This is a genomic window from Streptococcus sanguinis (genome assembly GCF_050225395.1).
In the GTDB taxonomy this organism is placed as follows: Bacteria; Bacillota; Bacilli; order Lactobacillales; family Streptococcaceae; genus Streptococcus.
Genome location: NZ_CP071431.1, coordinates 2,295,001 through 2,349,628 on the forward strand (window position 1 = coordinate 2,295,001; position 54,628 = coordinate 2,349,628).

The 54,628-nt window shown below is 41.3% G+C and carries 69 protein-coding genes, 1 tRNA gene, 2 rRNA genes and 2 pseudogenes (2 of these 74 running past the window's edge); 18 read left to right on the forward strand and 56 right to left on the reverse strand.

Annotated elements, in window-relative coordinates; all coding sequences use genetic code 11:
* The 35 genes from J1C81_RS11205 to tgt form a co-directional block, all read right to left on the reverse strand.
* Positions 1-63: ribosomal RNA gene (locus J1C81_RS11205) — 23S ribosomal RNA — on the reverse strand; it reaches 2,838 nt to the left of the window's first position.
* Positions 64-190: 127 nt separating this feature from the next.
* Positions 191-263 (reverse strand) — tRNA-Ala (locus J1C81_RS11210).
* A gap of 64 nt (positions 264-327) precedes the next feature.
* A 16S ribosomal RNA gene (locus J1C81_RS11215) occupies positions 328-1,875 on the reverse strand.
* The 16S and 23S rRNA genes sit together here with 1 tRNA gene alongside, the layout of an rRNA operon.
* A 233-nt stretch (positions 1,876-2,108) precedes the next feature.
* Positions 2,109-3,368, reverse strand: coding sequence for a hypothetical protein (locus J1C81_RS11220; RefSeq protein ID WP_004189542.1), 1,260 nt, complete (start codon positions 3,366-3,368; stop codon positions 2,109-2,111).
* Between the two features lie 247 nt (positions 3,369-3,615).
* Positions 3,616-4,002, reverse strand: a complete 387-nt coding sequence (gene rplQ / locus J1C81_RS11225) for a 50S ribosomal protein L17 (protein ID WP_002894521.1) — start codon at positions 4,000-4,002, stop codon at positions 3,616-3,618.
* Between the two features lie 11 nt (positions 4,003-4,013).
* Entirely contained in the window at positions 4,014-4,952 is a 939-nt protein-coding gene (locus J1C81_RS11230) for a DNA-directed RNA polymerase subunit alpha (RefSeq protein WP_002894519.1), read from the reverse strand.
* Positions 4,953-4,997: 45 nt separating this feature from the next.
* Complete coding sequence (gene rpsK / locus J1C81_RS11235; protein WP_001118385.1) at positions 4,998-5,381, reverse strand: 30S ribosomal protein S11; 384 nt, start codon at positions 5,379-5,381, stop codon at positions 4,998-5,000.
* 19 nt (positions 5,382-5,400) lie between these two features.
* A complete protein-coding gene (gene rpsM, locus J1C81_RS11240) occupies positions 5,401-5,766 on the reverse strand; it encodes a 30S ribosomal protein S13 (RefSeq protein WP_002894516.1) in 366 nt (121 codons plus the stop codon).
* Between the two features lie 17 nt (positions 5,767-5,783).
* The gene (rpmJ, locus tag J1C81_RS11245; RefSeq protein ID WP_001808836.1) at positions 5,784-5,900 is read right to left on the reverse strand and encodes a 50S ribosomal protein L36; all 117 of its coding nucleotides are present in this window, start codon (positions 5,898-5,900) and stop codon (positions 5,784-5,786) included.
* Between the two features lie 22 nt (positions 5,901-5,922).
* A complete protein-coding gene (gene infA / locus J1C81_RS11250) occupies positions 5,923-6,141 on the reverse strand; it encodes a translation initiation factor IF-1 (protein WP_001029883.1) in 219 nt (72 codons plus the stop codon).
* Positions 6,142-6,258: 117 nt separating this feature from the next.
* Entirely contained in the window at positions 6,259-6,897 is a 639-nt protein-coding gene (locus J1C81_RS11255) for an adenylate kinase (RefSeq protein ID WP_004189540.1), read from the reverse strand.
* 173 nt (positions 6,898-7,070) lie between these two features.
* Positions 7,071-8,378, reverse strand: coding sequence for a preprotein translocase subunit SecY (gene secY / locus J1C81_RS11260; protein ID WP_002898721.1), 1,308 nt, complete (start codon positions 8,376-8,378; stop codon positions 7,071-7,073).
* Positions 8,379-8,390: 12 nt separating this feature from the next.
* A complete protein-coding gene (gene rplO, locus J1C81_RS11265) occupies positions 8,391-8,831 on the reverse strand; it encodes a 50S ribosomal protein L15 (RefSeq protein ID WP_002901833.1) in 441 nt (146 codons plus the stop codon).
* A gap of 154 nt (positions 8,832-8,985) precedes the next feature.
* Complete coding sequence (gene rpmD, locus J1C81_RS11270) at positions 8,986-9,168, reverse strand: 50S ribosomal protein L30 (RefSeq protein ID WP_002894509.1); 183 nt, start codon at positions 9,166-9,168, stop codon at positions 8,986-8,988.
* A gap of 13 nt (positions 9,169-9,181) precedes the next feature.
* Positions 9,182-9,676: a 30S ribosomal protein S5 gene (gene rpsE, locus J1C81_RS11275; RefSeq protein ID WP_002894506.1), complete on the reverse strand. Its 495-nt coding sequence runs from the start codon at positions 9,674-9,676 to the stop codon at positions 9,182-9,184.
* 17 nt (positions 9,677-9,693) lie between these two features.
* Positions 9,694-10,050 carry a 50S ribosomal protein L18 gene (rplR, locus tag J1C81_RS11280; RefSeq protein ID WP_009659213.1) on the reverse strand — a complete coding sequence of 119 codons (357 nt, stop codon included), beginning with the start codon at positions 10,048-10,050 and terminating at the stop codon, positions 9,694-9,696.
* 85 nt (positions 10,051-10,135) lie between these two features.
* Positions 10,136-10,672 carry a 50S ribosomal protein L6 gene (rplF, locus tag J1C81_RS11285; protein ID WP_004189537.1) on the reverse strand — a complete coding sequence of 179 codons (537 nt, stop codon included), beginning with the start codon at positions 10,670-10,672 and terminating at the stop codon, positions 10,136-10,138.
* 187 nt (positions 10,673-10,859) lie between these two features.
* A complete protein-coding gene (gene rpsH / locus J1C81_RS11290) occupies positions 10,860-11,258 on the reverse strand; it encodes a 30S ribosomal protein S8 (RefSeq protein WP_002899666.1) in 399 nt (132 codons plus the stop codon).
* 213 nt (positions 11,259-11,471) lie between these two features.
* Positions 11,472-11,657 (reverse strand): type Z 30S ribosomal protein S14, encoded by a 186-nt coding sequence (locus tag J1C81_RS11295; protein ID WP_001085697.1) that lies wholly within the window; start codon positions 11,655-11,657, stop codon positions 11,472-11,474.
* A 17-nt stretch (positions 11,658-11,674) separates the two neighbouring features.
* The gene (gene rplE / locus J1C81_RS11300; RefSeq protein ID WP_002894499.1) at positions 11,675-12,217 is read right to left on the reverse strand and encodes a 50S ribosomal protein L5; all 543 of its coding nucleotides are present in this window, start codon (positions 12,215-12,217) and stop codon (positions 11,675-11,677) included.
* 23 nt (positions 12,218-12,240) lie between these two features.
* On the reverse strand, positions 12,241-12,546 hold the full coding sequence (gene rplX, locus J1C81_RS11305; protein ID WP_002894497.1) for a 50S ribosomal protein L24: 306 nt from the start codon (positions 12,544-12,546) through the stop codon (positions 12,241-12,243).
* A gap of 75 nt (positions 12,547-12,621) precedes the next feature.
* Positions 12,622-12,990 (reverse strand): 50S ribosomal protein L14, encoded by a 369-nt coding sequence (gene rplN / locus J1C81_RS11310; RefSeq protein ID WP_002894494.1) that lies wholly within the window; start codon positions 12,988-12,990, stop codon positions 12,622-12,624.
* A 25-nt stretch (positions 12,991-13,015) separates the two neighbouring features.
* Positions 13,016-13,276: a 30S ribosomal protein S17 gene (gene rpsQ / locus J1C81_RS11315; protein ID WP_000440801.1), complete on the reverse strand. Its 261-nt coding sequence runs from the start codon at positions 13,274-13,276 to the stop codon at positions 13,016-13,018.
* A 23-nt stretch (positions 13,277-13,299) separates the two neighbouring features.
* Positions 13,300-13,506, reverse strand: coding sequence for a 50S ribosomal protein L29 (gene rpmC, locus J1C81_RS11320; protein ID WP_002894488.1), 207 nt, complete (start codon positions 13,504-13,506; stop codon positions 13,300-13,302).
* Between the two features lie 9 nt (positions 13,507-13,515).
* Positions 13,516-13,929 carry a 50S ribosomal protein L16 gene (rplP, locus tag J1C81_RS11325; RefSeq protein ID WP_000960948.1) on the reverse strand — a complete coding sequence of 138 codons (414 nt, stop codon included), beginning with the start codon at positions 13,927-13,929 and terminating at the stop codon, positions 13,516-13,518.
* Positions 13,930-13,932: 3 nt separating this feature from the next.
* Positions 13,933-14,586, reverse strand: coding sequence for a 30S ribosomal protein S3 (gene rpsC / locus J1C81_RS11330; protein ID WP_002894486.1), 654 nt, complete (start codon positions 14,584-14,586; stop codon positions 13,933-13,935).
* A gap of 12 nt (positions 14,587-14,598) precedes the next feature.
* Positions 14,599-14,943 (reverse strand): 50S ribosomal protein L22, encoded by a 345-nt coding sequence (gene rplV, locus J1C81_RS11335; protein WP_002894484.1) that lies wholly within the window; start codon positions 14,941-14,943, stop codon positions 14,599-14,601.
* Positions 14,944-14,954: 11 nt separating this feature from the next.
* Positions 14,955-15,236, reverse strand: coding sequence for a 30S ribosomal protein S19 (rpsS, locus tag J1C81_RS11340; protein ID WP_000533766.1), 282 nt, complete (start codon positions 15,234-15,236; stop codon positions 14,955-14,957).
* 85 nt (positions 15,237-15,321) lie between these two features.
* Complete coding sequence (gene rplB, locus J1C81_RS11345) at positions 15,322-16,155, reverse strand: 50S ribosomal protein L2 (protein WP_002894482.1); 834 nt, start codon at positions 16,153-16,155, stop codon at positions 15,322-15,324.
* Between the two features lie 17 nt (positions 16,156-16,172).
* Positions 16,173-16,469: a 50S ribosomal protein L23 gene (locus tag J1C81_RS11350; RefSeq protein WP_002894481.1), complete on the reverse strand. Its 297-nt coding sequence runs from the start codon at positions 16,467-16,469 to the stop codon at positions 16,173-16,175.
* Positions 16,469-17,092: a 50S ribosomal protein L4 gene (gene rplD, locus J1C81_RS11355; RefSeq protein ID WP_002894480.1), complete on the reverse strand. Its 624-nt coding sequence runs from the start codon at positions 17,090-17,092 to the stop codon at positions 16,469-16,471. The genes J1C81_RS11350 and rplD overlap by 1 nt, the downstream gene beginning before the upstream one ends.
* 24 nt (positions 17,093-17,116) lie before the next feature.
* Positions 17,117-17,743 carry a 50S ribosomal protein L3 gene (rplC, locus tag J1C81_RS11360; protein ID WP_002894479.1) on the reverse strand — a complete coding sequence of 209 codons (627 nt, stop codon included), beginning with the start codon at positions 17,741-17,743 and terminating at the stop codon, positions 17,117-17,119.
* Positions 17,744-17,827: 84 nt separating this feature from the next.
* On the reverse strand, positions 17,828-18,136 hold the full coding sequence (gene rpsJ / locus J1C81_RS11365; RefSeq protein ID WP_004189532.1) for a 30S ribosomal protein S10: 309 nt from the start codon (positions 18,134-18,136) through the stop codon (positions 17,828-17,830).
* Between the two features lie 373 nt (positions 18,137-18,509).
* Entirely contained in the window at positions 18,510-19,148 is a 639-nt protein-coding gene (locus J1C81_RS11370; protein ID WP_004189531.1) for a uridine kinase family protein, read from the reverse strand.
* 25 nt (positions 19,149-19,173) lie between these two features.
* On the reverse strand, positions 19,174-20,316 hold the full coding sequence (gene tgt / locus J1C81_RS11375) for a tRNA guanosine(34) transglycosylase Tgt (RefSeq protein ID WP_004189529.1): 1,143 nt from the start codon (positions 20,314-20,316) through the stop codon (positions 19,174-19,176).
* Positions 20,317-20,468: 152 nt separating this feature from the next.
* Between tgt and J1C81_RS11380 the strand changes: the two genes are divergently transcribed.
* The 3 genes and pseudogenes from J1C81_RS11380 to J1C81_RS11390 all read left to right on the forward strand — a co-directional run bounded on the left by J1C81_RS11380 (position 20,469) and on the right by J1C81_RS11390 (position 23,188).
* Positions 20,469-21,353 (forward strand): DUF975 family protein, encoded by an 885-nt coding sequence (locus tag J1C81_RS11380; RefSeq protein ID WP_004189527.1) that lies wholly within the window; start codon positions 20,469-20,471, stop codon positions 21,351-21,353.
* A 110-nt stretch (positions 21,354-21,463) separates the two neighbouring features.
* Positions 21,464-21,683 (forward strand): annotated as a pseudogene (locus J1C81_RS11385) (DUF5960 family protein).
* A 185-nt stretch (positions 21,684-21,868) separates the two neighbouring features.
* Positions 21,869-23,188 (forward strand): hypothetical protein, encoded by a 1,320-nt coding sequence (locus J1C81_RS11390; protein ID WP_004189525.1) that lies wholly within the window; start codon positions 21,869-21,871, stop codon positions 23,186-23,188.
* A 121-nt stretch (positions 23,189-23,309) separates the two neighbouring features.
* Here the strand turns inward: J1C81_RS11390 and J1C81_RS11395 are convergent, their stop codons facing one another.
* From J1C81_RS11395 to polA, 4 genes and pseudogenes are all read right to left on the reverse strand, one after another.
* A complete protein-coding gene (locus J1C81_RS11395) occupies positions 23,310-24,707 on the reverse strand; it encodes an AbiH family protein (protein ID WP_004189523.1) in 1,398 nt (465 codons plus the stop codon).
* A gap of 312 nt (positions 24,708-25,019) precedes the next feature.
* Positions 25,020-25,533: pseudogene (locus tag J1C81_RS11400) on the reverse strand (kinase).
* A 1-nt stretch (position 25,534) separates the two neighbouring features.
* Positions 25,535-25,972, reverse strand: coding sequence for a CoA-binding protein (locus J1C81_RS11405; RefSeq protein ID WP_032909869.1), 438 nt, complete (start codon positions 25,970-25,972; stop codon positions 25,535-25,537).
* Positions 25,973-26,136: 164 nt separating this feature from the next.
* Positions 26,137-28,779 carry a DNA polymerase I gene (polA, locus tag J1C81_RS11410; protein WP_004189515.1) on the reverse strand — a complete coding sequence of 881 codons (2,643 nt, stop codon included), beginning with the start codon at positions 28,777-28,779 and terminating at the stop codon, positions 26,137-26,139.
* A 98-nt stretch (positions 28,780-28,877) separates the two neighbouring features.
* On the opposite strand from polA, the gene J1C81_RS11415 reads away from it, so the two are divergent.
* Positions 28,878-29,420, forward strand: coding sequence for a histidine phosphatase family protein (locus J1C81_RS11415; protein WP_004189513.1), 543 nt, complete (start codon positions 28,878-28,880; stop codon positions 29,418-29,420).
* Positions 29,421-29,498: 78 nt separating this feature from the next.
* Positions 29,499-29,975 carry a YcxB family protein gene (locus tag J1C81_RS11420; RefSeq protein WP_004189510.1) on the forward strand — a complete coding sequence of 159 codons (477 nt, stop codon included), beginning with the start codon at positions 29,499-29,501 and terminating at the stop codon, positions 29,973-29,975.
* Positions 29,976-30,022: 47 nt separating this feature from the next.
* Here J1C81_RS11420 and J1C81_RS11425 read toward each other — a convergent pair whose 3' ends face one another.
* The 7 genes from J1C81_RS11425 to hisS form a co-directional block, all read right to left on the reverse strand.
* Entirely contained in the window at positions 30,023-30,637 is a 615-nt protein-coding gene (locus J1C81_RS11425; RefSeq protein ID WP_004189508.1) for an HAD-IA family hydrolase, read from the reverse strand.
* Positions 30,634-31,911, reverse strand: coding sequence for an MATE family efflux transporter (locus tag J1C81_RS11430; RefSeq protein ID WP_032909868.1), 1,278 nt, complete (start codon positions 31,909-31,911; stop codon positions 30,634-30,636). The genes J1C81_RS11425 and J1C81_RS11430 overlap by 4 nt, the downstream gene beginning before the upstream one ends.
* A 181-nt stretch (positions 31,912-32,092) precedes the next feature.
* Positions 32,093-33,028 carry a YitT family protein gene (locus tag J1C81_RS11435; protein WP_004189503.1) on the reverse strand — a complete coding sequence of 312 codons (936 nt, stop codon included), beginning with the start codon at positions 33,026-33,028 and terminating at the stop codon, positions 32,093-32,095.
* Positions 33,015-34,769 carry an aspartate--tRNA ligase gene (gene aspS, locus J1C81_RS11440; RefSeq protein ID WP_004189501.1) on the reverse strand — a complete coding sequence of 585 codons (1,755 nt, stop codon included), beginning with the start codon at positions 34,767-34,769 and terminating at the stop codon, positions 33,015-33,017. The genes J1C81_RS11435 and aspS overlap by 14 nt, the downstream gene beginning before the upstream one ends.
* 170 nt (positions 34,770-34,939) lie before the next feature.
* Positions 34,940-35,152, reverse strand: a complete 213-nt coding sequence (locus J1C81_RS11445) for a hypothetical protein (protein ID WP_002901839.1) — start codon at positions 35,150-35,152, stop codon at positions 34,940-34,942.
* A gap of 136 nt (positions 35,153-35,288) precedes the next feature.
* Positions 35,289-36,158, reverse strand: coding sequence for a hypothetical protein (locus J1C81_RS11450; protein ID WP_004189500.1), 870 nt, complete (start codon positions 36,156-36,158; stop codon positions 35,289-35,291).
* 127 nt (positions 36,159-36,285) lie between these two features.
* A complete protein-coding gene (hisS, locus tag J1C81_RS11455; RefSeq protein WP_004189499.1) occupies positions 36,286-37,566 on the reverse strand; it encodes a histidine--tRNA ligase in 1,281 nt (426 codons plus the stop codon).
* A gap of 180 nt (positions 37,567-37,746) precedes the next feature.
* On the opposite strand from hisS, the gene J1C81_RS11460 reads away from it, so the two are divergent.
* Positions 37,747-38,088 carry a metal-sulfur cluster assembly factor gene (locus J1C81_RS11460; protein WP_002899327.1) on the forward strand — a complete coding sequence of 114 codons (342 nt, stop codon included), beginning with the start codon at positions 37,747-37,749 and terminating at the stop codon, positions 38,086-38,088.
* A 76-nt stretch (positions 38,089-38,164) separates the two neighbouring features.
* Here J1C81_RS11460 and ilvD read toward each other — a convergent pair whose 3' ends face one another.
* Entirely contained in the window at positions 38,165-39,868 is a 1,704-nt protein-coding gene (gene ilvD, locus J1C81_RS11465; RefSeq protein ID WP_032909867.1) for a dihydroxy-acid dehydratase, read from the reverse strand.
* Positions 39,869-40,158: 290 nt separating this feature from the next.
* On the opposite strand from ilvD, the gene rpmF reads away from it, so the two are divergent.
* Positions 40,159-40,341: a 50S ribosomal protein L32 gene (gene rpmF / locus J1C81_RS11470; RefSeq protein ID WP_002894148.1), complete on the forward strand. Its 183-nt coding sequence runs from the start codon at positions 40,159-40,161 to the stop codon at positions 40,339-40,341.
* Positions 40,342-40,356: 15 nt separating this feature from the next.
* Positions 40,357-40,506, forward strand: a complete 150-nt coding sequence (rpmG, locus tag J1C81_RS11475) for a 50S ribosomal protein L33 (RefSeq protein WP_001265622.1) — start codon at positions 40,357-40,359, stop codon at positions 40,504-40,506.
* A 78-nt stretch (positions 40,507-40,584) separates the two neighbouring features.
* On the opposite strand, the gene J1C81_RS11480 is transcribed toward rpmG, so the two are convergent.
* Complete coding sequence (locus J1C81_RS11480) at positions 40,585-40,770, reverse strand: hypothetical protein (protein WP_002892741.1); 186 nt, start codon at positions 40,768-40,770, stop codon at positions 40,585-40,587.
* 28 nt (positions 40,771-40,798) lie between these two features.
* Between J1C81_RS11480 and J1C81_RS11485 the strand changes: the two genes are divergently transcribed.
* The 10 genes from J1C81_RS11485 (at position 40,799) to J1C81_RS11530 (ending at position 48,629) form a co-directional block, all read left to right on the forward strand.
* On the forward strand, positions 40,799-41,413 hold the full coding sequence (locus tag J1C81_RS11485; RefSeq protein ID WP_000615736.1) for a CadD family cadmium resistance transporter: 615 nt from the start codon (positions 40,799-40,801) through the stop codon (positions 41,411-41,413).
* An 11-nt stretch (positions 41,414-41,424) separates the two neighbouring features.
* Positions 41,425-41,763 (forward strand): Cd(II)/Zn(II)-sensing metalloregulatory transcriptional regulator CadX, encoded by a 339-nt coding sequence (gene cadX, locus J1C81_RS11490; protein ID WP_000711078.1) that lies wholly within the window; start codon positions 41,425-41,427, stop codon positions 41,761-41,763.
* Positions 41,764-41,813: 50 nt separating this feature from the next.
* Positions 41,814-43,229: a helix-turn-helix domain-containing protein gene (locus J1C81_RS11495; protein ID WP_032909866.1), complete on the forward strand. Its 1,416-nt coding sequence runs from the start codon at positions 41,814-41,816 to the stop codon at positions 43,227-43,229.
* Between the two features lie 320 nt (positions 43,230-43,549).
* Positions 43,550-43,999 (forward strand): RNA polymerase sigma factor, encoded by a 450-nt coding sequence (locus tag J1C81_RS11500; RefSeq protein ID WP_004189491.1) that lies wholly within the window; start codon positions 43,550-43,552, stop codon positions 43,997-43,999.
* A gap of 200 nt (positions 44,000-44,199) precedes the next feature.
* A complete protein-coding gene (locus J1C81_RS11505) occupies positions 44,200-44,520 on the forward strand; it encodes a hypothetical protein (protein ID WP_000874694.1) in 321 nt (106 codons plus the stop codon).
* Positions 44,520-45,620, forward strand: a complete 1,101-nt coding sequence (locus tag J1C81_RS11510) for a type IV secretion system DNA-binding domain-containing protein (protein ID WP_000203865.1) — start codon at positions 44,520-44,522, stop codon at positions 45,618-45,620. Before J1C81_RS11505 ends, J1C81_RS11510 begins: the two co-directional genes overlap by 1 nt.
* A complete protein-coding gene (locus tag J1C81_RS11515) occupies positions 45,617-46,222 on the forward strand; it encodes a hypothetical protein (RefSeq protein WP_000182709.1) in 606 nt (201 codons plus the stop codon). The genes J1C81_RS11510 and J1C81_RS11515 overlap by 4 nt, the downstream gene beginning before the upstream one ends.
* A 205-nt stretch (positions 46,223-46,427) precedes the next feature.
* On the forward strand, positions 46,428-47,033 hold the full coding sequence (locus J1C81_RS11520) for a replication protein (protein ID WP_001040935.1): 606 nt from the start codon (positions 46,428-46,430) through the stop codon (positions 47,031-47,033).
* Positions 47,026-47,274, forward strand: coding sequence for a MerR family transcriptional regulator (locus tag J1C81_RS11525; protein ID WP_001058391.1), 249 nt, complete (start codon positions 47,026-47,028; stop codon positions 47,272-47,274). Before J1C81_RS11520 ends, J1C81_RS11525 begins: the two co-directional genes overlap by 8 nt.
* 89 nt (positions 47,275-47,363) lie before the next feature.
* Positions 47,364-48,629 carry a tyrosine-type recombinase/integrase gene (locus J1C81_RS11530; protein ID WP_004189477.1) on the forward strand — a complete coding sequence of 422 codons (1,266 nt, stop codon included), beginning with the start codon at positions 47,364-47,366 and terminating at the stop codon, positions 48,627-48,629.
* 219 nt (positions 48,630-48,848) lie between these two features.
* On the opposite strand, the gene J1C81_RS11535 is transcribed toward J1C81_RS11530, so the two are convergent.
* The 8 genes from J1C81_RS11535 to J1C81_RS11570 all read right to left on the reverse strand — a co-directional run.
* On the reverse strand, positions 48,849-49,067 hold the full coding sequence (locus J1C81_RS11535) for a helix-turn-helix transcriptional regulator (RefSeq protein ID WP_004189475.1): 219 nt from the start codon (positions 49,065-49,067) through the stop codon (positions 48,849-48,851).
* Positions 49,068-49,069: 2 nt separating this feature from the next.
* Positions 49,070-49,666, reverse strand: a complete 597-nt coding sequence (locus tag J1C81_RS11540) for a hypothetical protein (protein ID WP_004189473.1) — start codon at positions 49,664-49,666, stop codon at positions 49,070-49,072.
* Between the two features lie 197 nt (positions 49,667-49,863).
* Complete coding sequence (locus J1C81_RS11545) at positions 49,864-50,898, reverse strand: SepM family pheromone-processing serine protease (RefSeq protein WP_002927325.1); 1,035 nt, start codon at positions 50,896-50,898, stop codon at positions 49,864-49,866.
* Between the two features lie 51 nt (positions 50,899-50,949).
* On the reverse strand, positions 50,950-51,840 hold the full coding sequence (locus tag J1C81_RS11550) for a hypothetical protein (RefSeq protein WP_004189471.1): 891 nt from the start codon (positions 51,838-51,840) through the stop codon (positions 50,950-50,952).
* A gap of 48 nt (positions 51,841-51,888) precedes the next feature.
* A complete protein-coding gene (locus J1C81_RS11555) occupies positions 51,889-52,803 on the reverse strand; it encodes a hypothetical protein (RefSeq protein WP_004189470.1) in 915 nt (304 codons plus the stop codon).
* A gap of 160 nt (positions 52,804-52,963) precedes the next feature.
* Positions 52,964-53,563, reverse strand: coding sequence for a glucosaminidase domain-containing protein (locus tag J1C81_RS11560; RefSeq protein WP_004189468.1), 600 nt, complete (start codon positions 53,561-53,563; stop codon positions 52,964-52,966).
* A 35-nt stretch (positions 53,564-53,598) separates the two neighbouring features.
* Positions 53,599-54,411, reverse strand: a complete 813-nt coding sequence (locus tag J1C81_RS11565) for a prepilin peptidase (RefSeq protein WP_004189465.1) — start codon at positions 54,409-54,411, stop codon at positions 53,599-53,601.
* A protein-coding gene (locus tag J1C81_RS11570) for a VanW family protein (RefSeq protein WP_002901879.1) crosses the window boundary here: on the reverse strand, positions 54,408-54,628 show its final stretch. Its footprint extends 844 nt past the window's final position; 221 of the gene's 1,065 nt are visible here — the last part of the coding sequence; its start codon lies beyond the right edge, outside the window — the gene reads right to left on this strand; its stop codon occupies positions 54,408-54,410. The genes J1C81_RS11565 and J1C81_RS11570 overlap by 4 nt, the downstream gene beginning before the upstream one ends.

The following is a 54,628-nucleotide window of genomic DNA, read 5'->3' on the forward strand; positions in this document are numbered from 1 at the left end:
TGTCACGTCCTTCATCGGCTCCTAGTGCCAAGGCATCCACCGTGCGCCCTTACTAACTTAACCTTATTTTTGACCTTTCAGTCTTAAACTCATTAATATTCACAGCGTTTTCGGTTTATTTTCTTGTTACTATTTGATATCGGTATTCAATTTTCAATGGACAAGTTCTTTATCTAGTCAAACTAGATAATGGAGCCTAGCGGGATCGAACCGCTGACCTCCTGCGTGCAAAGCAGGCGCTCTCCCAGCTGAGCTAAGGCCCCACATAGCCCTCTCAAAACTAAACAAGACTCAAGTGCATTCCGTGTGTCCTTACGGACTCCTTAGAAAGGAGGTGATCCAGCCGCACCTTCCGATACGGCTACCTTGTTACGACTTCACCCCAATCATCTATCCCACCTTAGGCGGCTGGCTCCTTACGGTTACCTCACCGACTTCGGGTGTTACAAACTCTCGTGGTGTGACGGGCGGTGTGTACAAGGCCCGGGAACGTATTCACCGCGGCGTGCTGATCCGCGATTACTAGCGATTCCGACTTCATGTAGGCGAGTTGCAGCCTACAATCCGAACTGAGACTGGCTTTCAGAGATTAGCTTGCCGTCACCGGCTTGCGACTCGTTGTACCAGCCATTGTAGCACGTGTGTAGCCCAGGTCATAAGGGGCATGATGATTTGACGTCATCCCCACCTTCCTCCGGTTTATTACCGGCAGTCTCGCTAGAGTGCCCAACTGAATGATGGCAACTAACAATAGGGGTTGCGCTCGTTGCGGGACTTAACCCAACATCTCACGACACGAGCTGACGACAACCATGCACCACCTGTCACCGATGTACCGAAGTAAAACTCTATCTCTAGAGCGGGCATCGGGATGTCAAGACCTGGTAAGGTTCTTCGCGTTGCTTCGAATTAAACCACATGCTCCACCGCTTGTGCGGGCCCCCGTCAATTCCTTTGAGTTTCAACCTTGCGGTCGTACTCCCCAGGCGGAGTGCTTAATGCGTTAGCTGCGGCACTAAGCCCCGGAAAGGGCCTAACACCTAGCACTCATCGTTTACGGCGTGGACTACCAGGGTATCTAATCCTGTTTGCTCCCCACGCTTTCGAGCCTCAGCGTCAGTTACAGACCAGAGAGCCGCTTTCGCCACCGGTGTTCCTCCATATATCTACGCATTTCACCGCTACACATGGAATTCCACTCTCCCCTTCTGCACTCAAGTTAAACAGTTTCCAAAGCATACTATGGTTAAGCCACAGCCTTTAACTTCAGACTTATCTAACCGCCTGCGCTCGCTTTACGCCCAATAAATCCGGACAACGCTCGGGACCTACGTATTACCGCGGCTGCTGGCACGTAGTTAGCCGTCCCTTTCTGGTAAGATACCGTCACAGTGTGAACTTTCCACTCTCACACCCGTTCTTCTCTTACAACAGAGCTTTACGATCCGAAAACCTTCTTCACTCACGCGGCGTTGCTCGGTCAGGGTTCCCCCCATTGCCGAAGATTCCCTACTGCTGCCTCCCGTAGGAGTCTGGGCCGTGTCTCAGTCCCAGTGTGGCCGATCACCCTCTCAGGTCGGCTATGTATCGTCGCCTTGGTGAGCCGTTACCTCACCAACTAGCTAATACAACGCAGGTCCATCTGGTAGTGATGCAGTTGCATCTTTCAATTAATTATCATGCGACAATGAATTTCATGCGGTATTAGCTATCGTTTCCAATAGTTATCCCCCGCTACCAGGCAGGTTACCTACGCGTTACTCACCCGTTCGCAACTCATCCAAGAAGAGCAAGCTCCTCTCTTCAGCGTTCTACTTGCATGTATTAGGCACGCCGCCAGCGTTCGTCCTGAGCCAGGATCAAACTCTCATTAAAAAGTTTGAGTTCGCACTCATTACTGTCCACTGACAGATTTATTTTCGTTTTTTGACAGGTTACATATCTCTATGTCACCCTGCACTTGGTTCGTCTTGTTCAGTTTTCAAAGGGCTTTGTCTTTCGCGACAACTATATTAGTATATCACCTATACCTCCATCCTGTCAATACCTTTTCCCAATTTTTTTTAAAATTTTTCTAGAATTTTTTATTCATCAGAGGCTAGCCTCTATTAAAGAGAGGGAAGAAAAGCTTCCTCACCTAGTTGACGTGCTATTAAACCAACTCTCGCCAGCTGAAGCAAAGTCTTTGTGAGTTCATAAATATGCTCTGTTTCACTTGCGGTCAACTCTTTTTTAGAGAACCTTCTTCTTAAAGCTTTGTAATCTCGACCTTCCTCTTGAAAGAAGGGAGCGTCTTGTAAATAGGCTTTCACATTTTCCAAGTTTTCTAAAATACCAAGATGAAAAGCGGCAGAAGCAAAAGTTTTATCAAAAGGCTGGGTGCAAACGCTCCGAAACTCTACTGTCCCCCGTGTCGTCACATCTTGATACTGATAACTTCTATGATTTTTAAAATCTGTTTCACTAGGAATCAAGTTTGTTTTTTCACCTGAGAGGCTATAAGCTTCAATAGTTTTCTGGCTCAAGTATTCATTAGCAGCTATCGGATAGAAATAGTAGGATTGACCATTTCGTTCAGCAGTGAAAAGCGCTGATTTACTAAGATATGCAAAAAAATCATCTTCAGTTTGAAAATCTTTCGAATTCACACCCGCATTTTCCTGTAAAATGCCATGCATTGATTGCTCCCAGAAAATATCCCGAGCTATTTTTGTATCCCAAGAAGAATCTGAAAACTCTGAATTGGAAAAGAGATATGCCTTAGCAGCTTCAATTTGATTGAAGACATTGATAACAGTTAAATAATTTTCTCTTGAAACATCTAACTGCACCTGACTCCCACAAATAAAAGCACCATATTCTGGATAATTGTGCAGACCATCCATGTTCTTTCCCATAGCTAAATACTGCATCAACATTTCATATCTTGGATACTTAACTGGATTATTATCATTTTCTGCCCAGAAAGGATGAATTCCTTTACCTTGAATTTCATGGTTTTCTTTGCGTAGAATTGCCTGAATAATGCTCAGATAGTTCTTAAAACGCTCTTCAACTTCTTGAATTCTGCTAGCCTTGGCAAAAGCAAATTCCAAAGTATTGTAAGAGACCTCAAAAAGAATTCTGTCTTCATTTTTAGTAGATTTCAGTTGAATGGGATTCCCGTCTCTGTCAAATCGTTCTGCCTCAAAATCATACTCTTCCAACAGACGTTTTAAGAGATTTTTTGCAACATTTGTATCAGTCGCTCCGCCCTGGCTATTGACAATAGGAAATTCTAACTCAATGCCAATGTATACCGTTGGATTTTCTTTGATATTCTTTAAATAGCGTTCTTTTAAAATTTGGATTGAATCCATCATTTCCATTTCCTATAAATTTTTGATAGTGTTAAAGTATTATAACAAAATTTCAGGTATTTTCCTAGCCTCATGCAAAAACGCCTGCTTACGAAATTGTTTTTGCCTTAAAAGCAATTTCGTAAACAAGCGTCTACCTATTATCAACTATATGATGAGTGTTCCCGCTAGGAAAGAATCCTAGCGGTAGACCAGAGCTAGACTAAGAATAGAGATTCTATTCCATCATCATAACACTCAACAAAGATTGATGATCTTAAACTAATTCGATGATTGCCATTGGCGCAGCATCTCCACGGCGCGGTTCAGTTTTCAGGATACGAGTATATCCACCGTTGCGCTCTGCATAGCGTGGTGCAATCTCAGAGAACAATTTTTGAAGAGCAGTAGTTGTAGTATACTTTTCTGTTGCTTCATCATAGTTTTCTGATGCGATTTCATTGCGTACAAAAGCTGCAGCTTGACGACGAGCGTGCAAGTCTCCACGTTTGCCCAATGTAATCATTTTTTCAACTGTTTTACGGATTTCTTTAGCACGAGCTTCAGTTGTCACGATTGATTCGTTGATCAGCAAATCAGTAGTCAAATCGCGAAGCATTGCTTTACGTTGTGAGCTAGTGCGTCCTAGTTTACGGTAAGCCATGTATTCCTCCTTTATTTATCGTTTTTTAACCCCAGACCGAGATCAGCAAGTTTAACTTTTACTTCTTCTAGACTCTTACGTCCTAAGTTACGAACTTTCATCATTTCAGGCTCAGATTTTTCTGTCAAATCAAATACAGTATTGATACCTGCACGTTTCAAACAGTTGTATGAGCGAACTGACAAATCTAATTCTTCGATGGTCCGTTCCAAAATGCGGTCATCAGAAGTCTTTTCTGCTTCCTTCATAACGTCTGCAGCGATAGCTACTTCTGTCAGATTAGTGAAGAGATTCAAATGTTCCGTAAGGATGCGGGCTGAAAGTCCCAAAGCATCTTCTGGAATAATTGTTCCATTCGTTAAAATTTCAAGGGTTAGTTTGTCAAAACCATCGTTGCTACCAACACGAGCTGGCTCAACCTGGTAATTAACTTTTGTCACAGGCGTATAGATAGAATCCACCGCAAGTGTTCCCACTGGTGCATCATCTTTCTTATTTTCATCTGCAGGCACATAACCACGACCGCTATTGACAGTCATCGTTGCCTTAAAGCTTGCACCTTCTCCGATTGTAAAGAGATAATGATCAGGGTTTATAATTTCAATATCACTGTCTGTCAAAATGTCTCCGGCAGTTACTTCTGCTGGTCCTTCAACATCCAGTTCAATAATCTTTTCGTCTTGGACGTAAGATTTTACAGCAATCCCTTTGACGTTCAGAATAATTTGCATCACGTCTTCACGGACACCGGAAATCGTATCAAACTCGTGTAGCACACCTTCAATATTAATTGAAGTAACAGCAGCACCTGGAAGTGAAGCCAAAAGCACACGGCGAAGAGAATTTCCCAGTGTTGTACCATAACCACGCTCAAGCGGCTCTACTACAAACTTGCCATAATCTTTATTTTCATCAATTTTTGTTATATTTGGTTTTTCAAACTCAATCATTTGCTATACTCCCTCTTAAACGAAAAGCAGTGTAACGGTTGGTGATTATACACGGCGACGTTTTGGAGGACGAGCACCATTGTGTGGTACAGGAGTCACATCACGAATAGCTGTTACTTCAAGACCAGCGGCAGCAAGAGCACGAATAGCAGACTCACGACCAGAACCTGGACCTTTTACAGTAACTTCAACTGATTTCAGACCGTGTTCCTGTGCAGATTTAGCAGCTGCTTCAGATGCCATTTGGGCAGCAAATGGTGTAGATTTACGAGAACCTTTAAATCCAAGAGCTCCAGCAGATGACCAAGCAATCGCGTTACCATGCACATCAGTAATCATAACAATAGTGTTATTAAATGTAGCGTGAATATGAGCAATACCGGATTCGATATTTTTCTTCACACGACGTTTACGTGTTGGTTTAGCCAAGACTTTTTACCTCCTTATATTATTTTTTCTTACCTGCAATCGCAACAGCTTTACCTTTACGAGTGCGGGCGTTATTTTTAGTGTTTTGTCCACGGACAGGAAGTCCACGACGGTGACGGATTCCACGGTATGAACCGATTTCCATCAAACGTTTGATGTTCAAGTTTACTTCACGACGAAGGTCACCTTCAACTTTAATCGCATCTACTTCACGACGGATAGCGTCTTCTTGTTCGATTGTAAGATCTTTTACACGGATATCTTCTGAAACTCCAGCAGCTGCCAAGATTTTCTTAGAAGTTGGAAGTCCGATACCGTACACATAAGTCAGTGAAACGACTACACGTTTGTCATTTGGAATGTCAACTCCAGCAATACGAGCCATTTTTTCTCCTTTCTATCTTATCCTTGACGTTGTTTGTGTTTTGGATTTGCTGGGCAAATTACCATAACACGACCATTACGACGAATAACTTTGCAGTATTCGCAAATTGGTTTGACCGATGGTCTTACTTTCATTTTTTCCCTCCAAGTTTTTCGATTATTTAAAGCGGTATGTGATCCGTCCACGTGTCAAATCATAAGGACTCATTTCTACAGTCACACGGTCTCCCGCTAAAATACGAATATAGTTTTTACGAATTTTACCAGAAACTGTTGCTAAAATCTGATGTCCATTTTCAAGTTCAACCGTAAACATTGCATTAGGCATTGTATCAACTACCTTGCCTTCAACCTCAATCACATCGTCTTTTGCCACGCAAAAGTACCTCCATAAATTTCGATTTGATCCCTCTGAGCACAGAGGTAACAATTATAAGTCAGACTAATTCATTGTATCACTACTTGTCAAATATTGCAAGCAGGAAAAACGCTTTTATTTCAAATTTGTCAAGACTTTTTCGATAGCTGAGAAGACATCATTAATATCTTGATTCCCTTGAATATCATGGACCAGACCTTTGCTGCGATAGTGATCAATGATTGGCTGACCCTGAGCAATATTAACATCCAAACGACGCTTAACCGTCTCAGGCTTATCGTCTTCACGCTGGTAATAATCCTCTTCCTTGTAGTCTGCTGGCGGATTGAAGACCTTGTGGAAGGTTTCGCCTGTTTCACGATGGATAATCCGACCGCTCAAACGCTCCAGTAAACAATTAGGATCTACTTCGATATTGATAACGCCATCCAAAGCCAAATCAAGCTCTGCTAACGTTTGATCCAAGGCATTTGCTTGCTCAATCGTGCGCGGATAGCCATCCAAGAGGAAGCCTGTTTGCTTAATATCATCCTGGCTCAAGCGCTCTTTGACAATGCCATTTGTCACTTGGTCTGGCACCAACTCGCCCTTGTCAATATAGGACTTGGCTAAAACGCCCATCTCTGTTTGGTTAGCAATCGCCGCACGGAACATATCCCCAGTTGAAATATGCGCAACATTGAAGTTCTCAACGATTTTAGCAGCTTGAGTTCCTTTACCAGCACCTGGTAAGCCCATAATCAAAAGATTCATGATTGGTCTCCTTTTTTGTTTTTAAAGCAATCTATTAAACCGATTAATAAACTCGTTTAAAAACAAAATAGAAGGGGGTGAGTCTACTCTGTCCCCTTTTATTTTGTTTATTTTCGGTTCAAGAAAGGTTATCTGAACAGGCTTCTCATTAGAAAAGCTATTCAAAAAGTCCCTTACTCTGAAGTATCCATAAAGCCGACATACTTTCTCTTCAGCAGGTAGCCTTCTAGCTGTTTCATTCCCTCAATACCGGTTGAGATGATGATCAAGAGACTGGTTCCTCCAAGAGCAACGGCATCTGTCAATCCAAATACATCTTTAGCCAAAATAGGCAGGATAGAAATGAAACCTAGGAAGAGAGATCCCACTGTTGCCAAACGACGAAGCAGCTTAGACATGTAGTCTTCTGTTCCTTTACCTGGACGAACACCTGGAATGTAGGCTCCGCTCTTTTGCAGATTTTCTGCTGTCTTCTCTGGATTAATCTGTACAAAAGTATAGAAGAATGTAAAGAGGACAATCAGGAAGGCGTACATGAACATGCCACTAATGGTCGTTGTTGCCAAAAGTGACTGAGCTGTCTTAACCCAATCTGCGTCATAGCCCAAGGCACTGACAACTTGGAAAATCGCTGCCGGTGCAGCTGTAATCGAGCTGGCAAAGATTACTGGAATAACCCCAGCCGGATTGACTTTCAGTGGCAGATAGGAGCTAGAAGGTGCACCCTTAGCTACTTTCGTATACTGAACTGGAATTTTATATTCAGCCTGCTGTACAAAGGTTGTAAAGTAAATGATAAGCAGGACTGCCACAATCAGAATCCCTACAAAAATGAAAGATGAAGTCAAACGTTCACTAGGGATATTGACAAAGTAATCTTCATAGATACCTTTAATCATATCAGGGATAGCTGAAACGATACCAGCAAAGATAATCATGGAAACGCCATTTCCGTAACCCTTGTCTGTAATCTGCTCACCCAGCCAAGTTACAATCATTGAACCAGTTGCTAGAAGAACGCAAATCAAAGCGTAGGTCTGCACATTAGGATTAGCAACCAGATTAGCTCTTGAGAGAGTATCGAAACCAGCGGTAATCCCAATCGCCTGCACAAAGGCCAAAACTAGAGCGATATAACGGGTCGCTTGATTCAGCTTTCTGCGTCCCACTTCCCCTTGCTTGCCCCACTCTACAAACTTCGGAAGCAAGTCCATCTGCAGCAACTGAACAACGATAGAAGCTGTGATGTAAGGACTGACTCCAAGTGCAAAGACAGAGAAGTTGCGCATGGCGTTACCAGAGACCAAGCTTAGCATATTCAAGAATGGCAAATCATTCAAATTGCTTAAGGCTTTGGCATTAATCCCCGGAACCGTTATGGTTGTACCGATACGGAAAACTAAGATGATAAAAATCGTGAACAGAATCTTAGACCGTACCTGTTTGATTTTAAATGCGTCTTTTAATAGTTTGAAAAACATAGGTCACCTCGCTTAGATGACTTCCACTGAACCACCTTTAGCAGTGATAGCTTCTTCAGCTGATTTAGAGAATTTAGCTGCCTTAACAGTCAATTTCTTTGTCAATTCTCCGTTACCAAGAATCTTGATACCTGATTTTTCAGCTTTTACAATACCTGCTTCGATGAGAACAACTGGTGTTACTTCAGCGCCATCTTCAAAGGCGTTCAGTTGGTCAAGGTTAACAATCGCATATTCTTTGCGGTTGATGTTCAGGAAACCACGTTTTGGAAGACGACGGAACAATGGAGTTTGTCCACCTTCAAAACCAAGGCGAACGCCGCCACCGCTACGAGCTTTTTGACCTTTTTGACCACGGCCAGATGTTTTACCGTTACCAGATGATGTACCACGACCAACACGGTTGCGGACTTTACGAGAACCTGCAGCAGGTTGTAATTCATGAAGTTTCATTATATTATTTCTCCTCTTTTGTAAAATGCTAGCGCTCATATAGGAGAAAAGGTGTCTCCTATATAAACTCGCCTATACATATATTTAGTTTTAGGGGCTGAGAAAATCCCATCCCCTAACGTATTTTAATTTAAAGTTGTTAAACCAGCAAAGCTTATTTAACTTCTTCAACAGTTACCAAGTGTGATACTGCAGTAATCATACCGCGTACTGCTGGGTTATCTTCTTTGATAACTGAGCTGTTCAATTTGCCAAGTCCAAGTGCTACAACAGTTTTACGTTGTGACGGGATGCGTCCGATTGGAGACTTAGTCAAAGTAATTTTAATTTGAGCCATGTTATCCCCTTTCTTATGCCAAGTCAGAAACTGAAATACCACGAAGGGCAGCAACTTCTTCAGCGCGTTTTAATTGTTTCAAACCTTCAACAGTTGCGCGAACGATGTTGATTGGAGTGTTAGAGCCAAGAGATTTAGATGTAACATCTGCTACACCTGCCAATTCGATGACGGCACGAACTGCACCACCAGCAGCAACTCCAGAACCCTCAACAGCTGGCTTAAGCAATACTTTAGCTCCGCCAAATTCTGAAAGAACTTCGTGAGGAATGGTTGTCCCAACCATTGGTACTTCAATCAAATTCTTCTTCGCATCTTCAACTGCTTTGCGGATTGCTTCTGGTACTTCTTGAGCTTTACCAGTACCGAAGCCAACACGACCATTGCGATCACCAACAACTACAAGAGCTGCAAAGCGAAGACGACGTCCACCTTTAACAACTTTTGTAACACGGTTGATGGCAACTAAACGTTCTTCAAGTTCAACTGCGTTGTCTTTAAATGCCATTTTCTAGTGTCCTCCTCTTAGAATTTCAATCCGTTTTCACGAGCTGCATCAGCCAAAGCTTTTACACGTCCGTGATAGAGATATCCACCGCGGTCGAAGACGACTTCAGAAATACCTTTAGCAACTGCACGTTCAGCAACGAGCTTACCAACAACAACGGCTTGTTCTGTTTTAGTTCCTTTTGAAACTTCTTTGTCAAGAGTTGAAGCGCTTGCGAGCGTTACACCCGCTACGTCATCAATCACTTGAGCGTAGATGCCTGTATTAGAACGGAATACGTTCAAACGTGGGCGATCAGCAGTTCCAGAGAGTTTTCCGCGAACGCGACGGTGGCGTTTTTGGCGGATTTTATTTTTATCTGGTTTCGTAATCACAATTTTCACCTCTTAATTTTAATCTTGTGCTTATGCACAACGTTGGGAAACAGCTTGTTTGGCTGAAAAAATCAGCCAGACAAGATTATTTACCAGTTTTACCTTCTTTACGGCGAACGAATTCACCAACGTAGCGGATACCTTTACCTTTGTATGGCTCTGGAGCACGCAGGCTACGTACGTAAGCTGCAGTTTGTCCAACTACTTCTTTTGAAATTCCGCTGATAACGATAGTCGTTGGGTTTGGAAGTTCAAAAGTGATGCCTTCTGGTGCTTCTACTTCGTCTGGATGAGATTTACCAACTGAAAGTACAAGCTTCTTACCTTGAAGTTGAGCACGGTAACCAACCCCGCGCATTTCAAGTTCTTTCTTGAAGCCTTCTGATACACCAACAACCATGTTGTTCAAAAGGGCACGAGTTGTTCCGTGGATTGTTTTCATTTCTTTTGAATCGTTTGGACGGTGAAGAGTTACTTCAGTTCCTTCCACACGGATTTCAATATCTTTTGAGAACTCACGAGTCAGTTCTCCTTTAGGTCCTTTTACAGTTACAACGTTGTCTTTGTTGCTAAGTTCAACACCAGCAGGCAACACAATAACTTTATTACCAATACGTGACATGTATATATTCTCCTGTTAGATTGTCAGGCCGCAAGCGACCAGTTTTCACGGGGTTAAATCGATTTCTCGATTGAAAGGAATATTTAAGTTTCAATTTCAAAGTGAATCAAGGCATCGTCTCGCAGGCATAACTTGGGTTAGGCAAGAGACGATAACGAAGAGTCACAAAGAAATTGGGAGCTAAATATTACCAAACGTAAGCGATAACCTCACCACCAACATTCTTTTGGCGTGCTTCTTTATCAGTCAGCAAACCTTCAGATGTTGAAAGGATAGCAATTCCAAGTCCGTTCAGAACTTTTGGAAGATCTTCGCGTTTTTTGTAAACACGCAGACCTGGTTTTGAAACGCGTTTCAAACCAGTGATAACTTTTTCACCATTTTGTCCGTATTTAAGGAATACACGGATGATGCCTTGTTTGTCATCTTCGATGATTTCAACGTTTTTTACAAAACCTTCACGCTTCAGGATTTCAGCAATCCCTTTTTTGATGTTTGATGCAGGCACTTCAAGCACTTCGTGGTTTGCTTGGTTAGCATTACGGATACGTGTCAGAAAGTCTGCAATTGGGTCAGTCATAACCATTTTATATTTCTCCTCTTACTAGTAGTTTGCAAGCTGCACTTGCTAGTTAATGATTGAGCTATGCTCAGATAGTATTGATACATTCAAATAAGATAATTCTTATTTGAACACGAGCTACAACCTGGGCAAAAAAGATAAATTTGTTTTGGAGCATCGCTCCTTCACCAAATTTCCTATTTTTGCTGTGGTTGTTACGCTCTTTGTATCATGATATTACCAAGATGCTTTGGTAACGCCTGGGATTTGTCCTTTGTATGCTAATTCACGGAAGCAAACACGGCAAAGTTTAAACTTGCGGTAAACAGAATGTGGACGACCACATTTTTCACAACGAGTATAAGCTTGCGTAGAGAACTTAGCTGGGCGTTTGTTCTTAGCAATCATTGATTTTTTAGCCATTTGTTTTACCTCCTATATTATTTTGCAAAAGGCATTCCAAGGCCTGTAAGCAATTCGCGTGACTCTTCGTCAGTGTTAGCAGTTGTTACGATAACGATGTCAAGACCACGAGTCTTATCAACGTCATCAAAGTTGATTTCTGGGAAGATCAATTGTTCTTTCACACCAAGTGTGTAGTTTCCGCGTCCATCAAATGATTTTGTTGGAACACCGTGGAAGTCACGAACACGTGGAAGAGAAACTGAAACTAATTTATCCAAGAATTCATACATACGTTCGCCACGAAGGGTTACTTTAGCACCGATCGCTACACCTTCACGAAGACGGAAGCCGGCGATTGATTTTTTAGCTTTAGTGATAAGTGGTTTTTGACCTGAGATAAGAGCCAATTCTTCAGCAGCTTTTTCAAGGTTTTTAGCGTTTGATACAGCGTCACCGACACCCATGTTCAAAACGATTTTATCCACTTTTGGCACAGCCATAACAGATGAGTAGTTGAACTTTTCAGTCAAAGCAGGAACTACTTCTTTAAGATATTTTTCTTTTAAACGATTTGCCATTATACTTCTCCTTTCCTTCGTGATTAGTCAAGCACTTCGCCTGATTTTTTATTGTAACGAACTTTTTTGCCGTCTACAAACTTGTAGCCAACACGTCCTGCAACACCATTTTTGTCAAGAACTTGAACGTTTGACACATGGATTGGTGCTTCTTTTTCCACGATAGCACCTTGAGGGTTTTCGTTATTTGGCTTTTGGTGTTTCTTAACGATGTTTACACCTTCAACAACAACTTTGTTTACTTTTGGAAGAGCTGTAACAACAAGCGCTTCAACACCCTTGTCTTTACCAGCAATTACGCGAACTTTGTCGCCTTTTTTTACAAACATTTATTTCTCCTCTTAATTCTTACGCCCATAGGGGCACCCTGACTTTTGTCAGGGGACTGTGTTTGTTAATTTTGATTAAAGTACTTCTGGAGCCAATGATACGATCTTCATGAAGCCGCCGTCACGCAATTCACGAGCAACTGGGCCGAAGATACGAGTTCCGCGAGGAGTTTTGTCTTCACGGATGATGACTGCAGCGTTTTCGTCAAATTTGATGTATGAACCATCTTTACGACGAGCACCTGATTTAGTACGAACGATAACAGCTTTTACAACGTCACCTTTCTTAACCGCACCACCAGGAGTAGCTTGTTTTACAGACGCAACGATTACATCACCGATGTTAGCGAACTTACGTCCTGAGCCACCAAGAACTTTGATTGTCAAGATTTCGCGAGCGCCGCTGTTGTCGGCAACTTTCAAACGAGTTTCTGTTTGAATCATTTAAGTTTTCTCCTTTCTGGTTTGATTAGATGATAACCGCTTCTTCAACGACTTCTACAAGACGGAAGCGTTTTGTAGCTGAAAGCGGACGAGTTTCCATGATACGAACGATATCGCCTTCTTTGGCAACATTGTTTTCGTCATGTGCTTTGTACTTCTTAGAGTAGTTAATACGTTTACCATAGACTGGGTGGTTACGTTTAGTTTCAACTACAACTGTGATTGTTTTGTCCATTTTGTCAGAAACAACGCGTCCGACAAGAACTTTACGATTATTGCGTTCCATTGAAATTCTCCTTCCCTAGTCTATTATTTAACTTCTGATTGAACAGTTTTGATACGAGCGATTTGTTTTTTCACTTCTTTCAGGCGAGCTGTCTGCTCCAATTGGCCAGCAGCTGCTTGGAAACGAAGATCAAACAATTCTTTCTTCAATTCATTTTCACGCTTCGCGAGTTCTTCTTGAGAAAGACCACGAAGTTCTTTAACAAATTCTTTTACTTCATTAAGTTTCATGCCTTCTCCTTATTCTGCTTCACGTTTTACGAATTTACATTTAACTGGAAGTTTGTGGCTTGCAAGGCGAAGCGCTTCGCGAGCGATTTCTTCTGAAACGCCAGCAACTTCAAACATTACTTTGCCACGCTTAACTGGCGCAACCCAACCTTCTGGAGCACCTTTACCAGATCCCATCCGTACACCGATAGCTTTTGCAGTGTATGATTTGTGTGGGAAGATTTTAATCCAAACTTTACCACCACGTTTCATGTAACGAGTCATAGCGATACGGGCAGCTTCGATTTGGCGGTTAGTGATCCAGTGGCTAGTAGTTGCTTGAAGACCGTATTCTCCAAATGCTACTTCTTTTCCGCCTTTAGCTTCACCGCGCATTTTTCCACGGAATTCGCGACGGTGTTTAACACGTTTAGGTACTAACATTGGTTATTTACCTCCTTTAGTGTTTTTACGAGCTGGAAGGACTTCTCCACGGTAGATCCAAACTTTAACACCCAGTTTACCGTAAGTAGTGTCAGCTTCTTCCCAAGCGTAATCGATATCCGCACGAAGAGTGTGAAGCGGAACAGTTCCCTCAGAGTAACCTTCGCTGCGGGCAATATCTGCACCATTCAAACGACCTGATACTTGAGTTTTGATTCCCTTAGCTCCTGCACGCATTGTACGTTGGATAGCTTGTTTTTGAGCACGACGGAAAGCAACACGCTGCTCAAGCTGGCGAGCAATTCCTTCACCAACCAGATGCGCATCCAAGTCAGGACGCTTGATTTCGATGATGTTGATGTGGACTTGTTTTCCAGTCAATTTGTTGAGTTTTGCACGAAGTGCATCAACGTTTGCTCCACCTTTACCGATAACCATACCTGGCTTAGCAGTGTGAAGAGAAACGTTTACTTTGTTTACTGCGCGCTCAATTTCAATAGTTGAAATCGCTGCGTCAGCCAATTCTTTTTGAACGAATTTACGGATTGCAAGATCTTCATGAAGGTAATCCGCGTATTCTTTTTCAGCATACCATTTGGCATCCCAATCACGGATGATGCCGACACGCATACCAATTGGATGTACTTTTTGACCCACGATGTTACCTCCTTATTTTTCTGCAACGACCACAGTGATGTGGCTTGTGCGTTTGTTGATTGGTGAAGCTGAACCTTTAGCGCGCGGACGGAAACGTTTCATAGTTGGTCCTTCGTTTGCGAAAGCTTCAGATACTACCAAGTTTGCTTTTTCCAAACCAAAGTTGTTTTCAGCATTAGCGATTGCAGAGTTCAAAACTTTTTCGATAATGCCAGCAGCTTTGTTTGGAGTGAATTTCAAGATTGCGATTGCGTCAGCGACGTTTTTACCACGAATATTGTCAAGAACCAGACGAGATTTACGAGGTGAAACACGCACTGTACGAGCCATTGCTTTAGCTGAAGTAATTTCTGCCATTTATGTTCTCCTTATTTTCTACGTGTTTTCTTGTCGTCTGCAGCGTGACCTTTGTAAGTACGAGTTGGCGCAAATTCACCAAGCTTGTGACCTACCATGTCTTCCTGGATGTAAACAGGTACGTGTTTACGTCCGTCATAAACTGCGATTGTGTAACCAATGAAACTTGGGAAGATCGTTGAACGACGTGACCAAGTTTTGATAACTTTTTTCTTTTCGTCGTTAGCTTGAGCTTCAACTTTCTTCATCAGATGCTCATCGACGAAAGGTCCTTTTTTAAGACTGCGTCCCATTTTATATTTTCTCCTTTAAATAAGTACCACAGCGGCCTGCGCTGACTAAGCAGCGCTACCGAGCTGGCGGATAGATTGTTTTAAATTATTTCTCGTTGCGACGACGAACGATAAGTTTGTCAGATTTCGCTTTTTTGTTACGAGTTTTAAGTCCAAGAGCAGGTTTGCCCCATGGAGTAGATGGCGCTTTACGACCAACTGGTGCTTTACCTTCACCACCACCGTGTGGGTGATCGTTAGGGTTCATTACAGAACCGCGAACTGTTGGGCGGATGCCTTTCCAACGGCTACGTCCTGCTTTACCAAGGTTTACAAGTCCATGTTGTTCGTTTCCGACAACACCAACTGTAGCGCGGCAAGTACCAAGAATCATACGAACTTCGCCTGATTGAAGACGAACAAGAGTGTACTTACCTTCTTGACCCAATACTTGAGCAGAAGCTCCAGCAGCACGAACCAATTCTCCACCGCGGCCTGGTTTCAACTCAATGTTGTGAACCAAAGTACCAACTGGGATGTTAGCAAGCGGAAGAGCATTTCCGACTTTGATATCTGCTTCAGGACCTGAAACGATGCGTTGACCAACTTCAAGGCCTTTAGGAGCGATGATATAAGCCTTCACACCGTCAGTGTAGTGAACCAAAGCGATGTTTGCTGAACGATTTGGATCATACTCAATTGTTTTTACAACTGCCTCAACAGCGTCTTTGTTACGCTTGAAGTCAATCAAACGGTAGTGACGCTTGTGGCCGCCACCTTGGTGACGAACAGTGATGCGACCGTTGTTATTACGACCAGCCTTGCTCTTCAAAGAAACGAGCAAAGATTTTTCTGGAGTGCTGGTAGTGATTTCAGCGAAATCCAAAGAAGTCATATTACGGCGACCGTTTGTTGTTGGTTTATAAACACGAATTCCCACGATATTTCCTCCTTAGATTATTCTTCTTCTGCACCGAACAACTCGATTGCTTTAGAATCAGCTGTCAGTGTTACGATAGCTTTTTTAGTTTTGTTTGTAAAACCAGTGTAGCGTCCAACACGTTTTGCTTTTGGTTTTACGTTGATAGTGTTAACGTTAGCAACCTTAACTCCTTCAAAAGCAGCTTCAACAGCTTGCTTGATCAAGAGCTTGTGAGCGCGAGTGTCCACTTCAAATACGTATTTGCCTGCTTCGTACTGAGCCATTGAACCTTCAGTGATAACAGGTTTTTTGATTACGTCGTACAAATTCATTATGCAAGAACCTCCTCAATTTTAGAGATAGCTGCCTGAGTAACCAGAAGTTTATCGCTGTTTACGATGTCCAGAACGCTTGCAGTTGTTGCAGTTGCAACTTTCACGTTTGGAAGGTTGCGAGCTGAAAGTGCAGCGAATTCATTTCCTTCTTCAAGGATAACAAGAACTTTAGTATCAATGCTCAGTGCAGCAAGCACTTTTGCAAACTCAGCAGTTTTTGGAGCTGTAAATGAAAGGCTGTCTACAGCTACGAATTTGTTTTCAGCAACTTTTTCAGAGTAAACTGATTTCAATGCCAATCTACGAACTTTACGTGGAAGTTTGTAAGCATATGAACGAGGAGTTGGACCGAATACGATACCACCGCCACGCCATTGTGGAGAGCGGATAGAACCTTGACGAGCACGTCCAGTTCCTTTTTGACGCCATGGTTTGCGTCCGCCGCCTGATACTGCAGAACGGTTTTTAACAGCGTGAGTTCCTTGACGAAGGCTAGCGCGTTGGCTGATGATAACATCAAAGACAACTGATTCATTTGGCTCAATACCAAAGACCGCATCATTCAGAACTACTTCACCAGCTTCTTTACCAGTTTGGTCAAATAATTTTACGTTTGCCATTGTGACTGATTTCCCCTTTCTTTATTATTTACCAGCTTTAACTGCTGACTTGATAGTGATAAGAGATTTCTTAGCACCTGGTACGTTACCTTTAATCAGGATAACGTTCTTCTCTGGAACAACCTGTACGATTTCAAGGTTTTGAATCGTTACACGGTTCCCACCCATACGTCCAGCCAAGCGTTTGTTTTTGAACACGCGGTTTGGCGCAACTGGTCCCATTGAACCAGGACGACGGTGGTAACGTGAACCGTGAGCCATTGGACCACGAGATTGGCCGTGGCGTTTGATAACACCTTGGAAACCTTTACCTTTTGAAGTTCCTGTTACATCAACAACATCACCAGCTTCGAATGTATCGACAGTGATTTCTGCTCCTACTTCCAAGCCTTCAATGTTTTTGAATTCACGAATGAAGCGCTTAGGAGCTGTGTTAGCTTTCGCTACATGGCCTTTGGCAGGTTTGTTGCTCAATACGTCACGAAGGTCATCAAAACCAACTTGAACTGCGTTGTAACCATCTGTTTCAACTGTTTTAACTTGAAGAACAACGTTTGGAGCTGCTTCAACAACAGTTACAGGGATTAATTCGCCAGCTTCAGTGAAGATTTGAGTCATTCCCACTTTTTTCCCTAAGATTCCTTTTGTCATGAGAAAATGTTTCCTTTTCTATAATTTTTTTCAAAAAGTTTTTAACGAGCGTTTTTCATGCTCTGATTTAGATCAAGCTTTAGATTAAAGTTTAATCTCTACGTTCACACCACTTGGAAGATCCAATTTCATCAAAGCGTCAACTGTTTTTTGAGTTGGGTTGATGATGTCGATCAAGCGTTTGTGAGTACGCATTTCAAATTGTTCGCGAGAGTCTTTGTATATGTGAGTCGCACGAATGATTGTGTAGAGGCTGCGCTCAGTTGGAAGAGGGATTGGACCCGCAACTTCAGCACCAGTACGAGTAGCAGTTTCTACGATTTTTGCAGCCGCTGTATCAAGTGTACGGTGTTCGTAAGCTTTCAAACGGATGCGGATTTTTTTGTTTGCCATCTTTTTCTCCTTTTCGTCTATTTAAGATAATAGGCTAGCTCCACAAGAAAACCGACAGGCGATTGCGTGGCAATGCAACCGAGCGTGTCGCAACCTCTTGCATCAAAGCTACACACTGTATTTTTACAGCACCATAGTATCTTAACACAAAGAACCAGTCATTGCAAGGGATTTGAGAGAATTTTTAAAGATTTTTAGGATAATTTTTTATGAAAGTGTTTTCTAAATAATTTATAAGTCTTGTAAATCATTATCTAGAAGAAAATTTAGACTTTTTCAACTATTTATTCGATTTTGTATTCAGAAAATACAAAATCTCACTGACGCACATCAGTGAGATTAGAAACGAAAATTTATCCTTGGCTATTTTGTTTTATAGTAAGGGGCTGTCCTTTTCGATGCGAAAACTGTTGCCTGACTGGCAGATGACAAGGTCTGCAGCCGCTAGATAGGGCTGATAAAAGTGCCTATATTGCTCTCGTCGAGCCAGATGCGTCTGCTTTATCCAATCTGGCCTGCGCTCTCGCACAGCCACATCTCTTGCCAAGCGGCGCTCTAACTCAGTCTGGTCGTCCGTGTAAAAGCAAATCGACAAATCAAACAAACTTTCAGGCAAAAAGACAGCCGACATGCCTTCTACTATTGAAATAGGCTTTCGGGCTGATAAACGCAAGCTAGGCGACCAAGCTGTGCCAATGGTCAGAATATCCAGACCAGACTGCAAGGCACAAATATCTCGTTCCAGACTCCCGAGCTCATGAACAGCTGGGATACAGGCTGTGACTTTTTGATGAGGAAAATCTTTGGAACTAAGCAAATCGCGATACTCTCCAGTAATTACATAAGGATCTGTTTCCAGCAGATTGGCTCGGTCCTCACCCAAGGCTAGCTGGAGTTTTCGAGCAAAAGTCGACTTCCCCGAAGCACCATGACCATAAATACGAAGGGTATGTTTTTGGTCGTCTGACAGATACGCTGTCAATCTTTTCAGCAATTTCTCTTCATCAGACATAGCTTCCCCTTTCAAATGGAACTCCTTAGAAATTTCGGCTGGATTTATTGTAGCCGTAGCGCTCAATAAAGTCTTCACGGAATTCCAGCAGGTTGTCATCCATGATTGCTTGGCGCACCTTCTTCATAAGGTGTACCAAGAAGTAGAGGTTGTGATAGCTGGTCAGGCGGATGCCGAAGGTCTCGTCCGCTTTGAGCAAGTGGCGGATATAGGCACGCGTGTAGTTGGTACATGTGTAGCAGTCACAGTCATGGTCCAGCGGCGTGAAATCTTCCTCAAACTGAGCATTTTTAACGACTAAGCGTCCTTCGCTGGTCATACAGGTACCGTTTCGGGCAATGCGCGTCGGCAGAACGCAGTCAAACATATCCACACCACGAATAACACCATCGATTAAGCTATCTGGCGCACCTACTCCCATAAGATAGCGAGGCTTGTTTTCAGGCAGCATAGGCGTTGTGAAGTCCAGCACAGCATTCATCTCTTCATGAGACTCACCAACAGCCAAACCTCCAATAGAGTAGCCCGGAAAATCCATGCTGACCAAGTCTTGAGCAGACTGACGACGCAAATCTTCAAATCCAGCACCCTGAACAATCCCAAAGAGTCCTTGGTCGTGTGGACGGCTGTGGGCCTTGAGTCCACGCTCTGCCCAACGGCTAGTCCGCTCAATGGACTTCTTGACATAGTCATACGGCTGGTAGAACTGCGGGCATTCATCAAAGGACATCATAATGTCACTGCCCAGATTGTTCTGGATGGAGATGGCCTTTTCTGGTGACAGGAACATTTTGGAACCATTGAGGTGGTTTTTAAAAGTTACTCCTTCTTCTGTGATATTGCGGCTGTCAGCTAGAGAATAGACCTGAAAACCGCCACTATCCGTCAGAATAGGCTGATCCCAGTTCATGAACTTGTGCAAGCCACCTGCACGGGCAATCAGCTCATCGCCTGGCCGCAGCCAAAGGTGGTAAGTATTGGCCAAGATAATACCCGACCCCATTTGCTTGAGCTCTTCTGGTGACTGGGTCTTGACCGTCGCCTGGGTACCAACCGGCATAAACATAGGCGTCGGAAAAGTCCCGTGAGGCGTGATAATTTCCCCCAAACGAGCACCTGTATGCTTTTCTTTTTTAATCAAACGATACTGAATCGGTGATGTTGACATGTTTCCTCCTGCTGGGAAAAACAGTCCCAGCGATTTTTCTTCTATATAACGAGCAGCAAGGGCTCACAAGATACCGTATGATTTTACCAAAAAAACTTCTATCTGTCACGGGGTATGATATAATGTAACAGACAAATCCAAATGGAGGAATTATGAATCTAAGTCACATCAGAGCTCAGGCTCGTACCGTCCGCAGCCAAACGAGAGGGATTTTTCTTTTGTTTGCGGCCCCAACTCTTGTCAGCATCCTCAGCATCTTACTTTCCCTTAATGACAATCTAAGAGATTCCATTCCCAACCTAACTTTTAGCCAGTCCATCTATCTTCTCATTAGTAAAAATCTTTTTCCGACGACCATCCAGTTTATCTTGACCTTGCTACTGCTTTCTGCCAGCTACACCATGATAAAGGTTCTTCGTAAGACAAAGGATGATGTCAACTTTTCAGATATAGGATATCTTTTTACGAGCAAGACTTTCACACCTGTCTTCAAGACGGTTTTACTCAAGCAGCTGCTGATTTTTCTTTGGAATATTCCTATGTTCTGCGGGAGTCTCCTAGCAATCTTTAATGCTTATAAAATCCTCTCTATTTCGGAAAAAATTCCTGCCCATACAGTGGTGTCGGTTCAAAGTGCTGCAGGCCAGCAGATTCTTCAATACACCCCTGGTATGTTACTGGGAACCCTCTTGATATTCACCGGCTTAGGTATTGCCATCCCTCAGTACTATGCTTATGCTCAAGCAGAGTTCATCCTCTATGACCAGCTTGAGGCTGGGGGTTACCAGGGAGCTTTCTATGCTATCCGTCAAAGCCGGAAGCTAATGAAAGGCTATAAAGGAAAGCTTTTTATGCTTAATCTGAGCTTCATCGGCTGGAATTTATTGGCCAGATTAACTTACGGCTTGCTGAATGTTATAGTTCTCCCTTATACAGCGACTGCTTACATTCTCTTTTATGAAGAATTGAAAAAAGAAAAAGCGATCTCAAAAGAAAATAACCCACAGGCACAGGACTCGAAAAATCACTGTAATTGACGAAATTAAAAACTTATTGACAAAAGAAATATCTGATAGGACAAGTGACGGTTATAGATTGATTCAAATTGAAGATATTCTACAAATTCATATCTTGGAGTAAATTGTCTATAAGTAGGAAAGAACTTTACGAGAATAAACTGCAAGTGGACTATTTGTCAGTCGATTTTCAAAAATATTCAACAATAGATCTTTAACATTTTTAGTTGATGATAATTTAAGTATAGTGGCTATTAATCAGAAAATTACTTTAAATTGAATAAAGATAACGCAAAAGATGTAAGAGATTGTTATTTCTATTTTGGAGTTAAATCAACAGAAGATAAGTAAGATAGTATAAATTTTATAAACTGTTTTACAAAATGATTAATATGATATGAATGACTTTTTTATTTTTTGAAATAACAAACTTCATTATATAATATTAATTATTATTTATGAAAGCCAGTAGAATTAAGCACTAGCTTCTCGTAGTAAAAATCTGTTTAATCAAATAATATTTGTAGGAGTAAAGTATGTATAGAAAACTTGAATTACCATTAGATATATTGTCTTCGCTTGAAAAAAACGTTTTTAATTTTAAGTATAAGGATAACTTTATCAATGTTAATTTAACAGAATTTTTACATAGACTTGAAGACGATAGTATATCATTTATAGATATCATATCTGATTTTTATTACGCCCAAGCAGTGTATGAGTTATCGACTGGAGAAGAAGTCCAAAATAAAAATAAATCGTTGGAAATAATATCTAAAAATAGAGATAAATACGACAAATTGTTAACTTTTATAAGATTCTATTATTTAGAATTAATTGAATGTGCTAAAGAACTAAAAATAGAATTTAGTAAAGTAATCGACCGCTATACTCGTTATCTAGAACATGATATTTCTGGCCGCTATACTCGTCAATTGGATTATATGACTTCCGTCAAATATAATTGTTATAAATCCGATGGGGGCTTATCTATCCGTTGTGCTTTTCTGCATAAGGTAGTCCAATATCAAATACCTTTTTCTAGCGATAGTAATTTATATGAAAATATTGCAGATTTCACTAATTATTTAATTACAAGCATTCAATATAGTCCAAATAATATAAATAAATTTCAACATTTGGTTATTATTTTAAAATTATTGTTGTATGGTAATGAAAGTGTTCCTCTGGGTAGATCATCATCTTTAGAAATTGATGAATTTAATGTGTTGCATCAAAAATTTCAAGAAGAATTATCTTCAATTTCAGAATCACAACTAAAATATGTTACGCCTGCAATATCAGATGAGTTTGGTAAAATCATCAATAGAGAAAATTTTGCCCAAGAATTACATACAAAAGGAATAAATAAAAATAAAAAATTCAACTGTTATGCGGTAGCATATGATGTTACAACTAAATACTATGCTATTAATTATTTTGATAAAAACAATAAACTTCATAAAAAATTTCAAAAATTGCTTGGGAATGAATACATACCAGCTAAAATTACAAATGATGTACGCTATTATCTTCAAGATAAAAGAAGGTATATTACATATGAACAATTTGAAGCTATAAAACTTACCAAGGATTTCAACCGTATGTTTAGTTGTTGCGAAAGAAAGTTATTTGCAAAATTTAGGGATGATAACAAATTAGATGGTGAAATGAATTTAATTGTAACGAAAAAACCTTGTGAATATTGTTCCCGCGAATTAGATGTAATCGAAAACAAGGGATCTTTAAAAATTAATTTAAAAGTCCCAACTCAAGGGATAGAGCAGGGACAAGGATTACGCCACAAAGATATTGAAAAACACGATACAGAAGCAAAGAAGATATTGGGGAAATAATCTAAAAAATAAGCTCACTGTATGAGCTTTTCAAATATTGTCGATTATTTAAGGATAGATACAAAAAAGCACCTAATACACAATAGGTGCTAATATTATAATTTAGTAACAACTTGCGACTTTATAGATTCTCAATAGATTTTATCTCTTTGATAATTAATCGATTTTCAAGCTGTAATTTTGTTAGTAAATTGCGACCATGATTTTTATTGGTAAAAGTTGAACCATATTCTTCGATTAAGTTAACAACTTTCTTTACTTGTTCTTTGTAAAGAAAATCTTTATCCGCTCCTTTATATGTAGACCAGAAAAAAATTAATTTTGTGGTCCCATGATATAAATCTACTGTATCGAAAATAGACTGAAAATACGCATAATCTGCAGAACCTAATCCGTGGCCATAAAATTTTATAACCTCAATCCTAGGAGTAATATCAAAAGAAGAAGTTGTATCGTTTTCTAGAATACGATAAGATTTTGAAAATTTGATAGGTGGTACATTGAAATGACTATTCAATTTGTCATAGTCAATACCGAAAATCAAATTATCAGAATCTAAGTCACCATGAATATTTCTAATACGTACAGAATTTTGAAAAGGATTGGTATAATTGAATGATAGAATAGAGTTATGAATCATATAATTCTCATGGAGATCATGTACTAAAGTTGAAAAATTACCATGCGTTTTCCAAAATCGTTCGAAAGAAGGTGGAACAGTCAAACAGTCACCTGAGTTATCAAAATAATAATCAAATTGAGTCGCGGCAGGTAAAGAATCATTTAAAAGAATCCAAATCAAATATCTTGATGTCCAAAAATATTGCTTTAGTTGTTTATAATCCGTTTGAGAGTCAGAATTAAATGCTAAATCAAACTCTTCGATTGCTAATTCAATTTGTTGTTTTAAAAATTTTTTAAAATCAGATTCTAGGCTAAAAAGTTCACCTTTTAATAATTTATGTACTTTTTCAATAGAAGAAATAAAATCAAATGCATATATGATAAGAATAGAAGCAGTTCCAATTACGGAATCACCATCTAAATATCCGTATTCTAAATTTGTTTCGAGATGATATCTAATTTTTTTATCTAAATCAGTCACTCTAGCAGTTTCTTTTACTAATGTCTGTATGTCATTATCATACTTGAGTTTTATTTGATCAAGATCAGCATCTATGGATTTATCATTTTCAATTTCCTCCTTTATATTTTTGAATAAATTAAACCGAAATAGAAATTCTAGATTCTGAAGTTCCATAAGAATTTTCGATTCTATATCTGTCCAATTATTATCCTTATTGCTATTGTCTCTATTAGAATAATTAAAAACTTTATACCAATAATTATTTTGAAGAGATTTTTTAGTAAAAATATAATCAAAAAAATCTGAATAAGATGATTTCAATCCGCAAGCAAGATCAAATCCATTACCCAGGATAATAAGTTGTTCGAAAAACTCTCTTCCCTCATCTTTTATAAAGCCAGAATTTTGAGGTTCAACAATAGAATTACTCATTTAAATTCCTTTCTAATACACTGTATATTGAATTTTTTAGATTCTCATATTTCTCTATTATACTCTATTTTAAATAAAATTCTATGTGTATCTCAAAAAAGTGTTCTGTTAAATGTGTTTGGTTCGTTTACTGAAGAAAGATAAGAAAGGAGAGAGTTGTTTTGTATTCAGTAATTCCCAAATTAGTACCAAAAATGAGAAAATAGAGTCATTCAAGCTTTATAAGAAAAAAATAAAGCTAATATAATAAGATTTAATTTATTAAAAATAGTCTTATTTAGACTCCTTGTCCTAAGCTTGTGAGTTGTTTTTTTATTTACTATTGTAGTCTGTCCTGTCAAGGGCAGAGCAGATTTTGTCAAAGGCTGCCTCTAGTGAATCCTCATCTGTGAAAAAGGCTTCCTCTTCCCAGCCTAAGAAGACTCGGTCTTTCCACCAGCGCTTCATGTCGGCAGGGGAAAATTCTTCTTGTTTAACTCTAGTCTGATGGCGGCGGACTGTTTCTTCAAAAGTCAAATCATAGTAATATGCTAGAGTTTGAGAACCAAACAAATTCCGCAGTCGCTCTAGCATCTGTCCGTAAATGTCTGTCTCATAAAATCCTTCTATATAGAACCAGCAAATCATGTTCGTAGCCGAAGCGTGCCAATGTCTCTGTCAGGTCAATAGACAAATTTCCAGGCTCGACCTTTTCCTTGAGCATGTCCCGTCTAACAGTATCCTGCGCAATCAAGAGAGTCCCTCGATCGTGGTGAGCCTGCAGTTTCCCAGCGAGACTAGACTTCCCAGAGCCGGAATTTCCACGAATGATAACTAACTCGGCCATCTTATTCGCCCAGAATCAAGCGGGTATGCTCGCGTTTAATGCAGCGGTCCATGACAATGTCATCCCGACCGGCTGTCCGCAAAATCTGCTCAGCTTCCTCACTTTCCAAGCCCAACTGAGCCCAGAAAATCTTGGCATCCGTCTGCAGAAAATCCAGTGCCACATCCGGCAAAAACTCACTGCGGCGGTATACATCGACAATATCCACAGGAAAAGGAATATCTTTGAGACTGGCATAAACAGTTTCACCAAAAATCTGACTGCCCGCTGCCCGCGGGTTGACTGGAATAATGCGATAGCCCCGCTCCTGCATCTCCTTGGACACGCGGTTGCTGGTCGTTTCTTCGCGGTCAGACAGACCAACAACAGCAATCACCTTGCTGTTGTTCAAATAATGCTTGACGATGGCATCGCTGGGATTTTGAAAATGATAAGTCATAGGCTTCCTCCTCATTCATAATAAAGCTGGATAGTTTGTACGTATTGCGTCTTAACTGAATCCGAGCTAAAACCTTGGAAAATAGATAATCCGTTCTAGGAGCATCGCTCCTTCGTCCGGATTCCTAATTTTCAGTCGGTTTTTGACGCTCTTTGTATCTTGATTTACTTTGCTTCGTACCAAGCTTGGCCGGCATTTTCATCAGCTACTAATGGAACGGCCAACTCAATCGCAGCTTCCATGGTTTCTTTGACCAGCTGGCGGACGGCCGTTAGCTCGTCATTTGGCACTTCCAGCACGATTTCATCGTGAACCTGCAAGAGCATGCGAGACTTGAAATTCTTCTCAGTCAGAGCTCGATCCAGATTAATCATAGCGACTTTGAGAATGTCCGCGGCCGATCCTTGGATTGGGCTGTTAATAGCTGTGCGCTCCGCAAAATTTCGTATGTTAAAGTTGCGGGAATTGATGTCTGGCAAGGAGCGACGGCGATGGTAAATGGTCTCTACATAGCCCTTATCACGCGCTTCGCGGACGATGGTTTCCATATAATTCTTGATTCCTGGGAAACGCTCAAAATAAGTCTGAATGTAGTCCTTGGCAGCCTTGCGGGAAATTCCCAAATTATTAGCCAGTCCGAAATCGGAAATGCCATAGACCACTCCGAAGTTGACAGCCTTGGCATTACGGCGGTCATTAGGTGTCACATCCTCTGCCTTTTCAATACCAAAGACCCGCATGGCGGTAGCCGTATGAATATCTTCTCCATGCTGAAAGGCAGCAATCAAATGCTCGTCCTTAGAAATGTGAGCCAGCACCCGTAGCTCAATCTGGGAATAATCCGAGCTGAGAAGCACACTGTCTGCCCACTCCGGTACAAAGGCCTTGCGAATAAGACGCCCCTGCTCCAAACGAACGGGGATGTTCTGCAGGTTCGGGTCAACCGAGGACAAGCGACCCGTCTGGGTCAAATCCTGAACATAGCGAGTGTGGATCTTGCCGTCAGCCGCTATCGCCTCCTGCAGTCCGATGATATAAGTGGACTGAAGCTTGCTGATTTGACGGTATTCCAGAATCTTAGACACAATCGGTGCAATGGGAGCTAGGCGCTCCAGCACATCAACCGCTGTCGAGTAACCTGTCTTGGTCTTTTTGGTGTACTCCAGTGGCAACCCCATATCCTCAAAGAGAATGGTTCCCAGCTGTTTCGGCGAGTTAATATTAAACTCCTGACCAGCCAGATCATAAATCTCCTGAGTCAGACTTTCCAGCGTCTTTTCATTTTCCGCCTGCATGCCCTGCAGGGTTTCCCGCTCAACCTTAATCCCCGCAATCTCCATCTTAGCTAGGACAAAGGCCAGCGGCTGCTCCATTTCAAGCAACAAATCCAGCTGATCGTGGGCGCGAAGCTGTTCTTGCATGGGTTCTTCTGTTTCCAGCAGCACTTGGATCTTACGAGCTAGATGCTCAAAGAGTTGCTCTTGCTCCGGCAGAGCACGCTTGGCCCCCTTGCCATAAACCTCATCATCAGTCGGCAGGATTGTTTGGCCGTAGAGGCGAGCAATAGTCGCCAGCTCATTGTCCTCGACCGTCGAAAGCAGATACTTGGCTAGACGTGCATCAAAGGAGGCTGCTGGTAGTTCGATACCATAATGACTGAGCAGTACCTTGGTTCGCTTGAGGTCGTAGGTTTTTAGAGCTGTTTTTATCAAAAACTCCTGAAAGAGAGGCTGCTGCAGTAAATCGCTGGAGCCGACATAAATCTGACGGCTATCGCCCCAGGCAAGGCCGACAATCTCTTCCTTGTGGTAGTTGTCACCCAAGATTTCAAAATAGAAGAATTGCTCTGGTGCAAGCATATCCTCTGTGACCTCAGTCACTTTGGTAAATTCAATTGGTTTGACTTCAACCGGCTCTTGACCAGTTCCTAGCTGAGCCTTGAGCTGCTTGAAGCCCATCTCGTCGTAGAACTTGCTCAGAGCCTCTACCTGTGGCCCCTTATAAACCAAATCATCCAGCCCAATTTCAATCGGAGCCTGAGTATTGATAGTAGCTAGAGTTTTAGATAAAAAGGCCTTGTCCTTGTCATTGATCAGATTTTCCTTCATCTTGGAAGCCTTGAGCTGGTCAATATTTTCATAGAGATTTTCCAAAGAGCCATACTCCAAGAGGAGCTTGAGACCAGTCTTCTCACCGATCTTGGTCACTCCAGGGATATTATCTGACTGATCGCCCATCAGCGCCTTGAGGTCAATGAACTGCTCTGGCGTGATGCCCATCTTTTCCATGAGGTAGGCTGGGGTAAATTCCTCAAACTCGGCCACACCTTTCTTGGAGATCTCCACCACGGTATTATCATCCGTCAGCTGAATCAAGTCTTTATCGCCGCTGACAATGGTCACATCGTAAGGCACAGCTGTCTTTTCAGCCATCTTGTCTAAGGTCCCGATAATGTCATCCGCCTCGTACTGAGCCAAGTCGTAGTAGTGAATGCCTAGGTGCTGCAACATTTCTCGGATAAAGGGCAGCTGTTCACGAAATTCATCCGGTGTCTTGGCCCGACCAGCCTTATAGTCGGCGTACATCTCGGTCCGGAAGGTCGTCTTGCCAGCATCAAAAGCTACCAGGACATGAGTCGGCTGCACGCGCTCCAAGAGATGATTGAGCATGAGGTGGAAGCCATAAATGGCATTGGTATGCAGGCCCGATGGACTCTTGAAACGGTCAATTTGATTATAAAGCGCAAAAAAAGCGCGAAAAGCAACGGACGAACCGTCGATTAATAATAACTTATTCTTTTTTTCCATAGATTTATTATAACACGAAAGGCGGACAAAGACAGAAACGGCGGCATGGAAAATAGGTAGAAAATGAATTGAGATTTAAATTTTGCTATAATCATTTTATGAACAATACCTACTATTTTATCCGTCATGCGCATTCTAACTATACACCTGATGAAATCAACCGACCATTATCAGACAAAGGGCAAGAATCCTTGGCGCAGCTTGACTTTTTAGCAGACAAACCCATTACCGCCATTTATTCCAGTCCTTACCGAAGAGCCATCCAGACGGTTGAACCTTTGGCTCAGAGCCTGAAACTCGCTATTCAAACCGACAAACGGCTAATAGAGCGAAAGCTAAGTAGTCAAGCGATTGCCGACCAAGACTTTGAAGAAGCCCTCATGCAACTTTGGTCACAGCCGACTTTTTCATTTGTTGGTGGCGAGTCTAATCAACAAGCTCAACAGCGAGCCTTAGCCTTTCTTCATGAACTGGAAAGCGAACACCAAAACGAAGAGATTATCATTAACTCCCATGGTAACCTTATCTGCATTTTACTAAGCGCATTCGATTCCAACATTGATTATAACTTCTGGCGCAGCCAAAACTTTCCAGATGTACTGGTTTTAGACGAAAGCGGAAAAATCACTCACCTCCTATAAAATATGGTATCGACTAGCAAGGCTCGGCTAAATCTTATCGCTCATATATGTTATAATAATGGAAACTGGAGGTAAAAGATGTTTCCAATCCGTATTACAACTCTTATGACTGAAGAAGTTTATAAAAGATTTTCATGGGCTATTCTCATACGACGAAAAGGATTTGTATTATACATAATCATACTGATAATCGGGCTGTTCGCCTACGTAATGCTCGGTCCATTAGAGGAAAAGATAATATCTATAATATTGGCTCCCCCCATTTTCGCCTCTATGTACTATTTTGGCATGAATTATCAGATAAAGAGAGCTTATCAAAAAAATCCTTTATTTCAGAACATGGAAGTCACTCTGATATTTGACAGAGAGGCTTTTATCGCAAGAAACATACGTGGTGAATTTCGCTATACCTATGATGATATTGTCAAAGTAATTATGACAAAGCAAGATTTTTATATCTTGATAGGAGAGAACACTGGTTTCGCAATTGAAAAAGAAAACTGTTCTCCTGAGGCTCTTGAGTTCTTGCTAGAACTTCACATTGAGCATATGTAAAAGAAAAAGCAGGCTAGACTGACAGTAGATCAGTTCTGGTCTGCTTTTTATCTTGTAAATAATTGCTTGATATCCATCAACTTCTCTATTTTCTGATTGATTTCTGGTCGGTAGTCACAGAAGTTAATGCTCTGGATGCCACTGTTGGCAGCGACATCCACATCCAGCGTCCGGTCGCCGATATAGTAGGTTTCCTGCTTGTCCAGGCCATATTTCTCAAGCAGATAGTCAACACCCTCTGGGTGGGGCTTGCGCTCAAAGCCGTTGGCTGTTGTGATAATTTCTGTAAAATAATCATGAATGCCCAAGTCTTGCAAGATTTGATGGGCATTGAGTCCTTTGTGGGTATAGACGAACTGGGCAATGCCCTGCTCCTCAGCCCAAGCCAGTATCTCCGCTGCTCCTTCCATCAGATGGACCTGAGCATTTTTCTCCTTTAGGCTTGCTCCACGGAAGGCATTCATCTCGGCAGCATCCAGCCCCTTCTCAGACGCTACTTTTTCCAAGAGCTTCTGGACAGAGTGCTTTAGGATATAGCTGTGAATACTCGCCCTGTCGAAGTCCAGACCATAGTGAGCATAGGTTTCCTCAATCCCCGCCAAAATAGCATCGTAGGAGTCCAGCAAGGTGCCGTCCAAATCCCAAATAAACGCTTTTGTCATGTGATTTTCCTCATTTTTCTGTCAAATAAAACCTTTAAAAATAGCCAGCGGAAGCCATTGTCCAAGAGCATCCCAGTCCAAACCCCCGGCAGACCCAATCCAAAGGTCACTCCCAGCAAGTAACCGGCAATAATGCGAATCAGCCACATGCCAACAGTCGTGGCATAAAAGGGCAGTCTGGCATTGCCCAGCCCCTGCCAGATAGCTGTGTAAATCACGGTTCCCACTGCCATGGGAGTTCCCAATAGGGAGAAGAGGATGACTAAAAGACTTGCTGTGATAGCTCCGCTATTATCCGTATAGAGCAAGGTCAGCGGCCGTCCAAAAGCAAAAATCCCTAGAGCCACGGGCAGCATGCAAGCAAAAGACAGCCAGAAGGTCCGCTGACGAATCAGACCGACCTCTTGCATATCTCCCTCACCTACCGCATGGCCTACCAGCATGACTGTTGCTGTCGCAACCCCAAAGGCAGGCATATAGTTAAACTGAGTCAAGACTTCACCGATGGCATTCCCCGCTACTGCGTCTGTCCCAAAGACGACCACAATGGCGATAATCACTACATCACCCGCCCGCATCATGAGCCGCTCTCCAGCAGCTGGCAGAGACAGGCGCAAGAGCTCTCCATCTAAGCCCCAGCGCCAGCGGATTGTGGACAAATCCAGCTCCCGCCAAAGAATCAGCACACCAACTAGACGAGCCAGCACCGTTCCCAACGCTACACCGACAATACCAAGACGAAAGATGTAAATCCCTAAACCAGAAAAGAGGGCATTGAGGACATTAGTCAGAAGACTAACATACATGGGGAATCTAGGATTGCATGTGACCCGCACTAAAGCTCCAAAAGAAGTCATCAAGCCTAGCAGAACAATAGTCCCACCAACCAGAGCCAGATAAAGACCACCTGCTTCAGCTACCGCTTTTTCCGTCCCTAGAAGATCCAGCATCTGCCTGCCAAAGAGCAGGGAAATCAGCCCCAACAGAAGACTCAGAAGCAAGGTTAGCTTGATAGCCTCAGCTGTATGATAGGCCAGACGCTCTTTGTCCCCCTGAGCCAGAGTCTTGGAGATGAGACTGGAAATAGCAGCCCCCAGCGCGATAAAGATTGCCTGATAAATTGTAATGATGTTGCCGGCCACCGAGACACCAGAAATCGCAATCAGCCCAAGACTGGCCACCAGATAGCTGTCGACCATTCCCGTGAGCATCTGCAAAAAATTCTCCGCCATAGCCGGCAAGGCGATATTCATGATTTTTTTATAAGTCGTCATAATCTGAAAAACTCCTGCATTTGTATATCCTTTCTTACTTACAATTTCCACTCTTCACCATAGAGAATAGAAAGCGGTGGGACTATTGTCCTACCGCATATGAATCTCCTATCATAAAACCTTGTTTTAAGCACAAACTCCCAACTATATCACTTCGCATACCCAAACTCAATGAATATCTTCACTCCTCAACAAAGAGTCCCAAGATATGGACATTATCTGCGACGGAGACAAAGGCAGCTGGGTCGGTCTGCTTCATGATTTGCTTGAATTCATTAAATTCAGCTCGGGTGATAACAGTCACCAGAACAGCTTTTTTTTCGTGATTGTAGGTTCCCTCAGCGCCATGGATTACTGTCGCCCCACGATGCAGCTTGTTGTGAATCTTATCAATCACTCTGTCTGGATGGCTGGTGATAATCATGGCTTGCATACGCTTCTGCTTGGTAAAGACCGCATCCGTCACTCGGCTAGACACAAAAATAGTAATCATGGAGTACAGCGCATACTCCCAGCCAAAGGTCAGACCCGCAATCAGCATAATAATTCCATTAACAATCAAGGAAATATTCCCGACATTTCGGCCCGTTTTTTTCCGAACAGTCAGACTGACAATATCAGTCCCACCGCTGGAAATGCTGGACTTAAGGGCAAAGCCAATCCCCGTTCCCATGACCACACCGCCGAAAAGGGCGTTGATAATAGGATTATCAGTCAAGGTCACTTCTGGCACAAACTGGATAAAGAGCGAGCTCATCGTAACCGTGATAAAGGTGAAAATGGTAAACTTATGCCCAATCTGGTACCAGGCCAGAATCATCAGCGGAATATTAATAGCGTAAAAGGTCACAGAAACCGGAATGGTAAAACTAAAGAAACGAGTACTGAGGGCAGTAATGACCTGCGCCAGACCAGTCGCCCCGCTGGAATAAACATGTCCCGGCTGAAAGAAAAAATTGACTGCTACAGCTGACAAAAAGCCATAGACAAGCGAGGCAGAAATCTTCTCATCGTACTTCTCACGCGAGATACTCTTTAAAGACCGCAAAATCTTAAAATTATAAGCAAACCTGCGGACATAATAACGAAAGAGTTTGTAAAAATTAGTCTTCTTCATGTGCTTCCACTTGTAAACTTAATTCCTCTAGTTGAGCTACCGACACTGGACTAGGTGCCTGTGTCATTGGATCAGAAGCCTTATTGTTTTTCGGAAAGGCGATGACTTCGCGGATATTTTCTTCACCAGCCAGCAGCATCACAAAGCGGTCCAAGCCCAAAGCCAAACCACCATGCGGTGGAAAACCATAGTCCATAGCCTCCAGAAGGAAGCCAAACTGCTCGGCAGCTTCTTGAGCCGAGAAGCCAAGCGCCTTGAACATCCGCTCCTGCAAGTCTTTCTGGTTGATCCGAAGACTGCCGCCACCTAACTCATAACCATTGAGGACGATATCATAGGCCACAGCCCTTACCTTGCTGAGGTCGCCTTCCAGCTCTTGCTCAGAATCTTTCTGAGGCAGGGTGAAAGGATGGTGGGCACTCATGTAGCGGCCCTCTTCTTCTGACCATTCAAACATGGGCCAATCGACCACCCAAAGGTAGTTAAATGTATCAGGGTCAATCAAGTCCAACTCTTTGGCCAAGCGTACACGAAGAGCTCCCAAAGCAGCATTTGCCACTTCCAAAGTATCAGCAACAAAGAGAATTAGGTCATTATTTTCAAGCTGTAAAGCTTCTGTCAACGGACTTGTCAAGTTTGTCAAGAACTTAGCAACTGGGCCAGCCAGCTCACTATCAGCCACTTTCACCCAAGCAAGACCCTTAGCACCATGCTGTTTTGCTTGCTCTGTCAGCTTGTCGATATCCTTGCGAGAGTATTTATCTGCAGCATTTTTCACCACGATAGCCTTGACAGCCGGAGCTTCTGAAAAGACCTTGAAGTCAACTCCCTTGACAAGATCTGTCAAGTCCTGCAACAACATCTCAAAACGAGTATCAGGCTTATCAACCCCATAAAGAGCCATGGCATCATCATACTTCATACGCGGGAAAGGCAGAGAAACCTCAATACCCTTGGTCTCTTTCATAACACGAGCAATCAAGCCTTCTGTAATGTCCTGAATCTCCTGATCAGACAAGAAAGAAGTCTCCAAGTCCACCTGAGTAAACTCTGGCTGACGGTCACCACGCAAGTCCTCGTCACGGAAGCATTTAACAATCTGATAATAACGGTCGAAACCAGCGTTCATCAAGAGTTGCTTGGTAATCTGCGGACTCTGGGGCAGAGCGTAAAAATGTCCCTGATGAATCCGACTAGGCACCAAGTAATCACGCGCTCCTTCTGGCGTTGACTTAGATAGGAAAGGTGTTTCCACATCAAGGAACTCCAATTCATCTAGATAATTGCGGATAGAGTGAGTCACCTTAGCACGGAGCTTGAAGTTCTCCAACATCTCTGGTCGGCGCAAGTCCAGATAACGGTAGCGCAAACGAGTATCGTCATTCACCTCGATGCCGTCTTTGATTTCAAAAGGAGTCGTCTTAGCTGTATTTAAGACAGTCAAGCTTTCCACATGCAGCTCCACGCTTCCTGTCGCCAGCTTGTCATTGACCTGCTCACGCGCAGCCACCTTACCTGTCACCTCTAGCACATACTCACTGCGCAGGCTTTCTGCTGTTGACATGACCTCAGCAGCCACAGTCTCAGGATTGATGACCAGCTGCATAATGCCTTCGCGGTCGCGCAAATCAATGAAAATCAGACCACCCAAATCCCGACGGCGGGCTACCCAGCCCTTCAAAGTGACTTCCTGACCAACATGCCCCTTGCGAACACGCCCAGCATACATAGAACGTTTCATCTTTACTCTCCAAATTTTTAATTCTGTTACTATTTTACCACAAAGCGCCTAAGAAAGCCCTTCTGTCCGTTCTTTTTCTGAAAAATATTAAAACACCGCATGACTAATGCTGACAGTTATGACAAAAGGCCTGAGCCAAACGACCCCAGACCCACTGTCTACTCTATAGATTATTCCTTTTTCTTGCTGTCCTCATAAAGGCTAGGCGCAAACGCTTTTGTCACCATGGCCGTCACGAAGCGAAAACCTCCCGCTGCCAGACCAAAAATCGGCGCCAAAGCACGGAAGAAAAAATCCCCCCGCATAAATAAACAAAGCAGACCAGTAATCACAAAGATAGCCAAGCCCTGCACCACAACCACCAATAATATTTTCTTCATCATTCCCTCGACTTTCTATAGACTATTATAGCATAAGCCATCTGGGTTTCTATAAACAAATCTGCTTATAGAAATCTAAAAATAGATCTAACATCAGAGCTGGATTCAAAAAGCTAAGGAGAATCCTTAGCTAAATAAATTAAATCTTTGATTTATCAGATGATGAAGATGAACTTGAGTCAGATTTTGACCCAGAATCAGTTGTTTTATTACCTTTACGTGTTTCAGCATCATTAGACGAATATTCATTCACAAAAATAGATTTACGTAATTCAAGGAAGCTCTCATCAGTAAGAATGTAGCGACCTTCTTTGGTTTTAGTTAACTCCATTGTAAACTCACGAGGTTGAATATAACCAAAGTCCTCATTCATACGATCAAAAGCATAATAGAAAAGGAAGTTATTAAGCAGAGCTAGACGTTTTTCAAGATCCGGATTAGTCGAATCTTCCAACTCTTTTACATCTTCAATTCCATTCTCAAAAAGGCTAGCTTTAGCCATATTAATCAAGTTCGCTAAATCACGGGTTGCAATAGCACGAGACTTAAATGTTACTGTTGCAGTCTCTTCATCATCCTCAACACCAGTAATCTCAAAATCATCCCCAATAGTCGCTAAGACTTTAAAGCGAGCCTGATCAAACAACTCTAATGTTTTTGATGGAGTAAATGATTCAGTCTTTAAATCAATAGTATAATCTTCTTCTGGCGTATATTTGGATATGTTTTCGTCTACGTAAGCTTGAGAAATTCCTTTCTTCCATTTGTCAACAGAAGTCCCCATTAAGGTTGTAAAACCTGAAGAATGATCTGTAAAGACTGCTCGCAGAATGATATCGGCATCTTTCTCAATTCGCTTTTCATTCGTTTCTTTCTCAGATGAGGCTGAAGATGATTGCTCTGTCTTCACATCTTCTGATTTTTTCTTCTCTGACTTTGGTAGCATTGAGCAAGCTCCAAGCAAAAGAACACAGGCAGGCAATACACCAAATTTAAGGATTTTTCTCATTGTTTCTCCTTTTAAATTAATAGAATATGACTATTATACCAAAATATTATCCACTTGTTAGTTTATATCATATCCTTGTAACAAAACTGTAACATTCTCTTTGTGAAACAAAAATTACATACTTTGCTTAAAACCCCAATTTCTCAAAAATAAGCTGATAGTTTTCTTGGATTTGGTCTAGGCTAACAATAATCTCCTCACGATTATGATTGTTCTTAACAGTCACCTGACCGCTCTCCAATTCGCTTTCACCCAAGGTGATAAGAGTTTTGGCTCTAAAGATATCCGCTGATTTGAACTGAGCCTTGAGCTTGCGGTCGAGATAATCCCTCTCTGCCGCAAACCCTTGTGCGCGGAGAGCCTGCACTAACTCCAAAGCTCTGCCATTGGCACCAGCTCCTAAAACAGCTACATAGACATCCAGAGCGGTTTCAATCGGCAGCTCTACTCCTTGCTTGTCAAGTACGAGAAGTAGACGTTCTAAGCCCATACCAAAGCCAACACCTGGCGTTTCAGGGCCACCAAAGTAAGCAACCAGCCCATCATAACGGCCGCCAGCACAAATGGTCAGTTGACTGCCAGCCACCTCTGTCGTAAACTCGAAAATTGTGTGATTATAGTAGTCCAAGCCACGGACCATGTTGGTATTGATGACATAAGGAATCTGTAAGGTCTCCAGCATGGATCGAACGGCCGCAAAGTAGGCACTGCTCTCCTCATCCAGATAGTCCAGAATAGACGGAGCACCTTCTACAGCCGCCTTGTCCTCGGGCTCTTTAGAATCCAGCACGCGCAGCGGATTCTCCTCCAAGCGGCGTTGGCTATCTGCTGATAGGCTAGGCTTCAGTGGAGTTAGATAATCAATCAAGGCCTGGCGGTAAGCAGCTCTGCTCTCAGGATTCCCCAGCGAGTTAAGCTCCAAGCTAACATTGGTAATACCAATATCCTTGAAAAATTGAGCAGCCATGGCAATCATTTCTACATCTGTAGCAGGATTACTAGAGCCAAAACACTCTGCTCCAATCTGGTGAAACTCGCGCAAACGTCCAGCCTGAGGCCGCTCATAGCGGAACATGGAGCCCATATAGTAGACTTTGACAGGCTTTTGCACTTCAGGAGCAAAAAGCTTGTTCTCTACATAAGAACGCACCACAGGCGCTGTCCCCTCTGGACGTAGCGTGATATGGCGGTCGCCCTTGTCATAGAAGTCATACATTTCCTTGGTCACGATGTCTGTCGTATCCCCAACCGAGCGGCTAATGACTTCATAGTGCTCAAAAATCGGTGTGCGGATTTCGCCGTAATTGTATTTTCTAAATGTCTTGCGGGCAAAGTCTTCTACATACTGCCACTTGGCTGATTCCTGAGGAAGAATGTCCTGAGTTCCTTTAGGTTTTTGTAATTTCATCTTCTGACCTCCGCCTTCTTTAGTACTTATATTCTATCATAAGTCCGCCATTTTGAGGAGCCCGAAAGGGATTTTTCGTTTGGAAGAACTAAATACGTTTTCACGTTCCAAAATAGCTTGAAAAAAAGTCTGAATTGTGAGAAAATAAAAACAATTCAACTCAGATAGAAGGGGATAGCCATGAGAGACGATATCAAAATCAATGATCGAGCAGCTGCCATTCAGGATAAATTGGTGGAGAAGCTCGAGCGTATTTACGATCCGGATGTAGAGCTGGATGTCTATAACTTAGGGTTGATTTATGAAATCAACTTAGACGAAAACGGCCACTGCAAGGTTGTCATGACCTTTACCGATACAGCCTGCGACTGTGCTGAGAGCCTGCCCATCGCCATTATGGACTCTCTTAAGAAAATTGATGAGATTGAAAGTGCCTCTGTCGAGGTTACTTGGTCTCCTGCTTGGAAAATCACTCGTATCAGCCGTTTCGGCCGCATTGCCCTGGGAATCAGTCCTAGATAAGAAAGTGTTAAGTTCTTCTATATTAAAAATACCAAACCCGCTAGAAAAACTAGCGGGTTCTTTTGTCATATATAGGTTATTTCTTACCTGTTTCTTCTGGTTTCCAGAAGTCAGTAACAGCACCTTTAGCAGCAGAGGATACCATGTGAGCATATTTACCAAGTACCCCGCGACTATAAAGAGGTGGAATAGTCGTTTCTGCCTTACGTTTCGCCAGCTCTTCATCAGAGACCGCCATGGAAATTTCCTTGGTGTCTTGGTCAACCGTGACCATATCGCCTGTACGAAGATAGGCAATCGGGCCACCATCCTGGGCTTCTGGAGCAATGTGTCCGACAACCAAGCCGTAAGTACCGCCTGAGAAGCGGCCGTCAGTTAGAAGTGCCACCTTGTCCCCTTGACCTTTCCCTACAATGATAGACGAAAGTGACAGCATTTCTGGCATACCAGGGCCACCCTTTGGTCCAACGTAGCGAACTACAACCACGTCGCCATCGACCACTTCATCGGCCAGTACCGCATCAATAGCAGCTTCTTCCGAGTCAAAGACCTTTGCTGGTCCGACGTGACGGCGTACTTTAACACCAGAAACCTTAGCAACAGCGCCGTCTGGAGCCAGATTACCATGCAAGATAATGAGCGGACCGTCCGCACGTTTTGGATTTTCAAGCGGCATAATGACCTTTTGACCTGGTGTCAGATCAGCAAATTCCGCCAGATTTTCTGCTACCGTCTTACCTGTACAAGTAATGCGGTCGCCATGCAGGAAGCCGTTCGCCAAGAGATATTTCATAACAGCTGGCACTCCACCAACCTCATAAAGGTCTTGGAAGACATACTGACCGGACGGTTTCAAGTCTGCCAAATGCGGTACCTTCTCTTGAATGACATTAAAGTCATCAAGTGTTAGCTCAACATTGGCCGCGTGCGCCATGGCCAGCAAGTGCAGAGTGGCATTAGTAGAACCACCCAGAGCCATAGTCACCGTGATAGCATCTTCAAAGGCTTCACGTGTCAAGATATCAGACGGCTTCAGCCCCATTTTCAGCATTTTGACAACGGCACGGCCAGCTGCTTCAATATCTTCTTGCTTATCCTTGGACTCAGCTGGGTGAGAAGAAGATCCTGGCAGACTCATGCCCAGAACTTCAATAGCCGTCGCCATAGTATTGGCCGTGTACATACCGCCACAGCCACCAGGGCCAGGACAGGCATTACACTCAATGCGGCGCACTTCCTCAGCTGTCAAGTCGCCATGATTCCATTTTCCGATTCCTTCAAAGACAGAAACCAAGTCAATGTCCTTGCCGTCCAGCTTCCCCGGCGCAATCGTTCCGCCGTAGGCAAAGACTGCAGGAATATCCATGTTAGCAATGGCAATCATGGAGCCTGGCATATTTTTATCACAGCCCCCGATAGCTACAAAGGCATCCACATTATGCCCACCCATGGCAGCCTCGATGGAGTCTGCGATGATGTCGCGTGAGGTCAGAGAGAAGCGCATGCCCGGTGTTCCCATGGCAATCCCGTCCGCAACCGTAATAGTCCCATACTGGACAGGCCAAGCTCCCTCTGCTTTGATACCTTCCTTGGCTAGCTTGCCCAAGTCATGCAAATGGATGTTACAGGGTGTATTTTCCGCCCAAGTGGAAATCACCCCAACAATAGGCGTTTCAAAATCTTTATCAGTCATTCCCGTCGCGCGAAGCATGGCACGGTTAGGAGATTTAACCATACTGTCATAAATCTTACTTCTGTGACGAATATCCTTATCTGTCATAGCTTTCCCTTTCATTGCAGTAATCTTTGTGCTTTATTATACCACATTTAGGCTGTATTTTACAGAGGAAAATTTTTAAATTTTCAGAAGATTGGGAAAATATAGAGGCGGATTTGAAACTTTTTCCTATCAAGTCGAAAGAAGACAACTAGAAGCTCAGGGTTTTCTCAATAAAGAAGAAAAAAATCTGTCAAGTAACTTTACTTTACAAAAAAGTTTTGTTATACTGTTAAAGTTGATGAAAATCATCAAATTGAATCGAATTCATAAACTAAAAGGAGAAACAAACAATGGCAGTACCTGCACGTCGCACTTCCAAAGCGAAGAAAAACAAACGCCGCACTCACTACAAAGTGACAGCTCCAACTGTAACTTTTGACGAAACTACTGGTGATTACTCGCGCTCTCACCGTGTATCCCTTAAAGGATACTACAAGGGCCGTAAGATTGCTAAAGCTGCTGCAGCAGAATAATAGAAGGGAGCTACCATGCGCGTAAATATTACACTTGAACACAAAGAATCTGGTGAACGCTTGTACCTTACTTCTAAAAACAAACGCAACACACCAGACCGTCTTCAATTGAAGAAATACTCACCAAAACTTCGCAAGCATGTTGTGTTTACAGAGGTTAAGTAAGGGTTTCAGTACACGTCAATAGACGTCAAAATATTGATTTTAAGCGATTTTTGATTTTTTGAAACTCATTATATCGCACTACAAATCAATAAAAACTCTACCTTTTACTCTACCTTTTTTAGATAAATATATCATCTGGATATTGAAGTTAAGCCCTGCTATCATTTCGATGGCAGGGCTTTTTAATATTTGGTACACTAACTTCTTATCTATATTTTGGTGGATTTTAAGTTGACATCTACAAAGTTTAATGTTAGAATACATTCAAAAATATATTTGAATGAGGTGTTTTATGATTCAAAATGTTGTTACTTCAATAATCCTGTATTCTGGGACAGCCGTAGACTTACTTATTATCCTAATGTTATTTTTTGCCAAAAGAAAAAGCAGAAAAGACATCATTAACATCTATTTAGGACAATTTCTAGGCTCTGTTAGTCTAATATTCCTAAGTTTGCTTTTTGCATTTGTCTTAAATTATATTCCTAGTAAAGAGATTTTAGGTTTACTCGGTTTGATTCCAATTTTCCTAGGCCTCAAAGTTTTGCTTTTAGGAGATTCTGATGGAGAAGCTATTGCAAAAGATGGTTTGCGAAAAGACAATAAAAACCTGATTTTTCTAGTCGCTATGATTACTTTTGCAAGTTGTGGCGCTGACAATATTGGTGTCTTTGTCCCATATTTTACCACCTTAAATTTAGCGAATTTGATAGTGACTTTACTTACTTTTCTAGTCATGATTTATCTCTTGGTTTTTTCTGCACAAAAATTAGCACAAGTCCCTTCTGTTGGAGAAACTTTGGAAAAATATAGCAGATGGTTTATTGCCGTTGTCTATTTAGGATTGGGGATGTATATCCTGATTGAAAACAACAGCTTTGACATGCTATGGGCTGTGTTAGGCTAGGAGAAAAAATTATGAAAAAAGATAGTATCTGTCAAGTGGATGTTATAAATCAACAAAATGTTACAACCGCAACGAACTACCTTGAAAAGGAAAAAGTCCAAAAATCACTTCGCATTTTATCAAAATTTACCGATAATAAACAGATAAATATCATCTTTTATCTCCTTGCCGTCGAAGAACTCTGTGTCTGCGATATAGCCTGTTTATTAAATCTCAGTATGGCATCTGCCTCCCACCATCTTCGTAAACTAGCCAATCAAAACATCTTGGACACTAGAAGAGAGGGGAAAATTATATATTATTTTATAAAAGATGAGGAAATCAGAGATTTTTTTAATCAACTAGGATAACAACTATTTTTACTACTTTCTACTTTTCCATGATTATAGGGGGATTATATATGAAATTTTTTGAAGAAAATTATTCACAAGAAATACCTACTCGTATCAAAAATTTAAGAAAAAAATACAATATTACACAAAGCGAACTAGGCAATGCAGGTCAAGTTAGTCAAGTTGAAAGTGATAAGCGACCAATTACGAGTTCGATGTTAGTTTATTTAAATGCTCTAACCGCTTCGAGCTATACGTATATCGTTTTTGGAGAGTTAGATGAGTTTATTGAGAATCTGTTTCATTATTTTTTCAGTTCTATTTTATATAGAGATTTAGAGGCTGTAGATGAAAAACTATATTCTTTCATGAGTGATGATTTAATTTCAATCCAATCAAGTTGTCTAAGTATTGCCAAGACATTTGCAAATTTCAATATTCAAAGAAAAAGATTTATGATTTCTACTGAAACTGAAATGGATACTTTTCACAAGAAAGATGACATTGACGTATGGGTTGGTGGAAAAAGTTATAACCCCGCTAGAAGTTTTAGAACCCGTACCATCAATGAATTGACTGTCATTGATTTTGAAGAAATGTTTGATATTCTTTGGTTGATGTTAGGGGATAATTTAATTAAATCATTTGAAGTTAATGTCTGTGGTATCCTATTTGAATTAGGCGGAAATGACATACCCTCAACATTTAGGCAAGAAAACATTGATCCTCTCATCAATAAATGGTGGTATGATAATGTTTCGACAGAAATTATCCCTAATCTAATAAAAAAACTCAAAGAAAATCCCTTGTTTAATATCGGATTTATGGTAAATGATATATTAGAAAGAATGTATAAAGAGAATATTCCAAAATCTTACCTTACATCCGTCCCATTAGTTATTTCTCAAAAAGGAAGAACAACCTATTCGTTTAGTATGACTGGTGGTCAACAAATAGATGGAGTGAAATTCAAACAGATATATGAGGACTATATGAAATTACTCAGTCAAGGTAAGGATATCACAGAGTTATATCAAAAATATTCTAAAGAAGAGTTGGCAAATCTAGGCATTAATATTTATCAATCCAATGATATAGAAAGGACTGAGGAAAGAACTTTTGATGAAATTATCAGTTGGGTTTCCAACCCTTATGCAACAAGACCAATTCAAGAAAGGCACACTATTCAATTAGAGCCAACAAGATTTTCACTAGAGGATAAGAAAAGAATTGAAGAAGCTGCAGCTCAAGGACTAAGCGAAATCGACCTTATTGATTTAGTTGACCTATATGATATTAATTTAGACAATACAAGCGTCAATCGCCATATTGTGGGGTTATTGACTAATAACACCCAAGTAACATACTATTTCCAAGAACAATTAAATAAGGAGTTGCTGTCAATGGCTCACGCTTTAGATAACGTACAACAGGCCTTTATTAAATTATTAAGTGAAGAGGAGATACGAAAATTTGCTCTTTAAAGACTAGGTGAATCGCCTAGTCTTTTTTTGCGCCTCGTTTTACAAATTAGTCTATTGAAGTAAAAAAAGAAGTAAAAAATAAAAGAACATTACGCCTTATACTGAATATATCAAGAAAAACTCTTGATATAAATTTTAATAGTCCAAATTGATGGCCATCAAAGGACAGATTGAAACAAATATGATGACATGACGATAAAGGTCATGTCTTGCATAGAATTGTTTCGCTGTTTCTTTGTTGTGCCTTTTGGTATACTCAGCGTTCAATATTTGCTCATTTTGTTTCCTTCTGTCCAAAGGACAGAAAGGAGCTCATCATTATGAGTAATAAAGTACAAGAACGTCGTGAGCATAAAATCAAAGAAGCTATTAAAGCTAAAAATTGGGATGAAGTAACTCGTTTGCTTCAACAAGAACAAAGTAACGCAGAACGTCGTGACCGATACCACAATAGACGAATCAAAGACGAAACAATAGCTAGCAAAAATGCCAAAAAGTCTGTACGTTATGATGTCATTGCAAGTTCTGATTTGAATCCCGAAGAAGCTTTAATCCTAGAGGAGTTAAGACAAGCTATTCGTGAAGCTAAAGCATCCCTATCAGAAATTGACAGTAAGATTGTTGAAATGATAGCGGAACAAGGTTCAAGCTATAAAGAAACGGCTCGCTATATCACTGAACATTATAAGAAAATGAGTGATGTAACTGTTAAATCCCATTATTGTAAAGCGCTAAAAAAATTAGCTCCTTTATTAAAAGCTTACCGCTAATCCCTCAAATCCAGTGTCTCTGTCACTGGATTTTTTGTAAAAAAAATTAAAAATTCAACAAATAACTTTGCGTTTAGCTGTCTCATTCTCCTTAGTAATGAGGAGGTGGTCAGATAACCTAAAAAACAAAGTCCAGCTCATGACCCAAACCGAGCCTGTCGCATTCACACTATCTCTTATTCATAAGGAGGATTTGCCCTATGGCGTTTAAAATGAAAACCACAAAAGGTGGTTATACAACTACATTGGCTGATAAAATTATCAGTCAAAAACAACCGATTTACTCACTTAGTACCGAACTTGAACCACAACAACGGTTTGAAGAAGGAAAACCAACCGGAGAAATCGTAGCTTATAAAGCATGGTTTGTACAGGAAGGGCAAGACCCTTTCCAAGTAAAATTTGAAGAAACGATTGAGCTTCCAGCTTTTCAATCCATGATTCAATTTGACACACTACAAGCCTGCGAAGTAAAATATAACATCTACTTCAAAGCAAATGGTATCAAGGAGGTTCGGTAATGACTTCACAATCTCGTGATGTGCTGAACCAATCTTACCTGCAATCTTACCTGCTCCAGAGCCTAAACATGGCTCTGGGGGCTTTAATGCAGGGAGAAACCAGCTACACCAATTCTTTTAATATTGTTATTCAAGCAGACGGCTTTATCTTTGTCCCTCGTCTACCATGTGCTTATATCCTTGATGATGACTTGTACAAGAAAATCTTTCTGATTGCCAATGCTTCACTTTATCCACAATATACGCTTCTAAAACAAAACGCTACCTATTTTGTCCCTCTAGAAACAGATGACTTACACACTCAGCGTGGATTATTTTTCCCTTGGAAAAAGGGAATTTCAGAACGTTTAGTCATTCCAGATTTGGATAAGTTTTCAGCTAGCTTGCCACAGGGGAAAATCCCTATCATGAAGTACTTTGAACTCAATTTAGATAAGGTTAATCACTGGGCTATTGCTGGAAATTCAGGTTCTGGGAAATCGTACGCTCTCACTTATTTCTTGAGTGTACTAAAGCATATGTCTGACTTGATTATCATTGACCCTAAATTTGATACCCCAAGTCGATGGGCAAGAGAAAATCACGTTGCTGTTATACACCCTGTTGAAAACCGTTCAAAATCAGATTTTGTCTCACAGGTCAATGAACAATTAAGTCAGTGTGCAACTCTCATTCAGAAACGACAAGCTATCTTGTATGATAATCCCAATCATCAATTTACCCATCTAACTATTGTTATTGATGAAGTCCTCGCTCTATCAGAGGGAGTCAATAAGAATATCAAAGAAGCCTTTTTCTCCCTACTCTCACAGATTTCCTTATTAGGACGTGCTACCAAAATCCATCTGTTTTTGGTAAGCCAGCGTTTTGACCACAATACTATTCCAATTTCAGTGAGGGAACAGCTAAACGTATTGTTGCAAATTGGAAATATCAATCAGAAAACTACTCAATTTTTATTTCCAGACCTAGACCCAGAGGGTATTGTTATTCCAATAGGACATGGGACAGGTATCATTCAAGTTATCGATAATGAACATCCCTACCAAGTTCTGCCCTTACTCTGTCCAACCTACTACACTAAACGAGGTATTCTATGACCAATAAAACCTACTTTATGAGAAGTTTTAATCTCATACTATATTTATTTCTATTTGCACCTATCTGTTCTGCATTTGGATGGTTATTCAATTATCTTTCCGTTCAATTAACAAATATCACGTTTGTCAATTTAGATACGGTCAAAAGTATTACGGATATCATTAGTTCCGTTTGTCATGGATTTGCACTTATTTCTCTTCTACTTGCCTTATTTTTGGTTGGATTAGAAATAATACAACGGTTGAAAACAGATAGTCTTTGGAACTATATCCAATCTGTCTATCACACTTTTCTGTTGCGACACTTCCTGTTTCAGCGTGAACGAGTACAGAAGATAAGCAATCTTGAACATCAGACGGTTACTACTATCAACCCAATCCATAACGGATTTAACCGAGCTGTTCGTAAGTGTATCGTAGATATACGAAAAGATACCATCACTATTTTTCTAAAAGTCCCTAGAGACCAACAAGGGCAAAAAATCCTAAAAGAGATGGAAGCACAATTAAAAGAAGAAATCGTCAGCCAACACGCAGACTATTATTTTTCCTCTCCTATTCGAGTTCGTAACCAATTGTGGTTCACTGGACAAAAACGTTAATCCCTTGGGGCTATGGCTTGCGTTAAGCAAAAGCCAGACAGCCCCTTTTTATATTCTTTTCTATCATGACCTATTGGGGTGACTACGACCCCCAATAGGTCAATAATCAATAATCACAAAAAATTCAATTTTTTCAAAAAAACTTTGCATACGACCTGTCATTTCTCCTTAGTAATAGAACCCAAAAGAAATGAGGTAACTGCCTATGGCAAAAGAACAGCGCTCAACCAAATGGACTTTTCTCTTCTACGAGGAAAGCGCACCAGAGAACTACTTGAATATATTAGAGGAACTCCATATTCCGTTTATTCTTAGTCCTTGGCACGATAAGGACGTTAATAGACAGACGGGAGAGTTCAAGAAATCGCACAAACACGGTGCTTTCTTCTTTGATTCACTGAAAAGCTATTCACAAGTATCAAATATCATCAGTGACAAACTAAACGGTCCAGCACATGTGGAGGTAGTTATGTCTCCCACTGGTTTATTTGACTACTTTACCCATGCGGAAAATCCAGATAAGACCCCCTACAACATTGAGGATATTGAAGTCGGTTGCGGCTTTAATTTAGAAAAATTCTTGATGGAGATGAACTCTTCGGATTTTATACATGAAGTAGTTGATATTATCGAAGAGAACGACTTTACCGAATTTGAAGAATTGGTCTGGTATGCCCGAGCAAACAATACCAATTTATTAGGACTTATTATTGAACGTACATATTTCTTCGCCAAATACCTAGATTCACGAAGATACAATCCTAATCGACTCCATAATTCAAACACAGAGGAGAAAGAGAATAATGAATAACGAAAAATTAGAACAAATTGAACAACTATTGCAAACACTTATCAAACTCATTCAAATCAAAGAACAGAACATACCACTAAAGATAATACAACAGCGAGAATTGCTAAAACAGCTAAATATCTCCCCAAACACACTAAAAACTTGGGAACAAAAAGGATTAAAAAGATTAGAACCTCCTATAGAGGGAACTCGAACCGTCTTCTATCTACTAGATGATATTATCAACTTTTTACAATCCTAATTCTGAAAATTTGTGCTAAAATAGTTTTATCTAAAAGAAAGAGTGGTAACTATTTTAGCCTACTTCAATATCCATGAAGAAAGGCAAATATGGAAACTGAAACAATTATTCATAATGGCAAAAAAGTCATTAAAAAAATCAAAAAAGATAAGTCCATCTCATACACTTTGAAGGGGGCATTTCTGGGAAAAGATATCAAAACTGGTAAGCAAGTCACTACTACCATTACAGCCAAGACACTAAAACAGTTAGATAGAGCAATCATTCAAGCACGACTAGAATTTGAAAAAAATGGCTCAACACGAGAAAAAGTTATCGTCATTGATACACTGGAAGATTTAGCTGAAGAATGGTTTAAATCATATAAGACCTGGGTCAACTCGCATAATACTCTGAACAGAGTAAGAGGTTATCTTGATAATTATATTATCCCTAAATTTGGAGATTACAAACCAGATAAAATTGAATCTGCGGATATCCAGCTTTGGTTAAATGGTTTGGCAAAGAAATCAAAAGAGTCCATTGAATCTGGTATAAAGCGTGCTGATAAAGGTAGTGCTAAAGATTTTGGTGCTGTTATCCATAAGTTGAAAGATATTTTTGACTATGGAATTACAAACTATGGACTAATCACTAATCCTGTTAGCTCTGTTAAGATACCACCTAAGCCAAAATCAAATAAGCAACGCATCATGGTATTACATGATGATAGTCTTGTAATATGGCTTAATTATCTTGAAAGTTTAGATAACAATAGAGCCAATCGTAGATTTAAGTTAATTTGTAATACTTTATTAGCCTCCGCTTTGCGAATAAATGAACTACTTGCGTTGACGATTGATGACCTAGATTTTGAAAATTCTTCTATTAATGTCAGTAAAACATTGATGTGGAAAACCGCAAATAAAAAAGATGGGACAAAAGGGGAAGTTATCTGTAAAGCTACACCAAAAACTGATGCAGGAAATCGCTCTGTCCCTGTCCCTCTCCCCATAATAGAAAAACTCAGAGATTTCCACCACGAAATGAACTTGTATCTTGAATTGCACAACAGACATAGAACAAAACTGATTTTCCCTACAATCTATGGGAACTATATGTGTGACAGAAACGAGAGAACAACTCTTAAGAAAAGGTTAGTAGGTCTTGGATTACCAAACTATGGTTTCCATTTATTCCGACATACTCATGCTTCAATGCTACTTAATGCTGGAACAAATTGGAAAGAACTCCAAGTCAGAATGGGACATAAATCCATTTCAACTACAATGGATACTTACGCTGAATTAGCACCACAACGAAAGTTAGAAGCTGTGGGGATTTATCTTGAAAAGATTGCTGAGCTAACGCAATAACTACTCTACCATTCACTCTACCTTTTATTATGTAGCATTCTAGAAACATTGATGTACCAACGTTTCTAACAGCTAAAATAGAAATTATTTAACTCTTACAGAAGTTAAATAATTTATATAGCAAAAATCCTTTGAAATCAACGTTTCAAAGGATTTTTCTTTTTGTTTCAAGCCCTAGCTAACAACAAACTCAATACTAGATCTCGAAAAGAATTATGCCTACTCTTTCTGTCTGAGTTCGAAGAGGTCTTCTACTTTCAGATTGAAGACTTGAGCAATTTTGAGAGCCATTTCCAGCGAAGGATTGTAGCGGTTATTTTCCAAGTGCAGAATTGTCTCGCGCCGCATGCCGATGCGGTCAGCTAGCTCCTGCTGGGTCATGCCCTTGGATTCTCGGATATATTTGAGATTGGTGATAATCTTGCTTTCTTTGGCCATGATTATCCTCTCCGTTCTAAGATAAGATAGACAACCGCAAAGATGCAAATCAAGGCAGCTATGCTAATAAAGATCTGGCCCATGTAAAGAGTGAGAGAACCCATGTACCCAATGATAACTGCTAGGATCATCAGTGCGCCTAGTATAAAGACAAACATTAAGCTAGCTGCCTTAGCTAAATTAGCATAGAAACGTTCATCTGGAGTTTCCTTGACATTTTTCAAAGAGAAAAAACCAAATACAATCACTTCAATAACGAGACCAACTCCCAAAATCCATTCTTTAATGCCAGATCTTACGCTTGGGGTCGCAACCCAAATCCCTACTGTATAAAAAATGGTTGCTGCAAACAGAAGCATCGTGTACAGCTTAGCAGACAAGTCAAAAATAGTCTTCCCCTTACCTTTCTGACTCTTATGAGGCCATGGTTTCATGTGCAGCCAGCCCCAAATAGCTACAATCTGACCTAATACTGAAATACCGAGAATAATCAACTTGGGACCCCAACTAAGATTAGAACCAAGTAAAACAGTAAAATCAATAAAAAGAGCTGCGGCAATCATTGTAATGAGGCCACCCGTTTTTTGACTTTTTTTCATGATAGACTCCTTTCCTTATGTTAGAAATATTTAACACTCTTTATGTTATAAATATATCACACTTCAATTTGGAAAGCAAGAATTTATGTGCCAAGGTGGCAATTATTTTAAAAAATTCTATAATAAAAGCCCTCGCCAGATAAATAACTAGCAAGAGCTTGTGTTTCTATTGACTATTCATAGAGTAGTAAAGTCTCTTATTCCATCTCTCTGAGATAGTTCAAAGCTTCGTTGAAGGTTTTGACAGGGACGATTTTCATTTTACTCTTGATTTTGATAGAAGCACGAAGTGCCTCATGGTAGTTAGAGCGCAGCTTGGGATTGTACTGGGCAATATCGGCGTCAATGGTATCATCGGGAACAAAGAAAATCTCCGCGCCTGCCTTATCGGCAGCCATGACCTTCATCTCTATCCCGCCAATCCGGCCAACATTTCCCTTGTGGTCAATCGTTCCAGTACCAGCAATAGCTTTTCCTTTGGTAATGTCTTCAGACACGAGCTGATTGTACAGCTCCAAACTGAACATGAGTCCACCAGAGGGGCCTGCTACACCGTTGCTCTTAAACTTTGTCAGAGGATTCATGGCAACACTGGCTTTGGAACCTAATGCAATCCCCAAACCAGGCTTACCAGTTGTCTCATCCACAATCACAGGACCGCTAGCCAAACCGATTACACCATTACGGCTGTACTCAATTGATACCACATCGCCGACTGTCCGCTGTTCCATCTGATCAACGATGTCGTATGGGCTAGTGTAAGTCTGATTGTCAATCTTTAAAATCACATCGCCTTTCTGCAGCTCCTGAGCTAACGGCGTCTCTTGGCTGACAGCATCCACAAAAATCTCTTTATGTCTAATCTCAACAGTACGACCAGCTGCTTGATAAGCTACCTGCAAGGCATTGAGATGAGAAGACCCCATAGTGCTGTTCTCTCGCTCTTCCCGTCCCTTTTCCTTATCGAAATAGTTTTCAGGAACAGAGACATACTCTGTTTCCAGCCTGTAATTAGGCAGCAGAGTCAAAAAGAGACTGAAGACTCGGGCCTTGGAAACACCAACAGCCATGACATAGATTTTACCTTTTCCTTTATCAGTTCCTCCTTGAACTTGGACAAAGTCTTTGGCATTCAAAGCCGGCCTCACGGTCTCTAATTCATAAGGGAGAGGAATAAAGCCAATCCCAGTTAGCACCAAAGCTGTTATTAAGATTCTTGTTACTGATTTCATATCCTTCCTCTTGTTTCTATCAAGTATTGTCTGGTCTTGCTACTTCCTAAATTAATCACCAAAATCCACCACTTCTGTATCATTTTCCATCAGAGTATCGGCAAAAACTGTCCGAACAACCAGAACAAATACACAGTAAAAGCTACCGAAAACTAGGACAGGAATCATCTGGATCAGGCCAAGTAAATCATCCAGTTCCCCCAGCAAGGGATCAATATACTGCCTTATCAGATCCATCAGGAGATGAGTACCCATCCCAATCAGCCCACCAAAAGAAGCTAGAAAAAAGCTGAGCAGAACATAACGACCCCTACGCTCCTTCATCAGCAGGACTGACTTTCTCAGACAACCATAAAAAGAAAGCGGCTTGGCCAGATTGTCTCTTGAGCTAGTATCCTGAATGATATAAGACAGCAAAAAGAAGTGCGAATCAACCAGATAAGTGAAGAGTAGATAAAAGACCATGAACAAGAAAGGAAAGAGAAACTGGAAAATCACAATGGCCTCTGGACTTACTGCCCTCCGATAAAAGGCAAAGAGACTAGCCACCCCAAGATTGATGCCAATTGCCGACCAACCCATGTACAGAATCAGGACTTGGACTGCACTGACAATGAAGGAATAAAAGAGGCGAGTAAGCAAGCCATCCGAGATACTGTACCAAACCGCATAGCCAAAATAGAGCTTAACCATCTGCGGATTTCGAATCACTGTCAAGGCAAATTTATTGACGTAAGCAAAACCGAAGGCAATTATAAATGCCAAACAGGTCAAGACTAAAATGGACCGGTAAGACCAACTCGAAACCAGCGGAAAAAGAAACCAGCCCAGCACTGCAAGCGGGATTCCGACCAGCAAAAGGCCTTTCAGCCAGACAAAATAATATTCTGTAACAAAAATCCAAGCTTCTCTGAAAACCCTTGTTACTTTTACATCATTCATCGTTCATTATCCTAAATCCTAAAACCCTTTCTAATTTTTTCATAAATATTAATCTCCAAAATTAACTATTTCCCGATCATAAGACATCAGGATGTCAGCCATAACCGAACGGGCTGCCAAGGCATAAATCAGCAAAAAGCCATTTATCATACTAACAATCATTCCCACAACATTAGACACACCAGCACTAAAAAGTAAACTCAAAATTTCTATCAGACCCAATACTACAGGAATAAGCTTTAAGACAAGCTCTACCAGTAAGTAACGCCCCCTCTGACCATTCATACGAGAAAAGGACTTGCCCAAGCTGCCAAAGGCTGACAGAGGACGCAATAGGTTATCAGAGGAGTTGGTATCTTGAATAATATAAGGCAACAAGAAGAAGTGAGAGACTATAAAATAACTGTAAAACAAATGGAATACCAAGTTAAACATTGGTGCTATCAAAAAAAGCAGGAAGAGCATACTAGCCGTCTTCTCTTGGTTATTTGCAACCCAAATCATCCAAGTTCCCATATTCTCTCGAAAATTTGCATCTGACATCAAGACATTATAGAAGTATACAAAAAGAAGTAACATAGCCAAGAAAAACATGAATACGTAAATAGACACAGAAAGTAAACGCCCAAAAAAGCCATCAGAAATACTGTAGCCAACAGCTCTCCAGAAGTTTCTTCGCACCATCTGCGGATTACGAACCATAGTCAAGGAAAACTTATGGATATAAGCAATCACAAAAGAACATAGAAATCCCAGCAGAATTATACTTGGAAGAAATGTAGAAGTCAATGGAGAAAAAAATAGAATTAACAGCCCCAGAATAAAAAACGGCAGTTGAATGATAGCAAGCCCTGCTGTCCATACAAAAAAGTAATCAACAGTCAGTCCCCAGGCTTCCTTTAAAACATCGCTTACGTCAAACTTTCTTTTCATAAATCCCCTAATTAAGTCATTTTTCGCCATAAAAGACGATGTCGCAGAAGCAAGTTTTTATTTTTTAGTCCTGAGAGGATGATTAGGAATTTTTAGAGCCCCATAGAACAAGAAAACCCCCATCAGTCACCTCACTAAAAGAAATTCTTTCTATAATAAAGCAAGCTGAGACACGATTGTCCCAGCCTCCTTAACCTTTTTTCAAAAAATTTCGAATACGAATCATAATCTTGCTTGACCAAGTTTTGTCAGATGCGTATCTTACATTGATAGCAGCCATGCTCTTACCATTGTAGAACTGACCGCCAGGCTTGAGATAGTGCTCGCTAAGATAGCGGGCAACGGTATCTATACCATCGTCAAATGTTGCGAAATTTCCTGCACTGGAAAAAGGACTGGAGTCATAAGCCATGAAACCAAACAAGTTGTGCTTGGCCTGAGCAATCTGACTGCGGCCGTAATCCGATTCGTGAATAGCCAGCCCTACGAGAAAAATTGCATTAACTCCATGATCTTTCTCTGCTTTTTTGAAAGCTTTTCCCAATCCAGCCATCGGCGTGCCAGCCAAACGACTATCAATGAAATCGGCTGACACTGTGCTTGGCACTGTTACATCTTCTGAAAAGACGACTGCTCCTGTTTTCTTGGCCTGAAACTGATCTGACACCTGCACTAAAGATGGATCCAAACTGGCCTTTTCATTTGCCGCTAGGTGGCTGATAGGCAGTACACTGCCTGAAAGAACAGTAGCTGTCGCTAATGCTATGATAACTTTTTTCTTCCTAAACATTTTTTCTATCCATTTCTATTGTCGCTTTTGGTTTCCTAGATTCCTCCCCAGAAATATAGGATGACCGCCATGATACTCATAGCAGGACCAAAAGGGACTTCTTCTTTCAACTTAAATTTGAATTTCTTAAAGATGGTTGCGATTAAGAGAATAGCTCCAGCCACAAAGAAAGAACCATATCCCAAAATCAGCGTATTCAAAGGGCTAAACCAACTGCTCAGGGCAGCTAAGTAGAGAATGTCTCCCATCCCGAAAGCCTCTTTCTTGTAATAAGCCTTGGCCCCAAAATAAATGAGAGAGTAGAGACCAGCGCCAACTAGCAGCGAAAGGAGCAGTTCCCAATTGAACTCATTGGTAAAAAACGTAACAGCCATACGGCCCAGCCAGAAAACCAGCAGAACCGAGTCCGAGATGTACTGAGTATCAAAATCGATATAACCGATAATGAGACAAAGCGACACCAAGAGACAGGCTGAAACAACCATCCATGGTCCCTGATCTTGAAAGATCAGATAAGAGGCCAGCCAGAGCAGACCCGTCAGGAGCTCCACAATGAGATAGCGCGGTGAAATCGGCTCCTTGCAGTGCTTGCATTTAAAGCCCTGCATGATAATCGACACAACCGGAATCAGCTCCACCGAAGTCAAGACATGGCCGCAGGACGGGCACATAGACCGACCTTTGGCAATGCTCTTTTCCAGTGGTACACGGTAGATGACGACATTGAAAAAGCTCCCAAATACGACACCTAATATAAATACTAAACTTGCAATCATAATTTTTCCCTTTTTATACTCTTTGAAAGTCTCAGGTGACAATGTCAAACTTCGACTTCCCTTGAGTATCACTTAGATGCCAGAATGATGGATACTTGCCCCTCCTCCAAACTTAATGAAAATACCATATCTGTTTCTGTATTGTTTTGAATGGTCAATTCGGTCAAACCTTCAGCCGGCGTTCCGACGTTGAAATACTGTCCTCGATAGGAAATAACATTGGTCCGTGAAAAGGCGAGCTGCTGAATGGCATCTACAATCTGCTCAGCACCCTGACCGTAAACTTCTT

What these genes read in the sequence shown, in the direction of transcription:
- rpmG (WP_001265622.1), top strand. Translation starts at nt 40,357, where the DNA reads ATGCGCGTAAATATTACACTTGAACACAAAGAATCTGGTGAACGCTTG.
- J1C81_RS11450 (WP_004189500.1), bottom strand. Translation starts at nt 36,158, where the DNA reads ATGAGAAAAATCCTTAAATTTGGTGTATTGCCTGCCTGTGTTCTTTTG.
- rpmF (WP_002894148.1), top strand. Translation starts at nt 40,159, where the DNA reads ATGGCAGTACCTGCACGTCGCACTTCCAAAGCGAAGAAAAACAAACGC.
- J1C81_RS11545 (WP_002927325.1), bottom strand. Translation starts at nt 50,898, where the DNA reads ATGAAATCAGTAACAAGAATCTTAATAACAGCTTTGGTGCTAACTGGG.
- rpsM (WP_002894516.1), bottom strand. Translation starts at nt 5,766, where the DNA reads ATGGCTCGTATTGCTGGAGTTGACATTCCAAATGACAAACGTGTAGTC.
- rplQ (WP_002894521.1), bottom strand. Translation starts at nt 4,002, where the DNA reads ATGGCTTACCGTAAACTAGGACGCACTAGCTCACAACGTAAAGCAATG.
- J1C81_RS11255 (WP_004189540.1), bottom strand. Translation starts at nt 6,897, where the DNA reads ATGAATCTTTTGATTATGGGCTTACCAGGTGCTGGTAAAGGAACTCAA.
- J1C81_RS11220 (WP_004189542.1), bottom strand. Translation starts at nt 3,368, where the DNA reads ATGGAAATGATGGATTCAATCCAAATTTTAAAAGAACGCTATTTAAAG.
- J1C81_RS11380 (WP_004189527.1), top strand. Translation starts at nt 20,469, where the DNA reads ATGAATCTAAGTCACATCAGAGCTCAGGCTCGTACCGTCCGCAGCCAA.
- rplV (WP_002894484.1), bottom strand. Translation starts at nt 14,943, where the DNA reads ATGGCAGAAATTACTTCAGCTAAAGCAATGGCTCGTACAGTGCGTGTT.
- J1C81_RS11445 (WP_002901839.1), bottom strand. Translation starts at nt 35,152, where the DNA reads ATGATGAAGAAAATATTATTGGTGGTTGTGGTGCAGGGCTTGGCTATC.
- rplE (WP_002894499.1), bottom strand. Translation starts at nt 12,217, where the DNA reads ATGGCAAATCGTTTAAAAGAAAAATATCTTAAAGAAGTAGTTCCTGCT.
- secY (WP_002898721.1), bottom strand. Translation starts at nt 8,378, where the DNA reads ATGTTTTTCAAACTATTAAAAGACGCATTTAAAATCAAACAGGTACGG.
- tgt (WP_004189529.1), bottom strand. Translation starts at nt 20,316, where the DNA reads ATGTCAACATCACCGATTCAGTATCGTTTGATTAAAAAAGAAAAGCAT.
- J1C81_RS11480 (WP_002892741.1), bottom strand. Translation starts at nt 40,770, where the DNA reads ATGTATTCTAACATTAAACTTTGTAGATGTCAACTTAAAATCCACCAA.
- J1C81_RS11495 (WP_032909866.1), top strand. Translation starts at nt 41,814, where the DNA reads ATGAAATTTTTTGAAGAAAATTATTCACAAGAAATACCTACTCGTATC.
- rplX (WP_002894497.1), bottom strand. Translation starts at nt 12,546, where the DNA reads ATGTTTGTAAAAAAAGGCGACAAAGTTCGCGTAATTGCTGGTAAAGAC.
- J1C81_RS11435 (WP_004189503.1), bottom strand. Translation starts at nt 33,028, where the DNA reads ATGAAGAAGACTAATTTTTACAAACTCTTTCGTTATTATGTCCGCAGG.
- J1C81_RS11425 (WP_004189508.1), bottom strand. Translation starts at nt 30,637, where the DNA reads ATGACAAAAGCGTTTATTTGGGATTTGGACGGCACCTTGCTGGACTCC.
- J1C81_RS11295 (WP_001085697.1), bottom strand. Translation starts at nt 11,657, where the DNA reads ATGGCTAAAAAATCAATGATTGCTAAGAACAAACGCCCAGCTAAGTTC.
- rpmJ (WP_001808836.1), bottom strand. Translation starts at nt 5,900, where the DNA reads ATGAAAGTAAGACCATCGGTCAAACCAATTTGCGAATACTGCAAAGTT.
- J1C81_RS11485 (WP_000615736.1), top strand. Translation starts at nt 40,799, where the DNA reads ATGATTCAAAATGTTGTTACTTCAATAATCCTGTATTCTGGGACAGCC.
- J1C81_RS11395 (WP_004189523.1), bottom strand. Translation starts at nt 24,707, where the DNA reads ATGAGTAATTCTATTGTTGAACCTCAAAATTCTGGCTTTATAAAAGAT.
- J1C81_RS11520 (WP_001040935.1), top strand. Translation starts at nt 46,428, where the DNA reads ATGGCAAAAGAACAGCGCTCAACCAAATGGACTTTTCTCTTCTACGAG.
- rplO (WP_002901833.1), bottom strand. Translation starts at nt 8,831, where the DNA reads ATGAAACTTCATGAATTACAACCTGCTGCAGGTTCTCGTAAAGTCCGC.
- J1C81_RS11460 (WP_002899327.1), top strand. Translation starts at nt 37,747, where the DNA reads ATGAGAGACGATATCAAAATCAATGATCGAGCAGCTGCCATTCAGGAT.
- J1C81_RS11230 (WP_002894519.1), bottom strand. Translation starts at nt 4,952, where the DNA reads ATGATTGAGTTTGAAAAACCAAATATAACAAAAATTGATGAAAATAAA.
- rplF (WP_004189537.1), bottom strand. Translation starts at nt 10,672, where the DNA reads ATGTCACGTATTGGTAATAAAGTTATTGTGTTGCCTGCTGGTGTTGAA.
- rplP (WP_000960948.1), bottom strand. Translation starts at nt 13,929, where the DNA reads ATGTTAGTACCTAAACGTGTTAAACACCGTCGCGAATTCCGTGGAAAA.
- J1C81_RS11550 (WP_004189471.1), bottom strand. Translation starts at nt 51,840, where the DNA reads ATGAATGATGTAAAAGTAACAAGGGTTTTCAGAGAAGCTTGGATTTTT.
- J1C81_RS11390 (WP_004189525.1), top strand. Translation starts at nt 21,869, where the DNA reads ATGTATAGAAAACTTGAATTACCATTAGATATATTGTCTTCGCTTGAA.
- aspS (WP_004189501.1), bottom strand. Translation starts at nt 34,769, where the DNA reads ATGAAACGTTCTATGTATGCTGGGCGTGTTCGCAAGGGGCATGTTGGT.
- J1C81_RS11415 (WP_004189513.1), top strand. Translation starts at nt 28,878, where the DNA reads ATGAACAATACCTACTATTTTATCCGTCATGCGCATTCTAACTATACA.
- ilvD (WP_032909867.1), bottom strand. Translation starts at nt 39,868, where the DNA reads ATGACAGATAAGGATATTCGTCACAGAAGTAAGATTTATGACAGTATG.
- rpsE (WP_002894506.1), bottom strand. Translation starts at nt 9,676, where the DNA reads ATGGCATTTAAAGACAACGCAGTTGAACTTGAAGAACGTTTAGTTGCC.
- rpsJ (WP_004189532.1), bottom strand. Translation starts at nt 18,136, where the DNA reads ATGGCAAACAAAAAAATCCGCATCCGTTTGAAAGCTTACGAACACCGT.
- J1C81_RS11510 (WP_000203865.1), top strand. Translation starts at nt 44,520, where the DNA reads ATGACTTCACAATCTCGTGATGTGCTGAACCAATCTTACCTGCAATCT.
- rpmC (WP_002894488.1), bottom strand. Translation starts at nt 13,506, where the DNA reads ATGAAACTTAATGAAGTAAAAGAATTTGTTAAAGAACTTCGTGGTCTT.
- J1C81_RS11560 (WP_004189468.1), bottom strand. Translation starts at nt 53,563, where the DNA reads ATGTTTAGGAAGAAAAAAGTTATCATAGCATTAGCGACAGCTACTGTT.
- J1C81_RS11505 (WP_000874694.1), top strand. Translation starts at nt 44,200, where the DNA reads ATGGCGTTTAAAATGAAAACCACAAAAGGTGGTTATACAACTACATTG.
- J1C81_RS11540 (WP_004189473.1), bottom strand. Translation starts at nt 49,666, where the DNA reads ATGAAAAAAAGTCAAAAAACGGGTGGCCTCATTACAATGATTGCCGCA.
- rpsS (WP_000533766.1), bottom strand. Translation starts at nt 15,236, where the DNA reads ATGGGACGCAGTCTTAAAAAAGGACCTTTCGTCGATGAGCATCTGATG.
- J1C81_RS11405 (WP_032909869.1), bottom strand. Translation starts at nt 25,972, where the DNA reads ATGACTTATCATTTTCAAAATCCCAGCGATGCCATCGTCAAGCATTAT.
- rpsH (WP_002899666.1), bottom strand. Translation starts at nt 11,258, where the DNA reads ATGGTTATGACTGACCCAATTGCAGACTTTCTGACACGTATCCGTAAT.
- J1C81_RS11555 (WP_004189470.1), bottom strand. Translation starts at nt 52,803, where the DNA reads ATGGCGAAAAATGACTTAATTAGGGGATTTATGAAAAGAAAGTTTGAC.
- hisS (WP_004189499.1), bottom strand. Translation starts at nt 37,566, where the DNA reads ATGAAATTACAAAAACCTAAAGGAACTCAGGACATTCTTCCTCAGGAA.
- J1C81_RS11500 (WP_004189491.1), top strand. Translation starts at nt 43,550, where the DNA reads ATGAGTAATAAAGTACAAGAACGTCGTGAGCATAAAATCAAAGAAGCT.
- J1C81_RS11530 (WP_004189477.1), top strand. Translation starts at nt 47,364, where the DNA reads ATGGAAACTGAAACAATTATTCATAATGGCAAAAAAGTCATTAAAAAA.
- J1C81_RS11420 (WP_004189510.1), top strand. Translation starts at nt 29,499, where the DNA reads ATGTTTCCAATCCGTATTACAACTCTTATGACTGAAGAAGTTTATAAA.
- cadX (WP_000711078.1), top strand. Translation starts at nt 41,425, where the DNA reads ATGAAAAAAGATAGTATCTGTCAAGTGGATGTTATAAATCAACAAAAT.
- rpmD (WP_002894509.1), bottom strand. Translation starts at nt 9,168, where the DNA reads ATGGCTCAAATTAAAATTACTTTGACTAAGTCTCCAATCGGACGCATC.
- rplN (WP_002894494.1), bottom strand. Translation starts at nt 12,990, where the DNA reads ATGATTCAAACAGAAACTCGTTTGAAAGTTGCCGACAACAGCGGCGCT.
- J1C81_RS11525 (WP_001058391.1), top strand. Translation starts at nt 47,026, where the DNA reads ATGAATAACGAAAAATTAGAACAAATTGAACAACTATTGCAAACACTT.
- J1C81_RS11535 (WP_004189475.1), bottom strand. Translation starts at nt 49,067, where the DNA reads ATGGCCAAAGAAAGCAAGATTATCACCAATCTCAAATATATCCGAGAA.
- rplC (WP_002894479.1), bottom strand. Translation starts at nt 17,743, where the DNA reads ATGACAAAAGGAATCTTAGGGAAAAAAGTGGGAATGACTCAAATCTTC.
- J1C81_RS11350 (WP_002894481.1), bottom strand. Translation starts at nt 16,469, where the DNA reads ATGAATTTGTACGACGTAATCAAAAAACCTGTTATCACTGAAGGTTCA.
- J1C81_RS11370 (WP_004189531.1), bottom strand. Translation starts at nt 19,148, where the DNA reads ATGTCTGATGAAGAGAAATTGCTGAAAAGATTGACAGCGTATCTGTCA.
- rplD (WP_002894480.1), bottom strand. Translation starts at nt 17,092, where the DNA reads ATGGCAAACGTAAAATTATTTGACCAAACTGGTAAAGAAGCTGGTGAA.
- rpsQ (WP_000440801.1), bottom strand. Translation starts at nt 13,276, where the DNA reads ATGGAACGCAATAATCGTAAAGTTCTTGTCGGACGCGTTGTTTCTGAC.
- J1C81_RS11515 (WP_000182709.1), top strand. Translation starts at nt 45,617, where the DNA reads ATGACCAATAAAACCTACTTTATGAGAAGTTTTAATCTCATACTATAT.
- J1C81_RS11430 (WP_032909868.1), bottom strand. Translation starts at nt 31,911, where the DNA reads ATGACGACTTATAAAAAAATCATGAATATCGCCTTGCCGGCTATGGCG.
- polA (WP_004189515.1), bottom strand. Translation starts at nt 28,779, where the DNA reads ATGGAAAAAAAGAATAAGTTATTATTAATCGACGGTTCGTCCGTTGCT.